Origin of the sequence: Chryseobacterium sp. MP_3.2 (assembly GCF_035984805.1) — a bacterium.
In the GTDB taxonomy this organism is placed as follows: Bacteria; Bacteroidota; Bacteroidia; order Flavobacteriales; family Weeksellaceae; genus Kaistella.
Map to the genome: position 1 here is coordinate 749,731 of NZ_JAXCHW010000001.1, position 57,671 is coordinate 807,401.

Here is a 57,671-nt window from a genome sequence, read left to right on the forward strand (position 1 = left end):
ATAGCCTTGTTTTTCTGACCACATGGTGTACATTCTCATGAGCATTTCTGCCCAATCACAAGATTCTGTTCCACCTGCTCCTGCCGTAATTTGCAAGACAGCAGAAAGCTCATCGCCTTCATTAGAAAGCATATTTTTAAATTCCAGATCTTCGATTTTTTGAATCAAAACGGGAAAGGAGACCTCTAATTCCTGTTCAGAATCTACGTCTTCTTTCGCAAAATCCTGCAAAACTTGAATATCCTCAAAACGCGTAAAAATTTCCTCGTAATCATTCACCCATTTTTTCTTAGACCGTAGTTGCTTCATAAACAATTCTGCCTCTTTTGGTTGGTCCCAGAATTCTGGTGAAAGTGTTTTCTCCTCGTCATTAGAAATCTCAATCTGCTTCTTTTCGATCTGCAAAAACTTGTATAAATCCTGTATTCTGGACTGCGTATTTTTTATTTGGTCGGTGTTAATCATAAGTGGAGCAAAAATACAATTTATGGTAGGAAAAAGCCACGGATGCACAAATTTTTATTTTTCATATCAAGAAAAATTCGTGTATTCGTGGCAAAAGAAATTACTTTTTTAAGATGTCAATTTCATAACTTCGAAACTAGCTCTCCCATTCCAGATAGTTGCACTGCAACAATTTGCCGCGCAGAAAATCTTTTTACGATTGGTGATTTATCGGAACTCATTGCCATAATTCCCGACCATCGATGCGAAATTTTGAAATCCTCTTCCGGCAAAATGACCTTCTTTAAAAAGTTATCCAAGTAATTCTGAATATGTTCTGTGAGATCTAAAGTGCCCGTGTTTTCCGTTTCAAAATCTTGATTTCTGGCTCCACTTAAAAGTATGCGGTCTCCCAAATTCCTAAAATAAATATATCCTTCATCAAAATGGAAAGTGGCTTTCAATTTCAAATTTGGAATCGACTCCGTGACAAAAATCTGTCCACGAACTGGAATTAAATCAAGGGCTGGAATTAATTAAGTGGCTAAAGCATTTGTAGCGATGACGATGTGTTTTGCATTGAGCTGAAAGTTTTCAGACCTTATTTAAACAGCATTTCTTTCTTCCTTTATTTCTAAAATAGGTGTTCCAAAGAGAAATTCTATTCCTAAACTTTGACATTTTTCCACCAATTTCATGACCAATTTTCCAGAATGGAGTGCTCCTTCAACTAGATTTTCCACTAAAAAATCAGTTTCCTGAAATGCGGATTGCGTACTTTTTTCCGGACTAAGAAAGAAAGTTTCATCTAAACCTGTGATCAATTTTAGCTTGAGATTTACCTAAGCCATTTTTTCTAAACACTGTATATCCTTCAAAATTGCAAAACCGCCACAATTTTCAAAATTAATGGCATCTTTTTTAAAGTAATGCTGAATTTTTTCGACACCTTTAAACTGCATTTTAACCAAGTGCAAGGTTTTGGGCCAACCCATTTTTCCTGCATCTGCAATAATTTCCGTCAAACTTCCAAAATATGTAAAACCTGAATTTCTGGTAGATGCACCAAGCGGAACAGCGTCAGGCTGTGAAAAAACTCACATTTCCAATAATTAGTTTATAAATATAATCTTTCACAGCTCAATAAACCTGTTCTAAGACCATCTGCTTTTTATGCTGCAATTGATAATCTATTTTTGAACGAGGTCATAAAATGCTTAAAATAGGTCGTTTTAAAAGTATAACTGACGTTCCCTTTGTAAGGTGACTTCCAGTTTTTCAATTTGGCAATTAACTCCGGAACTCCCAGAATATTCATCGCACGTTTGATATTGTACACCAACATTATCAAGCTATGTTCGCCATTTACTTTCTCCAATCCCGTTAAATTCGTATGATTATAACCCCATTGTCGCTTAATAGTTCCAAAAATATGCTCGTTAATCTCTTGTCGTTTTCGATATAATTGTGCGTTCGCCTGGTAACGTTCATTATTTTCTGCAACAGCATCGGCATATTCACTTCGGTCTATTTCTCTGCCGCCTGTTCTGCTTGTACAAAGTGATTTTACAAGACATTCTTTGCAAGCGGGAGTTCGGTATTTTTTGAACTCATAACTGTCTCTATCGCGCGTTTTCTTGTGCCACCGTCCTGTCGTTTTTAAAACCTGATTTTCTGGACAAATATAGGTGTCATCTTCTTTATTGTAAATGAATTTGGAAACAAAATAATCTGGCTGAGTCCCATTTTCATTGCTTTTACCTTGATTGGGATGCGCAACAATTGTAACGATATTTTCCTCTTTACATTGGGTGAGTTCCCGACCATTGTGATAACCTTTATCGACTAAAGCAGTAAACGTTTCAACTCCCAAATTCTTCTTCGCTTCAATTGCAATAGCACTCAAAGCATTACGGTCATTGCGGTTAATGGTGTGTGTGGCAACAACCAAATTGTGTTTATCATCAACAGCGGCTTGAATATTATAACTCACTTCCACAACTTGCCCCTGAACCAGTAAAGCTCTGGAATCTTCATCGGTAGTACTGATTTGAGGTTCGCCACTCGCTTTTAATTTTTCTTCCAAGACTTCGTAGCGGAGTTTATTCTTCTTTAAACGTTTTATTTTTTCCTGAATATTAGTGATTGTAGTGCTGTTTTCTTTCTCATCATTCTGAGCCAGTTCATCCAGGTATTGTTGAGTTTTCTCCTCAATATAAGCCAGGTGCTTATCAATTTTCTTCTGATTAAAGTTCGCTTTTTTACTGTTGTGGGCTCTACTTTTGGTGCCATCAATGGCGATGGTTTCTCCTGCAACTAGATCGGCATCTTTCAAAAAAGAAACAAAGACTTTGAACAGCTTTTTTAAACCCGCAGAATTGTTTTTTCTAAAATCAGAAATACTGTGGTAATTGGGTACAAGTCCAAATAAAAGCCATTGGAGTTCAATATTTCTAATGCACTCTCTTTCGAGTTTCCGGGAACTTCGAAGACCATTGAGATAACCATACAAATAGATTTTGAGAAATATTTGCGTATTGAAACTCGGTCGCCCTTCTGTTTTTACCGTTTGCAGTTCAAAACCCAATGCTTTTAAATCGATATCCTCCACAAAAGCATCTACAAATCGAACTGAATTATCTTCAGAAATCGAATCTTCTAAACTCGTAAAAACCATTTGATTGCGGGCGATTCCGGTGATGTGTTGCATTATTAAATATACGAATTTACTCCCTTATTATTGAAATAATTTCGCTATTTTTGAAAGTAATAAACGGAGGTTTTTTCACAGACTGCCGTTTCTCTCCACAATCAAAATAGATTTTTGAGGAAATTTTTCTCTTAAAGAAATGGCAGACCACAATCCCGTAAAACCGGCACCAATGATGATAATATATCGGTTGCGGTAAAATGATTCTAATTCCCAAATACCTGGCTTGATGATTCTTTAAAAATTAAAAAATGGACATAAAAAATCCGCTCTGTTATCATCAGAGCGGAAATTTGTTCTTGCTTAATATTATTGATTACAAATAAATTTGCTTGTAATATTCATCTGCCATTCGATCAGAATTAAAAGCAACTTTTACATCATCCATTGCAGTATGTTGTACTTTTCTCCACTCATCTGGACGATCATAATACATTGGTAAAATTTCTTCTTCCAAAACTTTGTATAGATTTTCTAAGTCAAAATTATCCTGCTCATAAACGCTCATATGATCATAATCCGCTTGTGGAGTAACGAAGGAATTAACGCCATTTTTTGCAAATTCTGGAATCCAACCATCATCAGTGGAAAGATTAACAGACGCACACATTGCTGCAGACATTCCAGATGTACCAGAAGCTTCTCTAGGCACACGTGGATTATTTAACCAGAGGTCAGAACCTTGTTTCAATGTTTTACTCAGGGATAATTCATAACCCGTAAGTACTGCCATATTTTTATAATACTTGCTTTCTTCTACCAATGTATTAAAGGTAGAAATTGCAGAATAATCCATTGGATAAGGTTTCCCTGCCCAGATGATTTGTACGGGATATTTCGGATTATTCAATAATCGCTCATACCGTTCCTTATCATGAAGCAATAAATCAGCTCTTTTGTAGCCCGCAAATCTTCTTGCCCAAACGATGGTAAAAATATTAGGATTAAAAAGATTTCCTGTTTGATCTGCTACAATTCTAAAAGCTCTCTTTTTCAAATGTTTCTTGCGGAAATCAAAAAGTACATCATCATTATCATCTTTTGCATCATACAAAGGTTTATCTGCCCAATACTTAAATTCCTGAGCATTAGTGATGGCTTTGATTTCGCAAATATTTGGATATTTACTCCACATTTTATTAGAAACCTCGCCATGAAGTTGAGAAACTCCATTCGCAACTCTTGCCATACGAAGCGCACACAAGGAGTGATTAAATCGGTCATCTTCTACTCCTTCTATGGATTTTACTTCATCTAAAGTTAATCCAGAAAAGTAAGACATATCATAACACATATTAATATTATGCTTTTCATTACCCGCTTCTTCTGGAGTATGGGTAGTGAACACTAACTTTTCTTTCACTTTTTCCAAATCACCACCGTATTTTTTCAACAAGTAGAAAGCAGCTGGTAAACCGTGTGCTTCATTTAAGTGATAAACATCTCTTTCGCAGTTAATAACATCTAATAATTTAGCACCACCTTTTCCTAAAAGAACGTATTGTGCAATCTTTGTAGATTCATTCGCATCATAAAGACGGTGACAAATTGTTTTAGAAATATGATCGTTTTCCGGTACATCAGTAGATAGGAAAAACATGGGCGCTGTGTGAAACGTGTCTGGATTCAGATAGTACACTTTTACCCAAACTGGCGCAGAATGAATTTCAATTTGAAATTTAATTCCAGTATCTTCCAAAAAAGTATACATTTTTTTGGTCCAGGTTGGTTGCAAAGTTTGATCATGATTTCTTGCTTGATCATAGTATCCGAATTTCCAGAGAATTCCGATTCCTACTAAATCTTGCTTCAAATTAAATGCGCTGCGCATGTGTGATCCGGCTAAAAAGCCCAGTCCACCAGAATATATTTTGAGGGCCTGATCAATCGCAAACTCCATTGAGAAATACGCAACTTTTTTGCTGTACTCCGGATTGATGCTGAACGGCATTGAAAAATTTTTAAAATCCATTAGTTTTTCTTAAAATTAAGGTACAAATGTATTAAAATTAAATTTTCACTAAAATTTTTAAACCTATTTAATTCAACACTAATGAAATCTTAATATTACAAAAATTAAAAAACCCAATTCAATTAAGAATTGGGAATAATATTTTTAAAAAAACAGCTGTTTTATCTATTAAAAAAAAATTAAAACATGCAGGTGTCTTTGAAGTAATCCGACAGAAATTTAATCTTTCCATTCTCCGTAAAACTCACCACGGTGCAAATATGATTGCTATACTCGCCTTTGCCTTTCAAATTTCCTAGAGAAACTGTTTCATAAAAAAATCTGTTATTTCCCAGATCGAAAATCTCGGAAGCTTTCCATTCTATATTTTCATATTTTCTAAAAATAGCTCGGAACAATGCCAATATTCGACCTCCACCTTCAATTTCTTTTGCGGGTGGAATCCAAATTCTACTTTCTTCGTTAAACCATTTCTGAAGATTTTCAATTTTCAAAGAATTCAAATCTTGCATAAACGAGGTTACTTTACATTCCATACGCATATATACGACAAATTGATTAACTTTAGTTTTATTTTTAGGAAAAAATGAAAGATTTATTTGTTAAACGCTTCTTACACTACAAGGAATTGGGTGATCAAACTTTCTCTCAGATCAATGATGAACAGATTCTTTTCCAGTTTAATTCTGAGAGTAGCTCCATCTTGACCATAGTTAAACACCTTTCTGGAAATATGATTTCGCGCTGGACAAATTTCTTGACAGAAGATGGCGAAAAAGACGGGAGAAATCGAGATAGAGAATTTGAAAATACCGTCCAAACCAAAGCTGAAATGATTGAAATTTGGGAAAAAGGTTGGTTGGCTTTATTTTCGGCTTTAGACCAAATTACGGAGGAAAATCTTTACAGTACATTACTAATTCGTAGGGAAAAACATTCTCTTTTAAATGCCATTTTACGTCAGTTAGCGCATTATCCATATCACATCGGACAAATTATTTACATTGCAAAAATGCTGAAAAATGAGGACTGGAAAAATCTTTCGATTCCAGAGAATCAATCATCAGAATTCAATGCAGATTTTATAAAGAAGCAGCAAACAAAAGTAATTCAAGAAAGCTCCTCTCCGGTTTGTTTTTTAGAAAGTAATGAGGTTCGAGAAGAATATAAGGGACTTTAAACTGTAAAAAAATTCTTCTTCAATTAAAATTTTTCAAAGTGCTATATTTGCACTCGCAAAAGTTATATTACATTGAATTCAATCTCCAAAAAATCCGCCGCATTTCACACTTTAGGTTGCAAATTAAATTTTGCAGAAACTTCTACTATTGCGCGTCACTTAACAGATGCGGGATATGAAAAAGTGAGTTTTGATGAAGTGGCAAGTGTTTATGTAATTAATACATGTTCAGTAACAGAAAACGCGGACCGAGAATGCAAGCTTCACGTAAAACGGGCGATGAAGGCAAATCCTGAAGGTTTAGTGGTGATTTTAGGATGCTATGCGCAATTAAAACCTGAAGAAATTTCGGCAATTCAGGGTGTGGATTTGGTTTTAGGTGCGAAAGAGAAATTTAATATTTTAAGTTTCTTAGAAGATTTAGAAAAAACACAGGAGAACGGAATTATTCATTCTTGCGAAATTGAAGAAACCAATTTTTTCATCGGCAGTTATTCTATTGGCGATAGAACTCGTGCATTTCTTAAAGTTCAAGATGGATGCGATTACAAATGCACCTACTGCACCATTCCTTTAGCGCGCGGAATATCCCGGTCAGATACTATAGAAAGTGTAGTTCGCAATGCTACAGAAATTGCCGCGAAAAATATTAAAGAAATCGTGTTGACTGGTGTAAACATCGGTGATTATGGCAAGGGTGAATTTGGAAATAAAAAACACGAACATACTTTTTTAGACTTAATTTCTGAATTGGATCAAGTAGAAGGAATTGAAAGAATTAGAATTTCCTCCATTGAACCTAATTTGTTGAAAGATGAAAGCATTGAATTGGTGGCGAAAAGTAAAAGTTTTGTGCCGCATTTCCATATTCCATTGCAAAGCGGAAGTGATGAACTTTTGAAAAAAATGAAGCGCCGCTATCTAACCAACCTTTATTATAACAGAATTCATAAAATTCGGGAAGTCATGCCCGATGCTTGTATCGGTGTAGATGTGATTGTAGGATTTCCTGGGGAAACGGAAGAATTATTTTTAGAAACTTATCAATTTCTTAATGAATTACCCATCAGTTACCTCCATGTTTTCACTTATTCTGAAAGAGAAAATACAGAAGCAGCCGAAATGGAAGGCGTAATACCTATCCCAGAACGTAAACGCAGAAATAAAATGATGCGCATTTTATCTGAAAAGAAAAAGATGGCATTTTATGAGACACAAATGGGAAAAACGCTACCCGTACTTTGGGAGCATGAAAATAAAAATGGGATGATGTTTGGGTTCACCGAAAATTATGTTCGGGTTCAAAAAACATTTGATCCAAATTCTGTGAACCAGATAGAAAGGCTGAAACTGCAAAAAATTGAAGAGGACGGCACTGTTTCCGTGACTTTAAGCTTTGATCAGTTTTTGGAGAAAGTTTAGGTTCAGTTACGTTATTTCCGTAATAAGAATTACAATTTTATTTTACGGGTTGAACATCTCCCACCGTCATACTTTGAAATAAATCTGGGAAGAACATGGTAAGAACCAAATAAAATACGATCAAAAGTGCGATCACTCCTATTCCTACAAGTACAAGTGGCGCTGGTTTATTTTTCTCTGAATTTTGCATGGGTATCGATTTTTGTTAGAATCTTCCGAAATCCATTTTTATGCCATTGCACTAAGATTGCTAATAGTTGACCTCTTTATATTTCACCCCAGCTTTTACTTCAACGGGTAAAAAATTTTCTTGCGGCACTATCGGACAACTATAATCGTAGGCATTATAGGCGCAAAATGGCTGATAAGAAGTATTGAAATCAATAATGAGGGTGCCACCTTTTGGAATTGTTAAATCTATATATTTTCCACCGCCGTACGTTTCTTTTCCATTCGTTTCATCTCTAAACGGCAGAAAAAGATAATTTTCAAAGCCTTTCTTTTCTTTTAGATTAAGGCTCTGGAAAATTTTCAGCGCATACACTTTTTCTTCAATGCTAAATTCTGCAACTCCATATTCCACATAAGGTTGCTCCTCTCCAGAAGAAGTCATCATCATAAAAGGAATTGGGTTTTCTGTAATTTTAAAATCAGCCATTACTCTAAATCTAAGATCAATGGGGAAATACGGATGCGCATTAAATTTGGCAAAATTCTCTCCGCGAAGTGGCGACTCCTCTGTATTTTTATATTCCGCATTTAAGTTTTCTTGAAATTTTTTGATTTCGGAAATCAGCTTTCTATCCGTTTGGGAGAAAGCGATGAAGGGTACAAGTAAAAGCAGTAATGCTATATTTTTCATAAAACGTTTTGAAATCCCTGACGAATTCTTAAGTTATTTTAACGCGATAAATATCAGAAACATTTCTTCGGATATCTTTTACGGAAAAACCTCCACTTTCTGGAATTTCCTCTCTGAGTTCAAAAGTTTTGCAATCTTTCGGTAAGCCAGAAAAAACCAAAGTAAACCAATAATCCTGAAATGGTGGAACCTCTGTCCAATAGGGAAATAGACTAATATTTTCGTGGTGAATCAAGGTGCTTTTATGATTAATACTGTCATCTACCAAAAATGTAGAAGACCAAATCCTAATTAAATTGCCGAAACTCAGGGTCGCAGGAAAGCAGCAATGTACAATGACTTGCTTTTCTTCTTCGATTTTTGTTTGCAATAATTCTAATATTTCCTGAACAATCAGGGGTTTGGTGATGGTCATATTAAAAATTAATAATCCAATTCAAGTTTTTCTTTGGTATAGTTTCTAATTTTTGCGGTGAGTTCTGCATCATCTGCTAATCTCTGGCCGTAGGTTGGAATCATCTCTAACAATTTATCCCGCCATTCGCCCTTCATTTTCTCAGGGAAACATTTTTCTAAAACCTGCGTCATGGCATAAACCGCGGTTGAAGCTCCCGGAGATGCACCTAACAAAGACGCGATAGTCCCATTTTCATTCACCACCACTTCTGTCCCGAATTCTAATTTACCACCTTTCTCCTCATCTTTTTTTATAATTTGAACGCGCTGTCCCGCAACTTTTAATTCCCAATCTTCCGCTTTTGCATCTTTTACAAATTCACGCAAATGTTGCATTCTTTGGGATTTGGTCATCGCAACTTGCCGTACGAGATATTGTGTTAAAGGCAAATTGTGCCACCATGCGCCAAAAAGGGAACGGATATTTTTAAAATTGATACTTTCGGGCAAATCCAAATAACTTCCATTTTTTAAAAACTTAGTCGAGAAACCTGCAAATGGCCCAAATAACAGAGCTTCTTTGCCATCAATTATTCTTAAATCCAAATGCGGAACGCTCATCGGTGGCGCATCTATTGTTGCTTGAGTATAGACTTTCGCCTGATGTTTTGCCACCAATTCCGGATTAAAACTTACAAGCCATTGACCCGAAACTGGAAAACCACCATAACCTTCACTTTCCGGAATATCCGAACTGTCTAAAAGAGGCAGTGCATAACCACCCGCACCAATGAAAACAAAATCTGCAATCACTTCTTGTTTGTGATTATTCATTCGGTCTTTCACATCCATGCGCCAGGTTCCATCTCTCAATAGATCCAAATCTTTCGCTTCATGGTAGAGAAAAACTTCCACCGCTGAATCTTCTGCTAAATACCGCCCCATTTTTCGGGTCAAAGTTCCAAAGTTGACATCTGTTCCGAGGTCCATCTTAGTTGCAGCCAAGACTTCCGATTCTTTTCTTTTCTCCATGATGAGCGGAATCCACTCTTTTAGTTGCTCATGATCTGTAGAATATTCCATGCCTTCAAAAAGCGGAGATTTTACCATCGTCGTTTGCCGATTGTGCAAAAATTGAGCTTCTTTCTCCCCGAAGACCAAACTCATGTGCGGACAAGAATTGATGAATGTTTTGGGTTCGGTTACATAACCTTTGTCTAACAAAAAGGACCAAAACTGTTTTGAAATTTCAAATTGCTCTGCAATGCTTTCCGCTTTCTTAATGTCGATAGTTCCATCATCACTCTCTGGCGTATAATTTAATTCACAGAAGGCAGAATGGCCAGTTCCTGCGTTGTTCCATGCCGCAGAACTTTCCATCGCGAAACGACCAAGGCGCTCGAAGATAGCAATTTTCATGGTTGGTTCAAGCTCATGAAGAAGGGTTGCGAGTGTAGCACTCATGATTCCGCCACCAATTAAGATGGCATCATATTTCGGTTTTGGTGTTGTATCGGTAAGAAACTTCGGCATAAATAAATTGAATTTTGAAATGTCAAAATGTTGTTTAAAATGGAAAGTAAATAAATACTTTCTCTAAATTAAAAAAAACTTTGGAGTTTAGAGGATTAATAAAAATTTCTTTCTTCAAAAGCGATTCCATTATTTCACAATTAAAAACTAATTTATAAAATTTAGCTAAAAAACATCGTCTGGTGACTTTTCGAGCAAGTGCGAAGTGCATTGTTGGCGCTCTTTTTTCGGCAGGCTCTGGCGTTGGCAAAAAAAGCTACTGCACGCAGACCGACCTGCAGAAGGGAGCGGAGCGCAAAATGCGACGAAGAAGTACTTTGCGCGGAGCGACCGACGAAAGGATACGCCCAAATGCTATTAATTCAAAATGGAGGTCAATTCTTGATACAATTTTTCCGCATTCTTTTCTTCATAGAGAATTTTGTAAACCGTGTCTATAATTGGGGTTTTAATATTTTGCTCTTTCGCGGTTTGGTAGACAGAATCCGCGGCGTAATATCCTTCCGCGATCATATTCATGGATTGAATGGCAGATTTCACGGTGTAGCCTTTTCCAATTAAATTACCCAAATTTCTGTTTCTAGAGAATAAGGAATACGCCGTTACGAGTAAATCTCCAAGGTAAGCACTCTCATTCACGTCTCTCGGCGTCTCATGAATGGCCTCCAGAAAAACTTCCATCTCCCGAATGGCATTGGTTACAAAAACGGCCGTGAAGTTATCTCCATACCCCAATCCAGTGGCAATTCCCGCTCCAATGGCATAGATATTTTTAAGAATAGCACTGTATTCATTGCCCAGAATATCGGTACTGGCATTGACTTTTATGAAATGAGAAGAAAATTTATCGATCAGAACTTGCTGATTTTCTGGAACGGTGGCAATGGTTAAATAAGAAAGCCTTTCCATAGCAACTTCTTCTGCGTGACAAGGACCGGCGATTACCGCTTGCTTGCTGAAGCCTATTTTAAATTCATTTCTGAGGTAATGTGCAACTACATCGTTCACTTTTGGTACAATTCCTTTGATGGCAGAAACGAAAATCTTCTCCTTATAATCGCAAGTCATTTTATCTAAACTATCCGACAAATAAATAGAAGGTGTGGCTAAAACAACAATATCACACGCAGAAACCAGTTCATTAATATCTGTGGTAATGGCTAATTTTTTAATATCAAAATTAACCGCAGTTAAATAAGAGGGATTATGATGACGTAGTTCTATGGCGCCTTTCACAAATTCATTCCGCACACACCAGTGAACCGTTTCGCAATTTTCTGCAAGCATTTTCACAATGGCCGTTGCAAAACTTCCGCTTCCTACCACACCTATTGTATTTTTATCACCCATATTACTTTTTACCATGTCTTACCGCTTTAATGACAAAGATATGAAAGTATGCATCTGAAAAAAATGAAAAGAAGGGAAAAAGCATTTTCGCCTTTTTTTATGAATTTTTTAACGTGAAGAGCATAATGATATCAAAATTATTGCGTTAAAGTTTCTATAAAAAAACAGACCATAATTAATTTTTTAGTAATTTCGCACACCAAAATTTTATAACAAGCTGTTTACCAAATTTATAACAATGAAGAATATTTTGAGTAGTAAGAAAAATGTCAATGTGATTCTAGGCGCTTTCGCACTAATCATTTTTGGACAATCCCTATTTATCGGAAAACTTTTCTCGGAGAAAAATGATAAAAATTACGAAGTCAACTTGGTTCAAATCAACACCCAAAAAGACAGCATCGACTATTTGGAGATGCGAAATAATCTAGCATTAATAGATTACACGGTAAGAGAACTTAATTCTTTTTTAGCGGAGAAAAATATTACAGACGGAAAAATTGCAACGCTTGCGCAAGACAGCATTTCTAACGCAGTTTATTTGGCAAAACAAAGCAACCGCTACAGCCAATATTTAGTAGACTTACAAAATAAGTTGCAACAAGTTCCCTTAGGCGTACCAACCGATGGTTACATCTCTTCTAACTTCGGAAAAAGAGTAAATCCAATCCCGACAAGAACGATATTCTTAGCTTCGGCTACACCGGTGAAACCCGAAGTGAAACCCCAATATTTGGAAGAAAAAGACAGTTTAGGGAATGTGGTGAAGAGAACATTAGTCAATCCAGTTGATTTGGCAGCGACAAAATCAGCAGCAGAAAAAAATAGTGCTCCAGAACCGGATCAGATTCAGTTTCATAAAGGTCTAGACATTGCGGTCGCGTATGGCACAGAAGTAAGAGGTGCGGCAAAAGGCACCGTAATTTTCGCAGGCGTGAAAGGTGGTTATGGCAATTGCGTGATCATCTCTCACGGAAATGGATTGGCAACTCTATATGGACATTTGTCGCAGATTTTAGTGAAAACAAATCAGATCATTAACGTCAATCAGGTTATTGCAAAATCAGGAAACTCTGGACGTTCTACCGGGCCGCATTTGCACTACGAAGTTCATAAAAACAACACGCCGGTTAATCCGAAACTCTTTATGAATATTTAAGATAAGATATTTTAAAAATTATAATCGCTTCTGAAACTACAGGAGCGTTTTTTTATGCAGTAAAATTTCCTCAGATTTGCAGCACGTCCAAAAAATGAAGTTGACCTATGATTTTATGTATTGCAGAAAAACCCAGCGTTGCAAGAGATATTGCCAAAGTTTTAGGCGCTAATGTTGCAAAACAAGGCTATCTGGAAGGTAACGGGTATTGTGTGACTTGGACTTTCGGACATTTCTGTACGCTAAAAGAACCCCACGATTACAAACCTTATCTAAAAGCCTGGAATCTTATTTATCTACCCATTATTCCAGAACCTTTCGGAATTAAACTCATCGAAAATCCAGGTGTAGAAAAGCAATTTAAAACTATTGAAAAATTAGTAGCAGATTGCGAATCTGTAATTAATTGTGGAGATGCGGGACAAGAAGGTGAACTCATCCAAAGATGGGTACTGCAAAAAGCAAAATGTAAAAAACCCATCAAAAGACTTTGGATTTCTTCTCTAACGGAGGAAGCCATCAAAGAAGGTTTTGCCAATCTAAAACCGGCGGAAGATTACCAAAATCTCTATTTGGCTGGAAATGCGCGGGCCATTGGCGATTGGCTTTTGGGGATCAACGCAACCCGATTATTCACGAAAAAATTCGGAGCCAATAAAACTGTACTTTCCGTTGGACGCGTGCAAACGCCAACTTTAGCCATGATTGTTCAAAGGCAAAAAGAAATGGACTCTTTTTCTACGGAGGAATATTGGGAACTGAAAACAAAATACCGCGACGTCATTTTCAATGCTTCTATTGATCGTTTGAAATCGAAGGAAAAAGCAGAAAAAGGTTTGGACTATTTGAAAAAACACGATTTTGAAATTATCTCTTTTGAAATTAAAGAAGGAAAAGAAAAAAATCCGCGACTTTTTGATCTAACCGCATTACAAGTAGAAGCCAATAAAAAATTTGGGTATTCTGCAGAAAATACGCTGAAGTATATTCAAAGTTTATACGAGAAAAAACACACCACTTACCCAAGAGTAGACACCACTTACCTTTCTGAAAGTTTACATCCGAAAATTAAAGGAATTCTCGAAAGTATGAAGCATTACCGAGAATTAACGGCTCCACTTTTGTCGCAACCCATTCCAAAATCCAAAATAGTTTTTGATGATGCGAAGGTGACGGACCATCACGCGATTATTCCTACAGAAATTCCTCCCTCTTCGAATTTAAGCAGAGAAGAAAAACTGATTTACGATTTAGTAGCAAAAAGATTTATCGCAGTTTTTTATCCAGAATGTAAAATTTCAAATACTTTAGTAGAAGGGCAAGTTGGCACAATTCCCTTTAAAACCTCTGGACGTCAAATTCTGGAATTAGGATGGCGGGAAGTCTATGTAAAAGATAAAAAAGAAGAGCCGGAGAAAAGAGATAAAGACGAAGAACAGACCATTCCAGAATTTAAACAAGGAGAAAAAGGTGCACATCTTCCCCTTATCCATCAGGGAAAAACCAGTCCACCGAAAGCGTACACAGAAGCGACTTTGCTTCGTGCCATGGAAACTGCGGGAAAGCAAGTTGATGACGAAGAATTGCGGGAACTGATGAAAAATAGTGGCATCGGTCGACCTTCTACGCGCGCAAATATTATTGAAACCCTATTCCGGCGAAAATATATTGAGCGCAAGAAGAAAAATATCATCGCCACTTCTACGGGAGTTCAATTGATTGATACGATTGATGATGAACTTTTAAAAAGCCCCGAATTAACAGGAGAATGGGAATTTAAACTGCGCAAAATCGAACGCGGAGAATATGATGCAGGTACCTTTAAAAATGAGTTAATCGAGATGGTAACGGCTTTGACTAAAAAAGTCATCAATCAAAAATCCATGGTATTTTCTCATGTAGAAGAAATTGTGACAAAAGAAGTGAAAGAAGCAGTTCCAAGAAAATCCACTGCAATCATTTGGGAAAATGAAAATTGTCCAAAATGCAAAGAAAGTGAACTGATTAAAGGAAAAACCGCTATCGGTTGTGGAAATTTTAAAGGATGTGGTTTTAAAATCCCTTTCCAACAATTCGGGAAAAACCTTACCGAAAAGCAGATTCATGATTTAATTATAAAAGGCAAAACTTCTCGATTAAAAGGATTTACAGAACACCCCGAAAATGTAATGGTAGGAATTTTACGTTTGACGAAAGATTTTAATATTGAATTAAAGACTGATTAAAATGTTTCATTTCCTCTCAACAGCGAGTCAAGGAATTTGCTTTAATTCACAATTAATATTTGGGGGAATTTAAAATAAAACATAACAATTACAATTGAATTGAGGGATTAAGAAGATTAAGATTTCCTACGAAAATTAAATAGTTCAGAAACTTATTTGCTCAATGAAATCAATTTATTCCGAAGGATTATTTTTTGACTTTTGTGGTTTACAATTCATTTTATTTGAAATTCTTACCTTTGCACCACCAAAAGAGTAATCCAGCGGTTACCCTTAAATCATTACTTCATTAAGATGAGAATTGAAAAATTCTTCCTAAAATTTATTTTATGAAAATAGACAAAAATCACGTAGTTGCACTACAATACACCCTGAACGCGGTAGAAGAAAACGGCGATCACACCTTTATCGAGAAAACAGAAGCGGATCAACCTTTCACTTTTTTATACGGAGTTGGAATGATGTTGCCGAAGTTTGAAGAACATCTTTTTGGATTGGTTGCAGGCGATAAAAAGTCTTTCACCATCGTTCCAGAGGAAGGATATGGTGATAAAGATGAAAACGCAAAAACAGAATTGCCCTTAGAAATGTTTGCAGAATCTGGGATGCCACCTGTGGGAGCAATGTTGCCACTACAAGATCCAGAAGGAAATCACTTAAACGCCATCGTTTTAGAGGTTACGGAAGAAGCAGTTGTGGTTGATTTAAACCATCCAATGGCGGGAAAAACTTTGCATTTTGATTTGGAAGTAGAATCTACAAGACCTGCAACCGAAGAAGAATTGGATCATGGTCACGCTCATGGCGTAGATGGTCACGATGCGCACTAATACTCAAAAATAAGTCCAATAAAGCTGCGATTTTTGTCGTGGCTTTTTTGTTCCAATTACTTTAAGAAAATCTTAATTCACCCGAATCTCGTATTTTAAAACATGCAAAAATTAATCGCACTCACCTTGGTTTCCTTCCTTATTTTCAGTTGTCAATCCGTTAAATACAAAGACGTGGTGTATAGCCAAACGGTAAATCAAGAAGATTTAAAACTCAATATTTTCGTACCCAAAAAAGCCGAAAACAAAAAACTTCCCGTTCTCCTCTTTGTTCACGGCGGAAACTGGAACAGTGGTAATAAGAATTTTTACAGTTTCTTGGGGCGCAACTTTGCCAAAAAAGATGTGATTACCGTGATGCCAGAATACACGCTGAGTCCGAAAGCGAATGTGGACCAAATGACGCAAGAAATTGCAGCAGCTGTAAAATGGACACAAAAAAATATAGAAAAATACAATGGCAATTCCCAAAATATTTTCGTGACGGGCCATTCCGCGGGAGCACAATTGGTATCCTCTGCTGTTCTTAATCCAAAATTTGGCATCGCCCAAAATTCTGTCGCCGGAATTATTTTAAATGATGGCGCCGGAATCGACATGAAAAACTATCTGGAAAAAAATCCACCTACTTCCGCCGATGATTATTTGGCGACATGGAGCAACAATCCCGACAATTGGTACCAAGCTTCACCTATTAATTTTCTAGATGAAAAATCGCCGCCTTTTCTAATTTACGTGGGCTCCAAAACCTATCAATCGATCACAACCGCTAACAAAAATTTTATCGAAAAACTGAATGAATTTCAACCAGAAGTGAAACCAATTATCGTGAACAAAGGCCACATTCCCATGATTCTGCAATACTTTTTCCCCTGGAGTAATCGCTTTCAAGAAACCAAAAATTTTATAGACGAAAACAAGAAGTAGGAATTTCGCCAAAATAATACATATACTTTGGGCGCCAAATTCCCGCTTTCACTCCTCGCTTCCCGATTTAGGCATCGGGAGAGCTCAAACACGCCGTTCAATCGGGGGCGCAAACCGGAAATTTTTTGACAGATCTGTGTTTAGACGAACGATCAGGCCTTTTCAGTCCATCTATTATGGTTCAAAATCTCTCCAAAAATGATTATTTAAGTGCTGTGTAAACATTGAGAATAAAAGCAATTACGCCCTGTTTCTTTTAAAAAGTCCTTATTTTAGCGCCTATAAAAATGACGCATGACTTCTGTAGACTTTATTACAAAAAATCTTTCCCTTTCTCCTAAAAACATCACTGCCACGCTGAAACTCTTAAGCGAGGATTGCACCATTCCCTTCATTTCCCGCTATCGAAAAGATGCGACGGGAAATTTGGATGAAGTTCAGATCGAAAATATCTTTAAGCTCAATAAACAGTTAGAAGAAATTTTGAAAAGAAAGGAAAGTATATTAAAATCCATCGAAGAACAAAATGCGCTTTCCAAAGATTTAAAGCAAAGAATTGAGCAAAGTTTTGACCTTCAAGATTTGGAAGATTTGTATTTGCCCTACAAGAAAAAACGCAAAACAAAAGCAGACACCGCAAAAGAGAAAGGTTTGGAACCGTTGGCAAAATCCATCATCAATCAAAATTCTAATGACGTACAATTCTTAGCCTCCAAATATCTATCCAATGAAGTTTCTTCGGAAGAAGAAGCATTACAAGGAGCACGTGATATCATGGCAGAATGGATCAGTGAAAACAGAATCGTGCGTCAAAATCTTCGCCGGATCTTTCAACGAAAAGCGCTAATTTCTTGCAAAGTGGTAAAAGCGCAAAAAGAGGAAGAAGCTGCACAAAAATTTTCTCAGTATTTCGAGTGGGAAGAAACCTTAAACCGAATTCCCTCACATCGTTTGTTGGCAATGCTTCGCGCAGAAAAAGAAGGCTTCGTAAAAACGAAGATAGAAATTGAGAAAGAGGAAGTCTTTGAAATGATTGAAAATACGCTCATCAATTCTAATAATGAATGTGCGGATCAAATTGCTTTGGCTATAAAAGACAGTTACAAAAGATTGCTAGAACCCGCAATTTCTAATGAAATTTTACAAGAAGCGAAAACAAAAGCAGATCAAAAAGCCATTGACATTTTTGCGGAAAATCTGCGTCAATTGCTCTTGGCTCCACCACTCGGAGAAAAAAGAATTTTGGCCATCGATCCGGGTTTTAGAAGTGGCTGCAAAATAGTCTGCCTCGATGAAAAAGGTGATTTGCAATATAATGAAACCATTTATCCCCACGCACCACAAAATGAAACCGGCATGGCGATGAAAAAAATCCGCTCCATGGTAAATGCGAATCAAATCGAAGCCATCTCCATTGGAAATGGCACAGCGAGTAGAGAGACAGAATTTTTCATTAAAAAAATTGGATTCGATAAACCACCCCAAGTTTTTGTGGTGTCAGAAGCTGGAGCTTCAGTTTACTCAGCAAGCAAAATTGCAAGAGATGAATTTCCGACGTATGATGTTACGGTTCGTGGTGCCATTTCTATCGGTCGGCGTTTGGCGGATCCTTTGGCAGAACTCGTGAAAATTGAGGCAAAATCTATTGGTGTTGGGCAATATCAACATGATGTGGATCAAACCCTTTTAAAAAATGAACTGGATTCTACGGTGATGAAATGCGTGAATTCTGTGGGCATTAATTTGAATACCGCGAGCAAATCACTTTTGAGTTACGTTTCCGGAATCGGGGAAAAGATGGCGGAAAATATTGTGAACTACCGCACAGAAAATGGCGCATTTACAGACCGCAAACAGTTGAAAAAAGTTCCACGCTTGGGAGAAAAAGCGTATCAACAAGCGGCTGCGTTTGTGAGAATATCGAATGCAAAAAATCCGCTGGACAATTCGGCGGTTCATCCAGAAGCCTACTCCATTGTAGAAAAAATGGCAAAAGATTTAGGCTTAAAAACGGAAAACCTCATCGCAAATAAGGAAAAAATTCAAGCCATTAATCCAGAAAATTATTTTACTGAAACAATTGGGATTTTAGGAATAAAAGATATTTTGAAAGAATTGGAAAAACCAGGTTTAGACCCGAGAAAAGCAGCAAAAGTCTTCGAATTTGATCCCACCGTAAAAGCCATTAAAAATCTAAAACCCGGAATGATTTTGCCCGGAATTGTAAACAACATCACGGCTTTTGGATGTTTTGTAGACGTGGGTATTAAGGAAAGTGGCTTGGTTCATATTTCGCAACTGAAAGCAGGTTTTGTTTCGGATGTGAACGAAGTGGTAAAACTGCATCAACATGTTCAGGTAAAGGTTACAGAAGTTGATGAAGCGCGGAAAAGAATTCAATTGAGTATGATTCTTTAGAAAATGCAGATGACTAAGTGTAGCAATTTACCAATATAACAAATTGCCAATGTAATGATGTAGCAGTTGAGCAATTTCCATAAATGCTGCCAAGATTTGGGTTTGTTAATTTCTGCTGCACCTTTAAAAACAGATAGTCTACCTCAATATTTTTTAATATCTTGATGGATCATTTTATCAAATAATTCTTATTATAGTAAGACCTTAAGTGGTTTTTCACAATTACTAATTCTGGGGACATGCCTGCGTGCCAAAGCATTTCCAGCTAAAGGTAGTGCCGTTATCTGTAGTGGTGTATATTTTTAAACAGTTCACCTCTTCATCATAAACCATCATTCCTTCCACAGGATTCGGTATCGCATTTACATTGGCGGTAGTAGCAATTCTATTGATGACGAACCCTTTGGTTTTCGATTCCAAGGCAGTCCAGGCACCTTTTCTTACCATTGGCCAATTATCAGTATTTTCACTACCTGCTCTTCCCAAAGCGGTAATTCCATGGGTAACGTCTAAAGTAGTTCCTACGCTTGTTGCGGGTTTGTAACAAAATTCTTCCACTTTGATGGATATGGTTGCTTCATTACTGGTCAAATTGGCATCATCTTTTAGTGTATAATTTACAGGAATTGCAGCGCCGCTAAAAGTTCCTACGGGCGTGAAGGTCAAGACACCATCATTATTTACGAACCACTTTCCCTGTCCTTTAATTCTAAAACCTTTCAACAAACCATTTGTTATTACAGTATTTATAGCTTCTGCTGGAGCAATAAGATTAATACTGCTTTCATTAACGTGACCCCCATTTGAATCTACATCGTTTGCCGCAATGTTCGTAGAAATAGGTGTATTAAGATTTGTAGAGATCACATCATTGCTTGCTTTAGGGGGCTGGTTGATCCCGAAGTTCCTTTCGTCTACAGGATTATTTGCGACAGTAATGGGCAAAGAATCACTCGTTGTTCCGTCCGCATTCCCCACTGTCACAAATCCGTTTGGAGTGGTTAACTGAATCGTATAATTTCTGCTCGAAATATTGGAAAACACGTAGCTTCCATTTGCATCGGTCGTGGCTGTAGCAACGGTAGTTCCTGCGCTATTTTTCAGTAAAACTTTCGCACCTGCGTATCCATTGCCATCTGGAACACCTCCATTGTTATCATTATAAACTGTTCCATAGAGGAACATTTTTAAATTAATAGATTGGGTATTATATGCGGTAAAAGCCAAATCACTTTGTCCCGAAAATATTTGCACCAACTTCTTAACCTGACTTTGATTGTCTTTTGTAAGTCCTAACTCTGACCAGTCAAACGCAATAAGCCTCAGCGGTCTGTGAGCCGACGAAGAAGTAGGACCATTATAAGCAGGTGGATTCACGTTGGCATTATAAAATTTCCAATTCGCATTTCCTACGCTGTTTACGGTTCCAAACTTAACCAGATATTTATTTCCAACTATTTCGTTGGCGCTGTTCACAAAATAAAATTGATCCACATTTACATCGTCAATTTGACCGATCTGGGTAATTAAAACATCTGGAACTCCATCTCCGATTGAGGCAGGATCTATGCTGTTAATCTCAAAAAATAATTTTTCATTTGTCGGATAGTTAAAGATACCGGTTCCTAAATCCAGTCCGCTATTCCCATCAGTTAGATAATTCACCAAATTATTCTGTACGGGTACCGGAGAAACGTTGCCTGCGCCCCCATAATTTAATCCTACGCCAATAAAGGTATTATTGGTTACCGTATTGTTATTAAAAGTACTTGAAAATGCCTTAAACAACTGAGGCTGAAAACTGAGAGCGTTTGAAGCCAACTTGGTGTCGTTCACTCCGGTAGAATAGGTAACATTATTCCAGGTGAAACCTAAAAGATTGTGACTGTTATTTGGATAAATAGGATTGGGTGTGGCCATGGTTCCACTTACCCAATAATTATTAAAATCGGTGTAAATCTTGGTGACAGCAGTTTGTGCAAATGCCTGTACAGTAAGTAAAAAAAGGCCTAAAGTAAAAGTTTTTTTCATCGTTTCTAATAAGTTTTCCTGTGCAGGAAATTAAAATTGTGGTATAAAAAAATAGGTTCTTTCAAAAAACACTTCATAAAAAATTATAAATCTATTGTCAGAAAAATTAGAATTGAAATAAAAATTTTTTGAGCTAAAAGTATCGTTAGGAAATAGGTACTGGTTTAACTGATAGCATTCTTGGAATTCTCCTTTATGGTTTCCAGAAAGACCAAACCTTACCATTGAACACGGCTAACTGATAATTATCTGTATCATAAACAATCATGCCGGCAGAAGGGTTGATGATATTAAGATGTGGAGAAGGCACTTTGGGAAGGATCATGGCTTTATCAGTGTCTGTTAGAACGAGAATTCCTGGAGTAGGATCTGCCACTGCATTTTTACCGATCGCCACTCGCGCTGACGTTTGCTCCGGTAACGAATTCTGCAGAGATGTATCGACAACCCCCGTGTTATCAACGCTTAAATCTGACCAGATATTCCCTTTTTTGTATTTAATCTTTTTATCAGCCGTATCATAAATGATCGTTCCGCCAACAGCTCCCGTAACCGCACTTGCTGAATTAACCCAGGGAAGCAAAAGCCCTTTGTTTCCTGGTCCAAATTCCAATGAAACTGAATTATTGGAGACATTATTTTTGCCGATGGATACTTGCGCTTGGATTGCACTTGTACAAAAAATTATTAAAAGAATATAAAAATATTTCTTCTTCATGTGTGTGTGTTTGGAGGTGCAAATGTAGTAAAACTTAAACAAAAATACGAATTTATCATTTTAAGGGGCTTAAATTGATTTTTTTGGCATTATCCAACTATAAATAATATTTGCTACTCCAATACAAATTTTAGATATAATGTAAAAAATAGAATAATTATTTGAGATTTACACTTAAAACAATAATTTTAACCTGTTAAAAATAAATATTTCTCATTTATTTTATTTCAGTACAAAATACTAATATGCTAAGTATATCTTATTATTATCACCTACTTTAATTTTTAACACCGGGAAACATTTCCCAGAGTAAAAAGCCAGGAGCAAAATTTGAACTTTTGAATTTCAAAATCGCTCCGGAAAATCGAAATAACAGCATTCCATAATAAACGCTGGAGATTTTTAGAGTTAAAATCCTGAAAATTTGAACAGAAAAAGAAAAAAAAATAATGGATAGAGATTATTTAGTTTGATACTTTTATGGGAATATTATATCTTTAGGAGTTGTGAAATTTGTTGAATAACCGCCGCTGGATACGCGCCTTGATTAAGGGAATCTGAGGCAATTTTAAAAGCTAAAATTTCTGGGCCAAGTTCTTTTCCTTTTTGGGCAATCATTTTGGTAAGATCCAGTACATCGATTTGATAACCGAATTCCAACAAGGAAATAAGCATTACGCCCGCGATTTCTGTATCGGTTTCTCCAAAAGCTTTTCCAGCGATAACGGGCAGCAAAAATTCTTCGTCCACGAAACTTTCTTCCGCTTCTGGAAAATCTTGCAGGAAATCTTGAAAATCAAATCTCTTCTTGGCACTCGCTAAAATAAAATCCGTCACCTCATCCAATTCTTCCTCAGAAAGATGACTTAAAGCATCATTATCGCTATAATCATCTTCTTCATCATCGTACATTTCATCGTAATCATCGGTGGAAAAATCATCATCGCTCTCCTCCTCTTCCTCTTCCATTTCATCGTCGGTTAGATTATCACTTTCATCCTTACTTTCATTTTCTATAATATGATTTCCCTCCAAATTATTGGTGGAATTAGACTGTTTCTTTTTTATTTCCTGCTGAATTCTTTGGTAGAAATCATCAAAACGAAATTCATATTCCTCATCCAGCTGCAACAATTCTGCTTCCACTTCTTCTAAAAGTTCCGCATCTTCTTCTATAATTTCTTCTTCTGTCGCCACTTCTTGCAACCAGATTTTGTCTCGCTGCAAAATGCAGTAGACTCTAAAAATTACTTCCTCCGCTTTTTCGCGCTCATCTTCAATAAGGATATCAAAAGCAGAAAGGTTTTCGAGGTAGAAGTTTTTATCGATCATATTTGGGGAGATTTATGCAGATTGAAGGGGCAAATTTAAAGAAATTGCTTTAGATACAACTGGAAATAGCTCAGTTCTTTAGAAATTTAATACTTTTTTTATCAGGAATAAAACCTCTTATTTCACTTCTTGAATTTTTCCACATCGCTTAAATATCTAGGAATTACATGAATGTGATAATGCCAAATTGTCTGTCCGGTTTCTGCATTTATATTTATCCCGATATTGAAGCCCGCAGGAACAAATGGCGGAGTGGCTGAACTGCATATTCTTTGAGGTGAGCTTATAAATAATTTTATACACCTCATTATTTTTTTTAGACATTGCATAAAAAAAGCCCTGCCACAAGGCAGAGCTTTATAATATAAAAAATTAAAACTAAGGTTTAGATATCAATTTCCCACTCTGTTTTGCACCATTTTTACCCTTTAATTGATAAAAGTACACTCCAGCTGGAAGTTTCATTGGTATTGCAGTCGTCTTGTTAGACAAGGTTGCTTCTGCTACCTTAGAACCTGCAGCATTAAAAATCATAAGATTTGAACCGCCATTTACGTCATCCATTGCAACATTTAATACAGAGGAGAACGGGTTTGGATAGAACTTCGCTCCTTGTTTTCCAAAATTGACATTATTTGTACTTAATGGATTACAACCCGGAGTCATCACTGCTTTGATACCAAATGTGCTGATTCCACCACTTGTACTCAATACTCGACCTTCGATGTTGACGCCCGTATTTATAATTACTGCGCCATTGTTTCCAATGACCGTTCCTTTGAAGTCAGCATAATCGTTCAAACTAATTGCTCCGTCAACTTTCCAGAAAACGTTTTTAGCTTGCGCTCCGTTCTGCAAAATCACTTTAGCATAAGTAGTGGTTGACAAGGCTCCGTTAATTTTGATCACAAATACCGCATCTGCATTACCTTGCGCATTTAAATAAACCGTTCCATTAAGAACCGTCGCCGCATTCATAAGGTAAGTATGAGGCGTTAATACTAAATCATTACCAAACGCAGCAGGATAAAGCAATTCAATATCCGTCTGAAGGGTGTTTAAATAAGTATATACGTTGTTTAAATCCGCTGCACAAATTGCAGTTGATACATCAGGATTAGTGTGGATTGTTCCTGTAACATTCTCTGCTTGAAATCCAGTTGTAAGACCAACATTGGTTCCGACATCACCGGTAATAAAGGTGATACCAGTATTCGTAACCGCTCCGTTGCCAGAAAATACGGTGTAACAGGCAACTGAATTCAAGACAGGTGCTGCAGGTCCCGTAAGAACTGGTGTACCGCAGCCAAGTGGCTTAGCGATCGTAACACTAGCTACCGAAACTGCTCCGGTGGTAGAAAGTGCACGACCTTCTAAAGAGACTCCTGTATTTAAAATAATAGCGGCGTTATTCGCAACGATTGTTCCCTTCATTGCGGTATTGGTGGCAAGATCTACGAGTCCTTCTATTTTCCAAAAGACATTACAAGCAGTAGCTCCATTGGTAAGTAAAACCTGCGCGTTAGCACCTGAAGAAAAAGCACCTCCGATTTGGAAAATAAAAACGGAATTTGCATTTCCACCTCCGTCGAGAGTTAGCGTGCCATTAAGGGAAGCCGTTTGACCGATTGAATAAGTTCCTGCCGTAAGTGTTTGCCCATTTCCCAAGAGTGCTGCGGGGAAAAAATTAGGTGTTGCTGCATTAAGTTGATTGTATGCAATAGTTAGATCAGCTGCAGCGATTGCTGTGGTGCCATCTGCATCGTGCATTACTCCATTTACGTTTCCGAAATTAGTAGCAGCACCATTGTTGGTACCCACGTCTCCGGTGATGATTGACATTCCTGTATTTGTTACCGCGCCATTGCTTGAAAACAAAGCAAAATTGGCTGCCGTTCCAAGAACTGGTGCTTGACCATGCATCGTGGCGAGACACATTGTGGCTACTGTGGTAGCCAATAATAGAAGTTTTTTCATAGTGGTAAAATTTAAAGCTGAAATGGTATTATGACAGCTATTTCAGTTTAATTCATTATTCGTGCCACTAAATATGTTTTCTCACGATTTTAAATAAAAAAAATACAATATTATTTAATAATTAATAATTATTATATTTATAACCTATTAAATTACACATTTCACACTTTTAACTATGGAGTAGGAGTTTGCCAGATTTGGCGCCGTTTTCTACAAATATTAAAGCTTTGAAAACTCATAAATCTAAAAGTAAAAAAATCAACTTATTTAAAAAACAAAATGAGGCTTGAATAAAGCCTTGGCGCTTCTAGTAAAATCTACTTGTATTTTGTTTGATAATTTTTGCTCTACAAATCTTCAAGATTTATCTTTCTTTTCTGTCCCAGTTCTTTATAATAAGAAGGAGTAAGACCGGTGATTTTTTTGAATTGTGCAGATAAATGTGCTGCACTGCTGTAATTCAGTTTATGGGAAATTTCAGTGAGACTTAACTCGTCATATAGCAAGAGTTCTTTCACTTTTTCTATCTTGTGCAAAATGATAAAATGTTGAATTGTAATTCCTTTTACTTCAGAAAATGTATTAGCGAGATACGTGTAATCATATTCTAATTTCTCACTTAAAAAATCTGAAAAATTTTGAGTCGGTGGTTCATCTGCATAATGAATCATTTCTACAACGGCGGTTTTAATTTTCTCTATTAGGATACTTCTTTTATCATCTAATACAATTAATCCAGATTTTTTTAAAATTTTTGCCAGTTTGATTTGTTGCTCCTCGCTAATGTCCTGGTCCGTCTCTACCAATCCCAATTCGATCGAGAAATATTTTATATTTAAATCGACCAAAGTTTCTCTCACCAGCATTTTGCAACGGAGACTTACCATGTATTTGATGTATATCTTCATTATTTCTAAGGTGATGCTACTTGTAAGGAGGAGTCACTTCAGCGGAATTTCCGATCGCTGATTTAACCTTCTGAGAATCAAGCATTTTATGTTTTAAATGATTTCCCGCAATTTACAAAAATTTGTTATGAACTCATTGCATTTATGTTATTTTGCCTCGTTATTCAAGAGTATCCAAAGTTAGCGTCTTTATTTTCAATCAGGATAAGAAAAAATTGAATTGAATGTTGATCTTGTGACTAGGGTGCATAACCGCAAAAAATTGCAAAAAAAAGATTGCACCTTGAGGGCAATCTTTACTTTTATGAATTTACATTTTAGTCCTTATTTTCCTCCAAACTTTCGAATTTTCTGTAAGAAGCTTTAAGTTCATGAAGCTGATCCTGAACAACTTTGCTGCTTTCCAAGCAGAGATCGCCACTGTCCAGCGCATTTTCGAAAGCCTTGATTGCAGCACCTTCCCCAAAAAGAACGTTCTCCAAAGTAGCTTCACCTTTATCAAAAGAAAGTGAATTTTTCACATCGATCCAGGTTCGGTGCAAACCTCCAGCAACTGTTGCAGTGTCATTTGGATCGCCGCCCTTTTCCTGAATAAGAGAAGAAAGTTCTATTCGCATCCGGTTCGATTGAATGACACCATGATCATACTCATCCCGAAGTTTAGGATAAGAAGAAATCATTTTGGTGTCTACATTCTTAAATCCTTCTAATCTATCATTTGTGATTTGTAGTAAATTGTTCAATGCATCTACAGTTTTGGTATTTTCCATATTAAAATATTTTGGGTTTCTTTTCTTCACGAAGTACAATTTAAAGACCATTGCAAATCTCTCCTCAAGTTGATCATCTTGGAAAGATATTTATTAATAATTAAATAATGGCAAAATTAACCTGTATGGAAATCCATTCTTGAATATACTCTTGAGTTATTTTGAAGGAGTAGTATTTTAAAGAAAACAAACTTTGATAAACTCATCTTGTCATTCTTAAATTCTACCTGAAGAGAGATTTAAATCCATAAAAAAAGCACCTACATCGCTGTAAGTGCTTGATTTCCAATATCGTGGCCCCACCTGGGCTCGAACCAGGGACTTGCTGATTATGAGTCAGCTACTCTAACCAGCTGAGTTATAGGGCCTCACTTTATTTCCGAGGATATATAAGTCTCAATTGGTTTGCAAAATTAGCGTTTTTTTGAAATAATCAAAATTTATTTGGAGATTTTCCTGAGAAAGTTTTCGTGATGAATGTGGGGTGTTGGGTGTTAGATGATCAATGAAGGATGCTTGATGTTGGACGAAGGATCTTACGTGGTGAAATCTACTAAGAAATTTTAATTGATTGACGAGAATTTTTTCTAGCGCGAAGGCCTCGCAGATTTTACCTGACATTTGCACTGCTTTATTTACCTCTTCTTAAGAACACAAAGGCGTTCTACTTAGCAAAGGGTGGAAAAGATTTTGGGTTTTGGGTTTATAATTTTCTATATCGTTTAATCAATTGAAAACCAAATCGAACAATTCACTATTCACCATTGACCGCACCTGGCGCTTTCTACTTTTAACTTGGCTCTTCCTCTTTCTCTTGACACAATTCTACTAAAATTCCATTCGTGGATTTGGGGTGCATAAATACTACGAGTTTATTATCGGCGCCGTCTTTGGGTACTTCGGAGATGAAAATAAATCCGGCTTCTTTTAATCGTGCGATTTCTTTTTGAATATCGTCTACCCCAAAAGCAATGTGATGAATTCCTTCTCCCCGTTTGTCTAAAAATTTGGCGATGGGACTTTCAGGATTTGTGGCTTCTAAAAGTTCTATTTTAGATTCTCCCAATTCGTAAAAAGAGGTTGTAACGCCCTCCCTTTCCACAGCTTCCTGCTTGTAATTTTCTTTGCCTAAAAGTTTGGCGAATAATTCATCTGAAGCGTTTAATGATTTTACGGCGATGCCGAGGTGTTCTATTTTCATTTTGAAAATTGTTTTGTACAATGTATAGAAAATTTCTAAATTTAAATCTATTTCTTACTTTACTTAGTACACTTTACCTGATACAATTTAGAATTTAAATAAGTTCTTATTACTATCTACCCTTCAATTGGAATCCAAATTTGCGTGAGGGCGGAGTGCATTGTTGGAGCTCTTTTTCTGGAGTGGATTTCGCGGTGGTGGAAAAAAGCGACTGCACGGAGACCGACTTTTTTTCGCCTGGGCAATTTTGAGGCTGCAGAAAAAAGGCACGCCCCAATAATTGAAACAAAAATAGTAAATTTGCGCCATGAACGAAAGCAACAGACAGAAAAAGGTCGCACAGATTATACAAGAAGATTTCGCAGAATTATTTCGGAAACAAGCCGCGGAAAGCAAACAGACTTTCTTGGTGTCCGTTTCCGACGTGAAAGTGACGGCCGATCTTTCCATCGCTAAAATTTATCTGAGTATTTTTCCCGCCGAATATCGCAAAACGATTATGAAAGAAATCTTAGTGAACAAAGCGTCTTACAGAAATTATATGGGCCAGAAAATGGGAAAACAAGTGCGGATTATTCCGGAACTTAACTTCTATCTGGATACCACTTTGGATGACGTAGAACAAATTGAACGCGAATTGAAAGGCGAAGGCGACAATCCGATTCTCTAATTTCTGAAATCATTCTTCTTGAAAAACACTGCATTTTACATCGCGACGCGCTATTTATTGGCAAGAAAAGGAAGCACCGCCGTCACTTTTATTACGTGGTTGGCTGCTTTGGCCATGATGGTTGCCGTAACTGCAATGTTTATCATTATCTCCGTCTTCTCTGGATTAGAGGATTTGAACCAAGATTTAATTTCAAACCTTCATTCTGATATTACCCTAAAAAGCAATAAGGGTAAAACTTTGCCAGATATTGACAAAGCCACCAAAATCCTCAGCAGCAATAAGGACATTGCACATTATTCGAAAGTAATTGAGGAAAAAGTCTACATTAAATTTCGGGAGAATGGAGACATCGCGAACTTGCGTGGTGTAGATTCCGCTTACACGATGGTCAATCCCATCGACAAAAATATTTTCTACGGCAATTATCCAAGTTTTAAATACGCGAATGAAGTTTTAATTGAAAATAAACTAGACAACAGACTCGCAATTCCTGTGGGTGAATCTTCTGATTACGCTCAATTATTAATGCCGAGACCGGGAAAAGGTTTGGTTACCAAAGAGGAAGATATTTTCAACACTAGCGATATTTTTGTGTCGGGTGTTTTTCCCGGAAATGATCAGTTGGACAATACCATTATTTCTCCCCTCGAACTAAGTCAGCAATTGCTTAATCTGCCAAAAAATTCAGCCTACGAAATTGTCATTAAACTCCTTAATCCAGAAAATACGGATTTGGTGAAAGCGGATTTAGAGAAGTCTTTGGGCAAGGGTTATATTGTAAAAACGAAATCCGAAGAGAATGCTGCTTTCTGGAAAATGATTAATACGGAAAAACTCTTCATCTATCTTATTTTTGCCTTGGTGATATTCATTACGACCTTCAATTTGGCGGGTGCAATTATTATTCTTCAATTGGATAAAAAAGAACAAGCCAAATCCTTGCTTTCTTTAGGGATGAATATGCGCTCCCTGCGAAACGTCTATTTCTACACCGGCCTTTTAATCATTTTTTTCGGTTTGGTTAGTGGTTTAATTTTAGGCACTGGCTTAAGTTATCTGCAAATGGAAACTGGATTTTTTAAAGCTGGCCAAAATACAGATTTGCCTTTTCCGGTGAGGATTCGATTGATGAACTATTTTATTGTGGGCGGAACTGCCTTGCTCTTCGGGACGCTTGTTTCTTGGATTTTTTCTAAAATCAACAAAGCCAATATTTCTTTAAACTAAACATTTTCAAATTTTTAAGATCGAGTTTCTCTACTCTGTTCTATCCGTTTTACCTAAGATTATTTCGCCCGGAATTTTCAAATTCTGAAATTTGAAATCATTTTTTATGTAACTTCGCCGTCCAATTTTTACTTTAATATGAAAAAATTTACTACTCTTTTATTCGGTTCTTTTTTGTCAATGGCTTTTGCGCAAGCACCCGCAACTTATTATGATGGAACAGCAGGTTTAACAGGCTATGCTCTTAAAACGAAACTGAATCAGATTATTTCTAATGGCGCCTCAGATTTAGGATATAATGCTTTATGGACCACGTACAAAACTTCTGATGTTGACATTTATTATGAAAACAACGGATCTTTATTAGATATGTATTCTGAAAAACCTTCGGGTCCAGACTCTTATGAATTCCGAATTGGCTCCTCTGGATCTGGCGGAAATCAATGCGGTTCTACCAATAATAATTTTGAAGGATTCTGCTATAACAGGGAACATACGCTGCCGCAAAGTTTTTTCGGTGGATCTGGTGCTGCTCCAATGGTAAACGATGGACATTTTGTTGTTCCAACGGATTACTATGTGAATAATCGTCGCTCTAATTACTCTTATGGGGAAGTTGCAAGTCCAACGTTTACTTCTACCAATGGATCAAAACTTGGCACCAACACTTTTCCAGGTTATGGCGGAGTAGTCTTCGAACCGATTGATGAATTTAAAGGCGACTTAGCAAGAATGCAGTTGTTTTTTATTACCCGTTATGAAGATAAACTTTTGGATTTTGTAAGCTATCAAAGTGATCAGAATCCATTAGACGGAACTGTTAATCGTGGATATAAACAATGGTTTATTAATTTGATGCTAAAGTGGGCCGTTCAAGATCCAGTTTCCCTGAAAGAAATGGACCGTAATAATGCAGTTGCAGCCAGACAAGGAAATAGAAATCCTTTTATTGACCATCCAGAATGGGTTTTCCAAATTTGGACTTCAACCCTTTCCACTGGAGAAACAGCAAACTTCAGCAAGAAAATTTCCATTTATCCTAATCCTGTGAGAAATGGGGAACTTAATTTATCTGGTTATGGTTTAGAGGAAGTGAAAAAAGTTCAGATTTACAGCATGGACGGAAAACTGCTTCAAACTTCTCCATTTAATCAGAAAAATACTTCAAAAATTATCTTGAAAAACAGAGATAAAGGAGTTTATATGCTGAAAACTGAAAATCAATCCGCAAAATTTATCGTAGAATAGTCATAAAGCTTTAATAATGAGAAGCTCCAGAACTTAACTTGGAGCTTTTTTTGTGCAAAAACCCCGACCAATATTACGGTTACGGCAAACCTGAGTTTTATTATTCGTAAACTTATGCAAACTCGATTTATTAAGTAACTTTACCATCCAAAATTTATTTGACGACTTATGAAAAAAATTACAATTTTACTCTTTGGATTTATATTTTCCCTTGGATTTGCACAAATGCCTGCGAATTATTACAGTGGAACTGAAGGTCTAACAGGGCCAGCTTTAAAAACAAAATTGAGCCAAATCATTAATGCAGGAGCCATCGATAATGGTTACGCTGGTCTTTATAACGGCTATCCCACCACCGATAAAGATAGTTTTTATGAAGGTGATAATTCTGTTTTAGATATGTATTCTGAAAATCCAAATGGACCAGATCCTTACAATTTTCAGCATGGTGTAAAAACATGTGGAAACTACAGTAATGAAAGTGATTGTTACAATAGAGAACACATTGTACCGCAAAGTTTTTTTAAGGAGGGACTTCCAATGAGAAGTGATATCCATTTCGTGAGACCTACGGATGGAAAGGTAAATGGAATGCGTAGCAATTATCCTTTTGCCATGGTGAGCAATCCTGCTTTTACCTCTAAAAATGGGACTAAAGTTGGTCCAAGCAGTTCTGCAGGTTACACTGGGTCTTCTGCTGAACCCATCGATGAATTTAAAGGTGATGTTGCCAGAATGGTTCTCTATTTTGTGACGCGTTATGAATCAAGATTAAGCAGTTTTTCCACGGGTAACATGTTGGGCGGCTCGCCGTTTCCCGGTTTGCAAGAATGGGAAAAAAATGTAATGATCGCTTGGTCTAACCAAGATCCAGTTTCTCCTACAGAAATCGAGAGAAATAATGCATCTTATGTTTTTCAAAAAAATAGAAATCCTTTTATTGATCATCCAGAATGGGTAGCTGCAATTTGGGGAACTCAGGTTGTGGATACAGAAATCCCTTCTACTCCAACTAACTTGGCTTTAAATTCAATTACCACTGGATCTGCTACTCTATCTTGGACCGCTTCTACAGATAATATTGCAGTTACGTATTACAAAGTTTTTGTCAATGGTATATTCAGTCGAAATTCTTCGACCAATTTAGTTACTGTTTCAGGATTAACGCAGGGAACCAATTATAATTTCTCTGTTGCAGCCGTGGATGGCGCTGGTAATGTTTCTCCGCAAAGTAACATCGTGAACGGAACAACCTTGGTTGATAATGAAGTACCAACAAATCCAACAAATCTAGCAGTAAGTTCGGTAGGATCAAATAATATTGAAGTTCAGTGGAGCGCTTCTACGGATAATGTGGGCGTTGCATCTTATGACATTTACGTAAACGGAGTTTTGGTGGGTTCTACAAGTTCTACCACGTCTAATATTGCTAATTTGGATCCTGCAACTACCTATTCAATTTATGTAATAGCGAAAGATGCCGGCGGAAACGTTTCTGGACCAAGCAACACCGTATTGGCTACTACAAGTAATATTGGAACGAATTGTGGCGATGAAAATTTTGAAACCATTCCAGCACCTGCTTCAATATACTCTACGTATAACTGGACAAGCAATGGAATTTCTTGGACTTCCGAAGATTCCAGAACAGATAGAAGTCTTAATGGTCGTGCCATCATGATTAGAAATGGATTTGTGACTGCGCTTTCTGTACCGAATGGAATTGGTAATTTAACCGTGACTACACAATTACAATTTAGTGGCACCCCTGGAAATTTAAAATTATTTGTGAATGGTGTGGACACCGGAAAAGTAATTCCCTACAGCGCTACTACCGCAACTACGGTAATTACAGGAATTAATATTTCTGGTAATGTTGAAATCAGTTTGGTTAATGATAATACCAATAGAATTGTTATCGATGATATGAAATGGACATGCTACACCTTAGCTGCCGTGAATGAAAATGGAATCAATAAAAATGCTTTGACCATCTATCCTAACCCTGTAAGAAACGGTGAATTGAATGTAAAAGGCAAAGACTTATCCGCCATTCAAACGGTGAATATTTTTGATTTTGCCGGAAAATTGGTTCAAACAATCAATCAACCTTTCAAAAATTCTACTAGAATTGCGTTGAAAAATCTACCGAAAGGCGTTTATCTATTGAAAGCAGACAACAGCACTGCTAAATTTATTGTGAACTAAGCGCAATAGAAATAATTTATTAAAGAAGACCGGTTTATCACTGGTCTTTTTTTATTTTTGAACTATGGAAATGCAAAAGAAATTCGGTTTAATCGGCACCAATATCTCTTACTCGTTTTCGAAGAAATACTTTGAAAATAAATTTCAGCGCATGATGCTTAAAAATCACACCTATGATATTTTTGATTTACAAAACATAACAGAAGTTGAAGAGTTATTTACCAAAGCTGATTTGGTGGGACTCAACGTAACTATTCCTTTCAAAGAAAAAATAATTCCTTTTCTGGATGAATTGAGTGACGAAGCTGAAAAAATTGGTGCAGTTAATTGCATTGTCATTAAAAACAAAGTAAAAAAAGGCTACAACACAGACGTTTTTGGATTTGAGAAAACCTTACTCATCCATCAAAAACCAATGCATCATTCTGCATTAATTTTAGGAAATGGTGGCGCAGCGAAAGCCGTGCAATATGTCTTACAAAAATTAAATATTCCATATCAATTCGTAACCAGAAAGGGAGATTTAAATTTTCAGAATCTCACGCCGGAAATAGTAGCGCAGAACCCTTTGATTATTCAATGTACTCCTGTGGGAACTTTTCCTAATGTTGAGGATTGCCTAGATTTTCCGTTTGAGGGAATTCATGAAAACCATTTGGTTATTGACCTCATTTACAATCCAGATTATACCGCCTTTATTAAAAAAGCTTCGGACAGAGGAGCAAAAACAGTAAATGGTTATTATATGCTTGAACAGCAGGCAGAAAAAAATTGGGAAATTTGGAACTATAAATAAAATAAAGTTAAATTAGTGCTCTGTTTCCTTTAAAAGGTGAAAAACGCGAAATTTTTCACCATTACATCTACTTAAAAAACTTGCTATGATTACAGAAGATTCAATCTCTGACCACCCTGAAAAAAAACTTCCCCTCGAAGAAACATCCACTGAAACTGCTTCTGAAGAATCTTCAGATTTGCCATTGGAGGAAACTCCAGATGAGCCTACGGAAGAGAAAGCTGAGGAAAGTGTAAAAGAAAATCCTTTGCCACCAGAAGAAACTCCAGAACCTAAAGAAGAAAATACGCTTCCACCAGAAGAAACTCCGACTCCGGAGTCCAATCATACAGAAACCATTTCCGAAGAATGGTCTTCGGTCAATGTGGGCGAGCAAATTCCGCCACCCGCAAAGATGCCGGAACCCATTCATGAAATATCTGAGGAGCAAGTTGCAGTAGCAAAAAGCAGTGATGAAAATTCGGATGCAGAAAATCATAAATCAGAGGGTCACGAAGCAAATGAAGAAGAAAATATTGCTAGTTTAGCTTTACCAGAAATTTTAAAGCAGATGGAAACCATCATAAATAAAGATGATGCAGGTTCCCAATATAAAAAATTCAATCACCTAAAAGAAGCCGCCAATCATTTGATTCACGAAGAAAATGCGGATCATAAAAAAGAATACGCCGCAGAAGGTCATTCCGAAGAAGAATATAGCTATCACAATCCTTCTCAAGCGAAACTTTCTAGCTTACTTCATATTTTCCGGGAGATTAATGACCGATATCACAAGGAACAAGATGAAAATCAAGCCAAAAATTTAGCGGAAAGACAAGCGATTATCGATAATTTAAAGCACCTCTATACCAATACGGAACCTGGAACCAATCTTTTCAAGGCAATTCGCCAAATTAAAGAAGACTGGAAAAACTCTGGGCAAGTCGCAAAATCAGAATTCAAACTTCTCAACAATAATTATTTCCACCACCTGAACCAATTCTATCAAATGCTTGATATGAATAAGGAATATATGGAGCAGGAATATGCACATAACTTAGAGAAAAGACAGCACATCATCGAGCGTGCAAAACAATTAGAAGTAGAACCAGCGGTGCAAAAAGCGCTGAATGAATTGCAATATTTGCATAAACTTTGGAAAGAAGAAGCAGAACCTGTTTCTGAAGAATTTCGGGAAAAAACCTGGGATGAGTTCAAAGAGATTTCTAACAGAATTCATGATCGAAAAGGAGAATTGTCTGCTCAAATTGAGGTAGAACAAAATGAAAATCTAGAGAAGAAGAATAAGATTATTGCAGATCTTAGTAAAATGGCAAGTCCAGAAAAAGAACCTAATCACAGTTACTGGCAAACCGCCATTAAAAAAGTTGAGGATTTACGCAGTGAGTTTTTAAAATTAGGAAGTGTACCGAGAAAATCTTCCAATCAAAACTGGAATGATTTTAAAACTAACCTGCGAAATTTCAACAATGCAAAAAATGAATTCTATAAAGGATTAAAGAATTCTCAGCAAACGAATTTGGACCAAAAATTAAAACTCATTCAAACAGCGAAGGACAATATGCTCTCTGAAGATTGGGAAATTTCCGTTCCACTCTACAAAAAACTTCAAGATGATTGGAAAAAAGTAGGTCACGTTCCAAGAAGCATGACCAACAAAGTGTGGGATGATTTCCGCGAAGCTTGTAATGTTTTCTTTAATAATTACAGAGAGAAAAACAATGCGGTTAATGACAACTGGAAAGAAAATTATAAAAATAAGAAGCAGCTTTTAGAGGAGTTGAAAGAGATTACAGATTCAGAAGGAAGCGTAGAAAAAATTGAGCATATTAAAAACACTTGGAATTCCATCGGAAAAGTTCCACGCGAGAAATTGCCCATCAATACAGAATTTAATAAGGTAATGAGGGAAAAACTGAAACTCAACAAAATCAACGAATACGATTTAAAAGAGGAAGGTTTAACGGAAAATCAACTGACGGACAAAGCGCGCAAAATCAAAAATCAGATTGCAGATTTAGAAGCAGAGATCGTGAAAATGGAGAATAACTTAGGTTTCTTCAGCAATTCTACGCGAGAAAATCCTTTGTTGAAAGACACCTTCGAAAAAATTGATGATAAAAAAGCGCAGTTGGAAAGTATGAAAAATACATTGCATCAAATTGTAACTGGAGAAAATTAGAAAACATGATGATTAAAAAAATTCTTTTCCTTGTGATGATTGCTCTCTTTTCTGGCGCAAAAGCGCAAGAAAATGCTACGGATTTACTTTCAATTCCGGGACCTATCGAATATGACGGAATAGAATTTTATTTAACTTGGAGCAAGCAACCCTCTAAAACATTATTTCGTCAGCAATATTTGCCTTCAGATGAAAGAATTGAAGATTTCACGCAACTCTTGGATTTTTCCTATTTTAATAAAGAAATTGAAATGGAATTGGCGGTTCGTCAAAAAGTAGAATCTATCCAAAGTCGAGAGGAAAAAGATAAATTTGCGAAAGTAAACGTTACTGAAAGTCCAGACGGCAAGGAATTTATTGTAGATTATTACATTTCCGAAGCACCGAGTAAAGGCGATTCCTTTGTGGAGTATAACATTTACCGCTTCAAAGAAATGCAGCAAGGAGACCAGAAGAAATTTTTAATTTTAAGCTTCGCAAAGAGAAATTATGGAGATTTAAAAGGTGCGGCCAAAGCATTATCAAAACAGAGAGATCATCTCTTAGCCACGATGATTGAATATAAAATTCCAGAAATTAAAGTTGCGACAAGTTCCGGTAATTAATCATAAAAATAAACAAACACCTGGCTAATCGTTGGGTGTTTTTTTTTCATTTAAAACTTCTGAAGTAAGCAAATTTGCCATTTTAAAATAAAGCAATTCTTGAAACTAATGACCGATCAAATCTACCTAAAGCGCTGTTTAGAATTAGCGAATAAAGCGCTCGGAAAAACCTATCCCAATCCGCTGGTTGGAAGTGTAATTGTGCACGAGGGAAAAATCATTGGCGAAGGTTACCATCAAAAAGCTGGCGAACCGCATGCTGAAGTTAATGCCGTGCGTTCCGTAAAAAACAAAGTATTGCTTAAAGAATCTACAATTTATGTCTCTCTAGAACCATGTTCTCATTTTGGAAAAACGCCACCCTGCGCCAATATGATCGTAGAACAGGGGTTTGAAAAAGTGGTTATCGGTACGGTAGATTTGCATGAAAAAGTAAATGGGAAAGGCATTGAAATTTTAGAAAATGCAGGAATAGAAGTAGCTTCTGGAAAATTAGACCAGGAAAGTCGGGAATTAAATAAGCGGTTTTTTACTTTTCATGAGAAGAAACGTCCTTACATTATCTTAAAATGGGCACAATCTGGCGATGGTTTTTTGGATCAAAATTTTAAACCTACGCAAATTGGTAATCCTTTGACCAAACAATTTGTGCATCAGTTGCGGAGTGAAGAACACGCAATTTTGGTGGGAACCAATACGGCAATAAATGATAATCCAAGTCTAACGGTGCGCAAAGTTGAGGGCAGAAATCCCATCAGAATTTTAATTGATTTTGATTTAAAGGCATCACCAAATTCAAAAATTTATAATGAGGATGCAAGCACTCTTGTTTTTAATGCTGAAAAAAGTAGTGAAGAAAACCACCTGAAATTCATAAAAATTGAAAAGGAAAATTTTCTGGAAAATTTAATGAAAGAACTTTTCGAAGAGAATATCCAATCTGTAGTTGTAGAAGGTGGAAGTTATACGCTTCAGCAATTCATTGACGCTAATCTGTGGGATGAAGCCCTCATTATAAAAAATGATAATCTACTCTTTGAAAAAGGGACGAAAGCGCCACACTTTAATTATGAGGAAGACCGCATAGAAAATTTTGGAGACAACACCATTGCGTTTTACAAAAATCAGGATTCACTTTCCTACTAAACGACGGCCTCAATTTGGAAAATCTCAGTTTTAAAACCCTTAAAAATCCAATCCTGGAAATGCTCTACAAAGAAAAGGGTAGCAAATTTATTGGGTTTGCTTATCCTGTAGATCAAGAAAGTGATTTTAAAAAAGCACTGGAAGAAGTAAAATTGCTTCATCCAAAAGCAACGCATCATTGTTACGCATTCCGCATTGGGATAAAGGGAGAAAATTACCGTGCAAATGATGATGGAGAACCAAGTGGAAGTGCTGGTTTACCGATTTATAATCAACTTTTAGCGCACGAATTGACGAATATATTCGTGGTTGTAGTTAGATATTACGGCGGCACAAAACTCGGAGTTTCTGGCTTGGTGAAGGCTTATAAAGAAACCGCCAAATTGACCTTGGAATCTGCAGAAATCATCACCAAAGAACTTGAAAGTGAAGTTCATATTTCATTTGAATTTTCTCAACAAAATCAAATTTTCACTTTACTCAATAAATTGGATGCGAAAATTATTGACTTCAAAACAGAAGAGCGCTGTACTATTTCTGCAAAGATCAAATTGGCATTAAAAGAAAACATCTCGGAACAATTGTCCGAGATGCAAAATATTGATTTTAATTTTTCTTAAAAATTAGAGGAATAATTTTAATTTTAATCTCTTCTTCCTAGTAACATTGATGCCCAATAAAGTAATTGTGCTAATGACCCTAAAGCTGCAACCAAATACGTTCTTGCTGCCCATTTCAAAGAATCTTCTACTCCCACATATTCTTCAGCGGTTACTGTTCCTGTGGTTTTTAACCATTTCATGGCTCTATTACTTGCATCATATTCTACTGGTAAAGTCACAAACGCAAATAAAGTAGTCATTGCAAATAAGGCAACCCCAATTGCTAAAACGGTAGTGTTTCCGTTTGGATTTTCTATGGAACGCGTTGCGAACATTAATCCAATACCTGCCATCAAAACGAATTGCATTAAATTAGAAGTGATATTCACAATTGGAACTAGTTTAGATCTTAATTGCAACATAGAATATCCTACCGCATGTTGAATCGCATGTCCACACTCATGTGCAGAAACTGCCGCCGCGGCTGCATTTCTTTGCATATAAACTCCTTCTGACAAATTAACTGTTTTGTCTGATGGGTTGTAATGGTCGGTTAATTGTCCCGGCACAGAAATTACTTGAACATCTGTAATTCCATTATCCCTCAACATTTTTTCTGCTACTTCTTTCCCAGATAATCCATTTCGTAGATTTACTTGGGAATAGTAGGCAAACTTAGATTTCAGCTTGTTGGAAACGTACCAACTTAGAAGCATAGAAATCCCAATAATCGCGTAATATCCTATCATTTTTTAACTTTATTTTAGATTTAATTTTCGGCTACTGAGAAGTAAATAACGTGCCAAAGTTTTGATATTTGTTTTAATCAATTATATTTGTTTTTTTAAAACTCAACCATGTCCGAAATATCACTTCTCGAGGTTAAAACAGTACAGGACCTAAATAAGTTTGTCGCCTTTCCGATGGAGCTTTATAAGAACAATAAGAATTACGTTCCTCCTTTAATTAATGACGAAAAAAACATTTGGAATCCAAAGGAAAACCCAGCCTTGGCTTATTGCGAAACTAAGAAAATTTTAGCGTATAAAAACGGAAAAATGGTCGGCAGAATTGCAATTATTTTTAACACTCACGATATGAAAGAATTAGGATCGAATAAAATTCGATTCGGGTGGTTGGATTTTATTGATGATTATGAAGTTTCAAAAACTTTGATCAATTGTGCCATAGACTTTGCCAAACAGCATGAAGTGACCAAAATTGAGGGACCCATGGGTTTCACCAATTTGGATAAAGCAGGAATGCTCACCATGGGTTTTGATAAATTAGCGACCATGATTGGTCTTTATAACTTCCCCTATTATCCTGAGCATTTGGAAAAATTAGGCATGGTAAAAGAAAAAGAGTGGGTAGAATTTGAAATGAATTTTCCTACAATTTTGCCAGAAAAGGTTAAGAAATTCAGTTCCCTAATTGCCGAAAAATATAAACTCAAAGTTTTAGACTTTAAAAGCAAGAAAGAAATTTTGCCACTTGTAGAGCCGATGTTCAAACTATTAGATCAAACATACAATACGCTTTCTACCTATACGCCGATTACAGATGAACAGATAAAAACGTATCGGGAAAAATATTTTCCTTTTATTGACAAGAATTATGTGATTTGCGTGGCAGATGAAAATGATAAACTTGTTGCCTTTGCCGTAACCATGCCTTCCTATTCTAAAGCATTGCAGAAAGCGAAAGGTAAATTGTTTCCCTTTGGTTGGTGGCATTTCTTGCAAGCTGGTAAAAAAAATGACCGCGCCAATTTCTATTTGATAGGTATTCATCCCGAGTATCAGAGGCGTGGCGTTACATCGATTATTTTCAAGGAAATTTTTGTACGGTTTAATAAAATGGGAATTATATTCGCAGAAACCAATCCAGAATTGGAAGAAAACAAAAGTGTACAGGTTTTGTGGCAAGATTACAATCCGACCAATCATAAGCGAAGACGCACTTATTCCTTAGAAATACGCGCTTAAAATGAAATATCAACTGTATATCTATGTGTTGCTGATTCTCGCCTTTGTGGCATACAATCAATTCTATCAAGTAAAAGATGCACGCTTGAATAGTATTATTAATATTCTCTTCGCCAGTTTTTTATTTTTATACATCGGATATATTGCTTGGGCCGTCTTGAAAAAACTACGGAGCACGAAAAAAAAATAGGCTATTTTTACTCATTCTAAATTAAAAAAAAGCAACTACTACTGCACATTTAGAGGCCTTATATTTCGTCTTTACATCTTAATTCATTAAATTTGCCTACTGAGAAATAATGTAGTTCAATGAATTTACCAGAAAATTATATACCGATCATCATCCAAGCTTTGGTTGCGATTGGATTTGTAGCCATTTCCCTTTTGGGTGCTCACTTTTTAGGCCCAAGACAAAGTGATTCTACCGTTACTAAAAATAAAAACTTTGAGTGTGGGATAGAAAGTGAAGGAGATGCGAGAAGTCCCTTTTCCATCCGCTACTTTCTTACCGCTATACTTTTCGTTTTGTTTGATATAGAAATTGTGTTCTTTTATCCTTACGCCGTTAATTTCCGAGAATTTGGGGTTGAAGGTTTTATCGCCGTGCTCACTTTTGTATCCATTTTCTTTTTAGGATTTGTATATGTTTTGAAAAGAGGCGCATTGGACTGGAATAAATAATAATCTGCTTACAACTCCGTATTAACGGAATTTTAGGTTTTTAAAAAGTTTTAGAATGTCAGAAATATCACCAATAATAAATACAAACGCTCCTGCTCCAGAAGGTTTTTCTGGCGAAGGCTTTTTCGCAACACAATTAAGCGATCTAATCGGAATGGCGCGTTCCCTTTCCCTTTGGCCTTTACCTTTCGCAACTTCTTGTTGTGGAATTGAGTTTATGGCGACCATGGGACCAAACTATGATTTAGCACGTTTCGGTGGCGAAAGAATGAGTTTCTCCCCAAGACAAGCTGATGTTTTAATGGTTTGCGGAACAATATCTAAAAAATTAGGACCCATCTTGAAAGAAGTTTATACACAAATGGCAGAACCAAAATGGGTAATTTCCGTAGGTGCTTGCGCATGCAGTGGAGGAATTTTTGATTCTTATTCAGTTTTACAGGGCATAGACCGAATTATTCCTGTGGATGTATATGTTCCAGGTTGTCCGCCAAGACCAGAACAAATTCTTGAAGGCTTTATGCAAGTGCAAGCTTTGGCGACAAGTGAAAGTTTAAGAAGAAGAGACCTTCCTCAGTACAAAGAATTATTGGAATCTTACAACATCAACTAGGTTTATGGAATTCACCAATAATTTTGTCCAAGAAGCAATTACCCGCGAATTTCCCGATTCCGTTCTTAATATTTCCGAATCTTACGGAATGTTAACGCTTGAAATTAAAAAAGAAGATTTAAAGAAAGTAGTGCATCACATGAAGGACTCTTCTCTAAATTTCTTTTTTTTAACTGATGTGTGTGGAATTCACCACCCAGAAATGCCAGAAAAAGAACTTGGAGTAATTTACCATCTGCACAATTTGGTGGAAAACAGACGTGTTCGACTAAAAACTTTTATGCCGCGCGAAAATGCAGAAGTTGATACTTTAACAGACTTATATGCCGGTGCAAACTGGATGGAAAGAGAAACTTTCGATTTTTATGGAATTAAATTTAAAGGACACCCAGATTTACGGGTTATTTTAAATGATCCAGAATTGGGTTACCATCCGATGTTAAAAGAATATCGATTAGAAGATGGAACCAGAATGGATAAAGATGACACCATGTTCGGTAGATAAAATGCTTAGTAGAAAAGCAAAACGCTTAACTCAGTTGTAATTATGAAAGATAACGCCCTCTCTAATATATTAAATCAGTACGATGCTCAAGATCAAATCGACGGGCAATTGTACACCCTAAATTTCGGTCCGACTCACCCTGCCACACACGGAATTTTTCAAAACATCCTGACTATGGATGGCGAAAAAATTCTGCATTCTGAGCAAACCGTTGGATACATTCACCGTGCTTTCGAAAAAATTTCCGAGAGAAGAAATTTCACCCAAATTACGACTCTTACTGACCGTATGAACTATTGCTCCTCACCTATCAATAACTTGGGATGGCATATGACGGTTGAAAAATTACTCGGAGTAACCATGCCGAAAAGGGTAGATTACATGCGGGTAATTATGATGGAACTTGCAAGAATTGCAGACCACTTGGTTTGTAATGCGGTAACCGGAGTTGATACTGGAGCTTTAACTGGATTTACTTATTTGTTCCAAGATCGTGAAAAAATTTACGATATGTATGAGGAAGTTTGCGGAGCCAGATTAACTACAAACATGGGAAGAATTGGAGGTTTCGAAAGAGATCTAACCCCAAAATTCCATGAATTATTAACGGACTTTTTGAAAACATTCCCCGCAAGATTTATGGATTTTTGTAATCTCTTAGAAAGAAACAGAATTTTCATGGACCGCACGATTGGTGCAGGTTCTATAACAGCAGAACGTGCCTTAAACTACGGTTTCACAGGTCCAAATTTACGTGCAGCCGGAGTTGATTATGACGTTCGTGTTTCGGAACCTTATTCTTCTTATCAAGATTTTGATTTTATTATTCCAGTAGGAACTGCAGGTGACACTTACGACCGCTTTATGGTGCGTCAGCAAGAAATTTGGGAGAGTCTGAAAATCATTGAGCAAGCCCATAAAAATCTTCCAGAAGGACCATTCCACGCTGATTTACCAGATTTTTACCTGCCAGAAAAAGCAGATGTTTACAACAATATGGAGGCTTTAATTTACCATTTCAAAATCGTAATGGGCGAAACGGAAGTTCCAAAAGGTGAAGTCTATCATGCGGTAGAAGGCGGAAATGGAGAATTAGGTTTCTATTTGGTGAGTGATGGTGGTAGAACACCTTACAGACTGCATTTTAGAAGACCTTGTTTCATTTATTACCAAGCTTTTCCAGAAATGATTACAGGTTCTGTAATTTCAGATGCAGTAGTTACATTGAGTAGTTTAAATGTCATTGCCGGAGAATTAGACGCATAAAAAATCAAATACGAAACTTAAATTTAAGATTTTAAAATCTAGAATTTAAAATTTAAAATAAAAAAGAAGTGAGCGAAACAATAGCTTTCAGACCTGAGACCATGCAGCAGGTTAATAAAATTATAGCAAGATATCCAGAAGGAAAACAAAAATCCGCCTTGATTCCTCTTTTGCACGTTGCGCAAAAAGAATTTGATGGTTGGTTAGCAGTTCCAGTAATGGATTATGTAGCTGAAATTCTGAATATTCAACCGATTGAAGTGTATGAAGTGGCAACATTCTATACCATGTTCAATATGAAACCCGTGGGAAAATTCGTTTTAGAAGTTTGTCAGACTGGTCCTTGTATGTTAAACGGAAGCGATGCAATTATCAATCATATCCGAGAAACATTGAATATAAAAGTAGGTGAAACTACTGCAGATGGACTTTTCACTTTAAAAACTGTAGAATGTTTAGGCGCTTGCGGTTACGCACCAATGATGCAGTTGGGCGATTTTTATCATGAACATTTAACCAATGAAAAAGTAACTGAGATCATTGCACTTTGCAGAGAAGGTCAGCTTGCTTTGGATTAATTTTTTAATAACTAATGAGTAAAAAACTTTTACTTAAAGACGCACATATAGAAGGAATTCGCTATTTTGAAACCTACCGGAAACAAGGTGGTTATGATGCAGTGGAAAAAGCCTTCAAAATGTCACCAGAAGAAATTACGGAAGAAGTGAAAACTTCAGGACTTCGTGGTCGTGGTGGTGCAGGTTTCCCTACAGGTTTAAAATGGAGCTTTCTGGCAAAACCAGAAGGCGTTCCAAGATATTTAGTAGTAAACGCTGATGAATCTGAACCCGGAACTTTCAAGGATCGCTACTTAATGGAATTTCTTCCGCACCTGTTGTTGGAAGGTATGATTATTTCCTCTTTCGCTTTGGGCGCAAACACAGCCTACATTTACATCCGCGGCGAATATGCTTGGATTGTAAACATCTTAGAAGAAGCCATCGATGAAGCAAAAGCTGCAGGATTTCTTGGTAAAAATATTTTAGGAGCAGGTTACGATTTAGAAATTTACGTTCAGCGTGGCGCCGGAGCTTATATCTGCGGTGAAGAAACAGCCTTGCTAGAATCATTGGAAGGTAAACGCGGAAATCCTCGTTTGAAACCGCCTTTTCCAGCCGTTAAAGGACTTTGGGAATGCCCAACTGTTGTAAATAATGTAGAAACTATTGCTGCAGTAGTTCCAATAATCAATATTACCGGAGCTGAATATGCCAAAATTGGTGTAGGTAGATCTACAGGAACCAAATTAATTTCCGCATGTGGAAATATTAATAAACCGGGTGTTTACGAAATCGACATGACCATTACGGTGGAAGAGTTTATTTACTCTGATGAATACTGTGGTGGAATTCCGAACGGTAAAAAATTAAAAGCCTGTATTCCAGGTGGAAGTTCCGTTCCAATTGTTCCTGCGAATTTATTATTACAAACCATCAACGGCGAGCCGCGATATATGAATTATGAATCCCTTGCAGACGGAGGTTTTGCGACAGGAACCATGATGGGTTCAGGTGGATTTATCGTTTTAGACGAAGATCAAAGTGTGGTTAAACATACCTTGACTCTTGCGCATTTTTACATGCACGAAAGTTGTGGACAATGTACACCATGCCGTGAAGGAACTGGTTGGATGTGGAGAATTTTGAAAAATATCAATGCTGGAGTTGGTAAAATGGAAGACATCGATTTGCTTTGGGATGTTCAGCGCAAGATTGAAGGAAACACGATTTGTCCGCTTGGTGATGCCGCAGCATGGCCAGTTGCCGCTGCAATCCGTCATTTCCGTGATGAATTTGAATGGTATATTGACAATCCAGAAGCTTTAACCAGAAATTATGGATTGGCAAATTATGCAGATCCAATTCCGGTTGCAGCGAAATAGAAGATAATTAAGATCGTCGCGAAGTGGCGCTTTAATAGAGAATAGGAGAAAATCCTATTGAGAGATTTTAATAAATAAATGAAGAAGTTCTTTAAAGTATTTGTATTCCTTTTTATAGGGTTGAATTTTGTTTTTGCACAGGAAAAAGATTCAGTTGATTTAAGTGGCCTAATGTCTGATCACGGTGATGTTTCATTTAAAAATACATTATCAAGAAAAGGACAAATGTTCGTTTTTTGGGGTTGGAATAGAGCGGCGTTTACCAAATCTGATATTAGATTTAAAGGAAGCGCTTATGATTTCACATTAGAAAATGTAGTCGCGCATGATAGACCTTCACCATTAAGTTGGGATTATATTAATCCAGGAGATATTTCAACTCCACAATTTAATTTTCGATTAGGATATTTTATTAAGGATAGTTTAGCTTTGGTTATTGCTCAGGATCACATGAAATATGTGATGGATCAAAATCAGACCGTTGATTTTTCAGGTAATATTAGTGATCCAGTTTACGCGGCAATGGCTGAGAATGGTACAGTAGATCTTCGAGATAAAGAATTTCTGACCTTCGAACATACAGACGGATTGAATTATGTAAACCTCGGTTTAGAAAAATACAATTCCCTATATTCTTCAAAAAATATAGATATCGTTTGGAGTTATGGAGGTGGTACAGGAGTAATGTTTCCGAAAAGTAATATCAAACTTTTTGGAAATGAGAGAAGCGATCGATTTCATGTTGCCGGCTTTGGTTTAGATGCAAGAACGAATATCAATTTTGTTTTTTGGAACCATTGGATGGCAAGAATAGAAGCGAAAGCAGGTTATATCAATATGTTTGATATTAAAACAACCCTTAATAATCAACCTGATAAAGCAATGCAAGATTTTGTTTTTGGTCAGATCAATTTTGGAGTTGGATATACTTTTAAGATTAAAAAATAAATAATTCATTTTTGAATTCATATATAATGAGCGACGAAATTAAAAAATTTAAGGTAACCATAGATGGACAGACAACTGAAGTTTTGCCCGGGACTTCTATTTTAGAAGCAGCCCGCCAAATTGGAGGTAAATCTGTGCCACCTGCAATGTGCTATTACAAACCCTTGGAAACCAGTGGTGGAAGATGCAGAACTTGTTTGGTAGAAGTTTCTAAAGGTTCTGATGCAGATTCCCGACCAATGCCAAAATTAGTGGCAAGTTGCAGAACTGGTGTGATGGACGGTATGGAAGTGAAAAACTTACTTTCAGAAAAAACGCAGGAAGCCAGAAAAGCGGTAACTGAGTTTTTACTGATTAACCACCCATTAGATTGCCCAGTTTGTGATCAGGCCGGAGAATGCCATCTCCAGGATTTAGGTTATGAGCACGGTGTAGAAGCAACCCGAACAGAATTCGAAAGAAGAACCTTTGAACCGGAAGATATTGGTCCCAATATTAAATTGCACATGAATAGATGTATTCTGTGTGCAAGATGTGTATTGGCGGCGAATCAGTTAACAGAAACCCGCGAACATGGAATTCTATTCCGTGGAGAAGTGGCAGAAATTTCTACTTACCTGAACAAGGCTTTAGACAATGACTTTATTGGAAATGTAATTGATGTTTGTCCTGTAGGCGCGTTGACCGATAGAACTTCCCGTTTCGCAACCAGAGTTTGGTTTACAAAACCAATGAACGGAACTTGTGAATGTACGAAGTGTTCCGGAAAAGCAGTATTGTGGATGAAAGGTGAAGAAATAATTCGTGTAACCGCCAGAAAAGATCAATATGATGAAATTATTGATTGGATTTGTAATGAATGCAGATTCGAGAAGAAAGAAACCAGCCTTTGGAATATTGAAGGTCCTAGACATATAGACCGTCACTCTGTGATTTCCTTAAATCATTATGAGAAACCGAAAAATATGGTCAGCTTGCTGAATAACTCAGATGCGAAAGAATTAAGCGCAGAAGATGAAGCAGAATCTCAGGCGAAGTCTGAAAACAATTTTAATTTGATGTAGTTCTTTTTAAAGAACAAAATTTTCTAAAATAATATGGGTTTATTAACTTTTAAAATCATACTCGTTGTTGTACTCTTTGTGCTTGCACTTACGGTAGCGGCCTACTCTACTTGGGCAGAACGTAAAGTTGCAGCGATTATGCAAGACAGAATTGGACCGAACCGTTCTGGACCTTTCGGATTATTACAGCCCCTTGCGGATGGAGGTAAATTTTTCTTCAAAGAAGATTTTACGCCCGCGGGAGCAGAAAAATTCCTCTTTGTAGTAGGGCCGTCTTTGGTGATGTTTATTTCCTTGATTACGGGAGCCATTATTCCATGGGGGAAAACCTTGAATATTGGTGGAAATTCTTATGACCTTCAAGTTGCCAACATTGATGTTGGTGTTTTGTATTTGGTAGCCATGGTTTCCATCGGAGTTTATGGGATTATGATCGGTGGTTGGGCATCCAATAACAAATTCTCTTTAATTGGTGCAATTCGGGCAAGTTCTCAAATGATTTCTTACGAATTATCCTTGGGTCTGGCTTTATTGGCGATTATTATGATGGCGGGTTCATTGGATTTAAAAGTAATTGTAGAGCAACAAACGCACGGAAAAATTTGGGGAATTTTACCCGAAGTTTCTGGAACGAACTGGAATATTTTCTATCAGCCCTTGGCTTTCATAATTTTTTATGTAGCGTCTTTGGCAGAAACAAACAGATCTCCTTTTGATTTACCAGAATGTGAATCTGAATTGGTGAATGGTTATCATACGGAATATTCTTCCATGAAATTAGGATTATATATGTTTGGGGAATATGTAAATATGTTTATTTCCAATGCATTAATCGTAGTCTTATTCTTTGGTGGATACAATTATCCGGGAATTGATTGGGTAACGAATAACTGGGGAGAAAATGCCGCAGGGATTCTTTCCATCTTTTCATTCTTAGGAAAAACAGTAATTGGAATTTTAATCTTTATGTGGATCAGATGGACTTTGCCAAGATTTAGATATGATCAGTTGATGCACTTAGGTTGGAAAAAATTAATTCCTTTCGCTTTGCTGAACTTGATGTTAACAGGCGCGGTGATATTGGCATTTGAGCATTTTATGAGATAACAATCTTCTTTAAGGAGCATTGAAAAAAGCTCGAAAGGAGAAACCCGTTTTAAATATAGCCCCGATTGTAGCGGCATCCTTTTATAAGGACGAAGGACGCCTAAAAGATAGAGCGGAAAGCGGGACAGAACGAGAAAAGGAGCTCAGAAGAAATTGCTCCCGTAAAAAATAAAAATATCTTCAGAAATGAAACTTTTGAAAATTCATCAATCGATAACGATGAGTTTAGAAGTTTTAGAAACCCGAAGAAAAAGATAAAGAAAGCAGATGAAATTAACGAATAGATCAAAAGTGGTCTCCAACAAAAAAATGACTTTCGGTGAAAGCGTTTACCTTCCCGCGATTTTCAAGGGAATGGGAATTACTTTTCGCCATGCCATGAAGTCTGTTTTTGGTGATGGTGTAGCCACCGTGCAATATCCGGAGGAGCAGCGTCCACGCGTAAAAGTTTGGCGCGGGGAGCAAGTTTTAAAACGTGATGAAGAAGGTAGAGAAAGATGTACTGCTTGTGGACTTTGCGCCGTAGCTTGTCCTGCAGAAGCCATTACCATGACGGCGGCTGAACGTACGAAAGAAGAAAAACACCTCTACCGCGAAGAAAAATATGCAGCTGTCTATGAAATTAACATGTTGCGTTGTATTTTCTGTGGAATGTGTGAAGAAGCTTGCCCGAAATCAGCAGTTTATTTAACAGATCGCTTGGTGAATGTGGAAGAAAACCGCGGCAGTTTTATCTATGGAAAAGATAAGTTGGTAGAAAAAATCAACGAAAGAATTGATATTACCGCAAGACAGAGTGAATTGCAAAAAAAATCCGTGAAGTAGATGGAGCAGATTATATTTTTCATCGTGGCATCGATCGCAGTTGCTAGTGCAGTAAGTTTTGTATTCGCAAAAAATCCAATGTACGCGATTCTTTCCCTTATTGTGACCATGTTTTCCATTGCGGCTTTGTACATTATTTTAAATGCGCAGTTCCTTGGAATTGTACAAATCATAGTATACGCTGGAGCCATCATGGTGTTATTCCTTTACATTTTAATGATGCTTAATCTGAGTAAAGAGGACGAAAGCAAGAAACAAAACTTGATGAAGTTCATCGGAGTTTTCTCCGCAGGATTATTGTTGATTGGTATTTTGGGAGCGTATCGCGGATTTACTTTTCAGCCTGTAGCGGTGGATGTACGTGCAGACATCGGACTCACCAAAAATCTTGGTCGCTTATTGTTTAACGAATATGTTTTGCCCTTCGAGTTGGCTTCTATCCTGATTTTAGCAGGGATTGTAAGTGCGGTATTGATTGGTAAAAAAGACTTATAATATTATGGAAGTAAATTCATTTATACAGGCAATTCCCCTGGAGTATTTCATTATGCTCAGTACGGTGATGTTTTGTTTGGGAGTTTTGGGAGTTTTGATTAGAAAAAATGCCATTATTATTTTAGGATGTGTGGAATTGATGCTGAACTCTGTAAACCTTTTGCTGGCAGCTTTTTCCAGTTACAAAGGTGATGGACATGGGCAAATTTTAGTATTTTTTATCATGGTAGTTGCTGCAGCAGAAGTAGCCGTTGGTTTAGCCATTATCGCCATGATGTATAGAAATACAAAATCTGTAGACATCAGTATATTTAATAAATTAAGAGGATAATTATAGATGGAAAATTTAGTTTACGCAATTATACTTTTACCTTTACTCGGATTTTTAATCAATGGGCTTTTCGGTAAAAATTTGCCGAAAATGTTTGTTGGAGCTTTTGCAACTTTAGTTGTTTTTGCTTCTTTCTGTATTGCGGTGAGTATATTTTTAAATTTCGATGCAGCGGCTCCTCCTGTTATTGTGAAGGCCTTTGAATGGTTTAGAATCAGTGGAATTCAAGTTAATTTTGCTTTTCAAATTGATCAACTTTCTCTGATGATGATAATGATCATCACGGGAATTGGCTCTTTAATTCATCTCTACTCTATTGGCTACATGAGTCACGACAAAGGGTTTTATAAATTCTTTACTTATTTAAATCTATTTATTTTCTCCATGTTGCTTCTTGTAATGGGAAGTAATTACCTTATTCTTTTCATCGGTTGGGAAGGTGTAGGATTGTGTTCTTATCTCCTCATCGGATTTTGGTACAGCAATCCACAATATGATGCAGCTGCCAGAAAAGCTTTTATCATGAATAGAATTGGAGATTTAGGAATGATTGTAGGAATCATTATGATTGCTCAACAAACCAACGCTGTAGATTTTCTATCCGTAGCACAGAATTCAGGGCAGTTTGAATTGGATTCTACCATGATAATTTTCATAACAGGAAGTCTATTTATCGGTGCGATGGGTAAATCTGCTCAAATTCCTTTATTCACTTGGCTTCCAGATGCAATGGCAGGACCAACTCCAGTTTCTGCATTAATCCACGCTGCAACCATGGTTACTGCCGGGATTTATTTGGTGGTACGATCTAACTTCTTATTTTCTTTGGCGCCCACCACATTAGAAGCCATCTTATTTATCGGTTTAACCACCGCCTTAGTTGCTGCCTTTATTGGTTTAAGACAAAACGATATTAAAAAAGTTCTCGCCTACTCTACTGTTTCTCAACTAGGATTTATGTTTGTGGCAGTTGGAGTTGGAGCCTATACCACGGCAATGTTTCACCTAATGACGCATGCATTTTTCAAAGCTTTATTATTCCTTGGTTCAGGTTCTGTGATTCATGCCATGAGTGATGAGCAGGATATGAGATTGATGGGTGGTTTAAAGAAAAAAATTCCCATTACGCATATTACCTTTTTAATAGGAACCTTAGCAATTTCAGGATTTCCTTTCCTTTCCGGAATGATTTCTAAAGATGAAATTCTAACCAACGCGTGGGCGAAACATCCCGCAATTTGGGTAGCCTTATTCGCAATTGCAGCCATGACGGCAATTTATATGTTCCGTGCTTATTATCTGACTTTCCATGGAGAGTTTAGAGGAACACCAGAACAAGAAAAGCATCTGCATGAAAGTCCGAAAACAATGACCATTCCTTTGATGATTCTTGCCGGATTATCTATCGTTGGAGGTTTTATTAATCTTCCTCACTTTATTGGACACGGAAATTATTCCAGGTTAGCAGATTGGTTAAAATCGATTTATAAAATTGATATCAGTTTACCTGAAGTGGATTTCGGAACAGAGATGATTTTACTTTCATTAACGATCATCATGTTTTTCACCGTTTGGTTCATCGTGAAGAAAATTTACGTCGATAAGAAAAAAATGGCTTTGCCAGATGAAAAATATACGGGTTGGGAAAGACTTTCTAATAAGAAATTATTTCTTGATGAACTCTACAATGCTACCTTCATCAAGTTTACAGAAGGTTTAGGCGTAGGCGGAAATATGTTTGACAAAGGCGTACTGAACAAATTTGTAGACTACATCGGAATTGGTGCCGAAGATTCTGGACGTGCCGCAAAACGCCTTCAAAACGGAAATGTAGAGAATTATGTTCTCATCATGTCTTTGGCCATAGGAATTATTTTAATTGTTAACTTTATATTACAATAGTAAATGTCATACCTATTATTAACATTACTACTATTACCTCTTGTAGGTTCTGCATTGGTGTTCGCGTGGAAAAATCCCGCAAGTAAATTTTTAGCTTTAGGGATTGCATTTGTACAGATGTTTCTCACCTTTTACATGCTTTCTGATTTTGATTTCAAACCAACTGTAGATTCAGTTCTGCAGCATGAAATTAATTATCCTTGGATGCGCTTCATAGAGACGCAATTGCATTTCGGGGTTGATGGAATGAGTATGTTATTGCTTCTGCTCACCACTATATTAACACCTTTGATCATTCTTTCCGCTTTCAATGAAAAGCCTGGATACAAGAATACGTTTTACGGTTTAATCTTATTGATGCAGTTTGGTCTGATCGGAGTTTTTACTTCTTTAGACGGATTGTTATTCTATATTTTCTGGGAAGTTACCTTAATTCCAATTTGGTTAATCGCTGGAATTTGGGGTCAAGAGAATAAGAAAATTCAGTTTACAACCAGATTTTTTGTCTACACCTTTGTCGGTTCCCTCTTTATGTTGGTTGGATTGATATATGTGTACACCAATTCTGCGTCATTCGCTTTAACAGACCTTTACAACGCTGATTTAACCGTTGCGGAACAAACTGTAGCGTTTTGGTTTATCTTCTTCGCCTTTGCGGTGAAGTTGCCTATCTTTCCTTTCCATTCTTGGCAACCAGATACTTATACCTACTCTCCAACGCAAGGTTCCATGCTACTTTCCGGAATTATGCTGAAGATGGCTATTTATGGACTATTGAGATGGTTATTGCCAATTACTCCAGCGCCAATTTTAGGCATATCTGGACAGATTGTTTTGGTTTTAGCCATTATCGGGATTGTTCATGGAGCGCTCATCGCAATTATTCAAAACGATTCCAAAAGGATTATCGCTTATTCTTCTTTATCTCACGTTGGGTTGATGGTGGCTGGAATTATGGCTTCTGCTATTCTTACCATGAAAGGAACCTTAACGATAACTGGTGGCGAAGGAGCTTTAGTACAAACTTTTGCCCACGGTATTAATGTGGTTGGATTATTTTACTGTGCCGATATTTTATTCAAAAAATTCAAAACCCGCGATATTCGTAAAATGGGTGGTCTGGCGAAAGTAGCCCCAAAATTTGCAATCCTCTTCATGATTATTTTACTAGGATCTATCGCCTTGCCTTTAACCAATGGATTTATTGGGGAATTTATTTTGATCAAAGCCATTTTCGATTATAATATTCTTGCTGCTGTAATTGCAGGAACTACCATGATATTCTCTGCGGTTTATTTGTTCCGTTTCTTCGGAAAATCGATGCTTGGTACAGGAGATGAAGCCGTATTATCATCGACAGGTGATATTTCTGCTGTAGAATTTACGGTTCTCGCAAGTTTGGTAGTTTTTGTTTTGGTGTTGGGGATTTTTCCGCAACCCATTCTTGATATGGTCAATAGTTCGCTGAAGTTCATTTTCTCTTCGATGATGAATTAAGAAAAATAATAATAAAGAAATAAGAGATGAAGACAGTGGATGAAAATCCAAAGTCCCGAATCTATAAATCTCAAATCTATACTAAATGAGCGTTTTAATCATCATATTCCTTACCGCGGTAATTGCATTGTTTGCAGGTGTTTTCGAGCAGGGAAAATATTCCAGATACATTGGTATTTTAGGAATTATCATTGCATTTTATGTGAGCTTTTTACCAGAATTAGAATTTTTCGATCAGTATAAAAGCATGTTCGAATTCGGACCTAATGCAGCTTTGTTTACCAAAATTTCTTTGGTCATCACCTTATTGATATTCTTCTTAGGCGGATTTGCCTTTAGCAATCACCGCAGCCACCAATCAGAATTATACGCCTTAATGCTTTTCTCTCTTGTTGGTGGTATTGTACTTTTTGGATTTCAAAACATAGTCACCTTGTTTTTGGGCGTAGAAATTCTTTCCATTCCTCTTTACGTATTGGCAGGAAGCAATAAGACAGATTTGCGTTCTAACGAAGCTTCCATTAAATATTTCTTAATGGGTGCCTTTGCAACCGGATTTTTATTGTTTGGTATTGCTTTAATTTATGGCAGTTCCAGCAGTTTTGATTTATATACCATTCATGAATACTCCATCAATAATCCAAAAGATGTAATGTTCATCATGGGTGCAGTTTTAATGATGGCAGCTTTGGCTTTTAAAGTATCTTTAGCACCTTTCCACATGTGGAGTCCGGATGTTTATCAAGGTTCTCCCTCATTGATTACCGCGTTTATGATGTCTACTGTGAAAATCAGTGCATTCTACGCTTTCTTTAAAATGATGAGTATTGGATTCTTTGGAATTAATTCAGAGTGGATTAATATCATGGGTGTTCTCATTATCATCACATTATTTTTAGCCAACGTCATGGGACTAGCTCAAAGCAACGCGAAAAGAATGTTGGCGTACTCTTCTGTTTCTCATGTAGGCTATTTGACTTTGATATTTTTCGGCATTAATAATATGTCGGTTTACAATTTAGCTTTCTATTTATTTGCTTATTCTTTGGCTACCATTGGTGTAATGATGTGTTTAATTTATGTAGAAAAGCTAAAAAGAGAAACGTCTTACAATGCTTTCAAAGGTCTTGCACATTCTGAACCTATTTTAGCAGTTACAGCAGCGGTTTCCATGCTATCAATGGCCGGTATTCCCTTAACAGCAGGTTTCATGGGTAAGTTTGCAATTTTCGCGCAGGCAATTCGAGATTCGCCTTTCTTGGTGATTGTTGCAATCTTAGGATCTGCAATATCCATCGCCTACTATTTAAGGTTGATCATGGTCATGTTTTTTCCTAAGGAAAGCAGTTTTAACACTTCAGAAAAAGTATCACTTACTTACAATATTGTAGCAGTATTTGTTGTATTCGCAATTGTGGCACTTGGAGTTTTTCCAGATTTATTTGCGAGACAGTTCGGCTTATAAACAGAAATAAAATTGAATAGAAACGCACTTCAATTAGATTTGCGTTTTTTTATTCAGCTATTTTAATCATTTGATTAATTATTTTGTTTAAATCAAAATATAAATCCTAACTTCGTCCTATAATTAATGATCATGAGCGAAACCGAACTTTCTACAGAAGATAAAATCCTTTTAGCTGCTTCAAAAGTATTCACACAAAAAGGCTATTCTGGCACTCGTACACGTGATATTGCAGAAGAGGCAGGTATTAATTTAGCGCTACTCAATTACTATTTTCGAACAAAGGAAAAACTGTTCGAACAAGTCATGAAAGTAAAAATCGTCTTGCTTTTTGGACAAATCATTCCCATCGTTACCAATGAAAAAACAAGTTTAGAAGAAAAAATTGATTTAGCAAGTGTAAAATACTTCGAAATTCTTTCCAAAAATCCAAATCTTCCTATTTTTATTTTAAGTGAGATCCAGAAAAAAACTTCCGACATCAAATCAATTCTGCCCTTTGAACGAGTTTTGAACAATTCCTTTATCATTCAACAGATCAAAGAGAGAAAACCAGATCTAAACCCTTTTCATATCCTATTGAATTTTTTGAGCATGACCGCATTTCCCTTCGCCATGAAACCAATCTTGACCTCCTTCGATATTATGAATGACGATGAGTTTCAACAATTCGTGGAAGAAAGAAAAACCTTGGTTCCAGCATGGATCAAAATAATATTAAATAACTAATTTTTAGAACATCAATTGTCATGCTGAATGAAACAAAGTGAAATGAAGGATCTCTTCTCCATAAAAAAGATTCTTAAATGCGTTTCACTTCATTCAGAATGACATAAATATAGATAAAATGAAAATTTTAAAATACTTATTCCTACTATTCTTCTTCTCTGTTAATTCCCAAACATTGACTTTAGATGAATGTTATGATTTAGCAAAACAAAATTATCCGCTCATCAAAAGACATGATTTAATTGCGAAAAGCAAAGATTACAATCTACAAAATGCCACAAAAGGTTGGCTTCCACAAATCCAAGTTGTGGGTCAAGCAACGTATCAAAACGATGTGATTCAGTTTCCGATTCAACTGCCAAATATGACCGTCGAACCTGTTAGTAAAGATCAGTACAAAGTTTTTGCAGACGTTCAACAAAATATCTACGACGGCGGAATGATTACCAATCAGAAGAAAATAGCAACTATTAATTCTGAAATTGAACTGCAGAAAACAGAGGTTGAGACCGATCAATTGGAAATGAGAATTAATCAAATTTATTTCGGAATTCTTCAAACGGACGAACAAATTCAACAAACAGAATTGACTAAATCTGATTTATCCAGCGGACTGAAAAAAGCCGAAACACAATTAGAAAACGGCGTCATCTTTAGAAGTAATGTTGATGTTTTAAAAGCACAAATCATTAACATCGACCAGAAACAACTCGAGCTTCAATCCACGAAAAAAAGTTTCCTCCAAATGCTTTCTCTCTTCATTCAAAAAAATTTAGACGAAAACACAATCCTTCAGAAACCGGAAAAAATCCTGATTCAAGATGAAAACAAACGTGCAGAATTGAAACTTTTTGATTTACAAAAAGCGGTTTTAGACCAACAGAAATCCAACATCAACTCCAGAAATCTTCCAAAATTAGGAGTATTTTTTCAAGGTGGTTACGGAAAACCTGGTTTCAATATGCTGAAAAACGAATTCGACTTATTCTATATCGGTGGAGTTCGACTGAATATACCAATCTCTGGATTTTATACGAAAAAAAATGATTTGGCTTTAGTAGGAATTCAACAGGAAGAAATTGACATTCAAAAAGAAAATTTCCTTTTCAATCAACAGTTTCAAACTATTCAAAACAATAATGACCTCGAAAAAATTCAACAACTCATTGAAAAAGACGACGAATTAGTGAATTTGCGAGAAAGTATTAAAAAATCTTCTTTCGCTCAGCTGGAAAACGGTGTCATAACTACAAGTGATTAT

The 57,671-nt window shown here is 36.7% G+C and carries 55 protein-coding genes and 1 tRNA gene (2 of these 56 only partly in view); 34 read left to right on the top strand and 22 right to left on the bottom strand.

Going from position 1 to position 57,671, the window contains the following annotated elements; translation table 11 throughout:
- From prfB to RCH13_RS03700, 7 genes are all read right to left on the bottom strand, one after another.
- Positions 1-465, bottom strand: the beginning of a protein-coding gene (gene prfB, locus RCH13_RS03670; protein WP_326985856.1) for a peptide chain release factor 2. It extends 648 nt beyond the left edge of the window; the window shows 465 of its 1,113 coding nt (coding positions 1-465); it begins with the start codon at positions 463-465; the stop codon falls past the left edge of the window.
- A gap of 122 nt (positions 466-587) precedes the next feature.
- Entirely contained in the window at positions 588-977 is a 390-nt protein-coding gene (locus RCH13_RS03675; protein ID WP_326985969.1) for an FAD-dependent oxidoreductase, read from the bottom strand.
- Positions 978-1,049: 72 nt separating this feature from the next.
- Positions 1,050-1,268: an FAD-dependent oxidoreductase gene (locus tag RCH13_RS03680; RefSeq protein ID WP_326985857.1), complete on the bottom strand. Its 219-nt coding sequence runs from the start codon at positions 1,266-1,268 to the stop codon at positions 1,050-1,052.
- A gap of 18 nt (positions 1,269-1,286) precedes the next feature.
- Positions 1,287-1,469, bottom strand: a complete 183-nt coding sequence (locus RCH13_RS03685; RefSeq protein ID WP_326985858.1) for a hypothetical protein — start codon at positions 1,467-1,469, stop codon at positions 1,287-1,289.
- A gap of 146 nt (positions 1,470-1,615) precedes the next feature.
- Positions 1,616-3,154 carry an IS1182 family transposase gene (locus RCH13_RS03690; RefSeq protein WP_326985859.1) on the bottom strand — a complete coding sequence of 513 codons (1,539 nt, stop codon included), beginning with the start codon at positions 3,152-3,154 and terminating at the stop codon, positions 1,616-1,618.
- Positions 3,155-3,470: 316 nt separating this feature from the next.
- Positions 3,471-5,126 carry an alpha-glucan family phosphorylase gene (gene glgP, locus RCH13_RS03695; protein WP_326985860.1) on the bottom strand — a complete coding sequence of 552 codons (1,656 nt, stop codon included), beginning with the start codon at positions 5,124-5,126 and terminating at the stop codon, positions 3,471-3,473.
- A gap of 179 nt (positions 5,127-5,305) precedes the next feature.
- Entirely contained in the window at positions 5,306-5,638 is a 333-nt protein-coding gene (locus tag RCH13_RS03700) for a nuclear transport factor 2 family protein (protein WP_326985861.1), read from the bottom strand.
- Positions 5,639-5,712: 74 nt separating this feature from the next.
- On the opposite strand from RCH13_RS03700, the gene RCH13_RS03705 reads away from it, so the two are divergent.
- Together RCH13_RS03705 and mtaB are read left to right on the top strand one after the other, a co-directional pair.
- The gene (locus RCH13_RS03705; protein ID WP_326985862.1) at positions 5,713-6,306 is read left to right on the top strand and encodes a DUF1572 family protein; all 594 of its coding nucleotides are present in this window, start codon (positions 5,713-5,715) and stop codon (positions 6,304-6,306) included.
- Between the two features lie 66 nt (positions 6,307-6,372).
- Positions 6,373-7,728, top strand: coding sequence for a tRNA (N(6)-L-threonylcarbamoyladenosine(37)-C(2))-methylthiotransferase MtaB (gene mtaB / locus RCH13_RS03710; RefSeq protein ID WP_326985970.1), 1,356 nt, complete (start codon positions 6,373-6,375; stop codon positions 7,726-7,728).
- Between the two features lie 37 nt (positions 7,729-7,765).
- Here mtaB and RCH13_RS03715 read toward each other — a convergent pair whose 3' ends face one another.
- The 5 genes from RCH13_RS03715 to RCH13_RS03735 form a co-directional block, all read right to left on the bottom strand.
- Positions 7,766-7,918 (bottom strand): hypothetical protein, encoded by a 153-nt coding sequence (locus tag RCH13_RS03715; protein ID WP_326985863.1) that lies wholly within the window; start codon positions 7,916-7,918, stop codon positions 7,766-7,768.
- Positions 7,919-7,978: 60 nt separating this feature from the next.
- Positions 7,979-8,590: a DUF1684 domain-containing protein gene (locus tag RCH13_RS03720; protein WP_326985864.1), complete on the bottom strand. Its 612-nt coding sequence runs from the start codon at positions 8,588-8,590 to the stop codon at positions 7,979-7,981.
- 28 nt (positions 8,591-8,618) lie between these two features.
- Positions 8,619-9,005, bottom strand: a complete 387-nt coding sequence (locus tag RCH13_RS03725; RefSeq protein ID WP_326985865.1) for a hypothetical protein — start codon at positions 9,003-9,005, stop codon at positions 8,619-8,621.
- 8 nt (positions 9,006-9,013) lie between these two features.
- On the bottom strand, positions 9,014-10,519 hold the full coding sequence (gene mqo, locus RCH13_RS03730; protein WP_326985866.1) for a malate dehydrogenase (quinone): 1,506 nt from the start codon (positions 10,517-10,519) through the stop codon (positions 9,014-9,016).
- 357 nt (positions 10,520-10,876) lie between these two features.
- Positions 10,877-11,884 (bottom strand): NAD(P)H-dependent glycerol-3-phosphate dehydrogenase, encoded by a 1,008-nt coding sequence (locus RCH13_RS03735; RefSeq protein ID WP_326985867.1) that lies wholly within the window; start codon positions 11,882-11,884, stop codon positions 10,877-10,879.
- Between the two features lie 223 nt (positions 11,885-12,107).
- Between RCH13_RS03735 and RCH13_RS03740 the strand changes: the two genes are divergently transcribed.
- From RCH13_RS03740 to RCH13_RS03760, 5 genes are all read left to right on the top strand, one after another.
- The gene (locus RCH13_RS03740; RefSeq protein ID WP_326985868.1) at positions 12,108-13,028 is read left to right on the top strand and encodes a M23 family metallopeptidase; all 921 of its coding nucleotides are present in this window, start codon (positions 12,108-12,110) and stop codon (positions 13,026-13,028) included.
- A 107-nt stretch (positions 13,029-13,135) separates the two neighbouring features.
- Entirely contained in the window at positions 13,136-15,253 is a 2,118-nt protein-coding gene (locus RCH13_RS03745; protein WP_326985869.1) for a type IA DNA topoisomerase, read from the top strand.
- 329 nt (positions 15,254-15,582) lie between these two features.
- Positions 15,583-16,083: an FKBP-type peptidyl-prolyl cis-trans isomerase gene (locus tag RCH13_RS03750; protein WP_326985870.1), complete on the top strand. Its 501-nt coding sequence runs from the start codon at positions 15,583-15,585 to the stop codon at positions 16,081-16,083.
- Between the two features lie 102 nt (positions 16,084-16,185).
- Positions 16,186-17,010 (top strand): alpha/beta hydrolase, encoded by an 825-nt coding sequence (locus RCH13_RS03755; RefSeq protein ID WP_326985871.1) that lies wholly within the window; start codon positions 16,186-16,188, stop codon positions 17,008-17,010.
- Between the two features lie 294 nt (positions 17,011-17,304).
- Complete coding sequence (locus RCH13_RS03760; RefSeq protein WP_326985872.1) at positions 17,305-19,428, top strand: Tex family protein; 2,124 nt, start codon at positions 17,305-17,307, stop codon at positions 19,426-19,428.
- A gap of 225 nt (positions 19,429-19,653) precedes the next feature.
- On the opposite strand, the gene RCH13_RS03765 is transcribed toward RCH13_RS03760, so the two are convergent.
- The 9 genes from RCH13_RS03765 to mce form a co-directional block, all read right to left on the bottom strand.
- Positions 19,654-21,459: an SdrD B-like domain-containing protein gene (locus RCH13_RS03765; RefSeq protein ID WP_326985873.1), complete on the bottom strand. Its 1,806-nt coding sequence runs from the start codon at positions 21,457-21,459 to the stop codon at positions 19,654-19,656.
- Positions 21,460-21,652: 193 nt separating this feature from the next.
- A complete protein-coding gene (locus RCH13_RS03770; protein WP_326985874.1) occupies positions 21,653-22,219 on the bottom strand; it encodes a hypothetical protein in 567 nt (188 codons plus the stop codon).
- Positions 22,220-22,666: 447 nt separating this feature from the next.
- The gene (locus tag RCH13_RS03775) at positions 22,667-23,509 is read right to left on the bottom strand and encodes a hypothetical protein (RefSeq protein ID WP_326985875.1); all 843 of its coding nucleotides are present in this window, start codon (positions 23,507-23,509) and stop codon (positions 22,667-22,669) included.
- A 122-nt stretch (positions 23,510-23,631) separates the two neighbouring features.
- Entirely contained in the window at positions 23,632-23,838 is a 207-nt protein-coding gene (locus tag RCH13_RS13920) for an HIT family protein (RefSeq protein WP_442784610.1), read from the bottom strand.
- A 49-nt stretch (positions 23,839-23,887) separates the two neighbouring features.
- Positions 23,888-25,486 (bottom strand): ice-binding family protein, encoded by a 1,599-nt coding sequence (locus RCH13_RS03780; RefSeq protein WP_326985876.1) that lies wholly within the window; start codon positions 25,484-25,486, stop codon positions 23,888-23,890.
- A gap of 347 nt (positions 25,487-25,833) precedes the next feature.
- On the bottom strand, positions 25,834-26,394 hold the full coding sequence (locus tag RCH13_RS03785; RefSeq protein WP_326985877.1) for a helix-turn-helix domain-containing protein: 561 nt from the start codon (positions 26,392-26,394) through the stop codon (positions 25,834-25,836).
- Between the two features lie 317 nt (positions 26,395-26,711).
- Entirely contained in the window at positions 26,712-27,164 is a 453-nt protein-coding gene (locus RCH13_RS03790; RefSeq protein ID WP_326985878.1) for a PA2169 family four-helix-bundle protein, read from the bottom strand.
- A gap of 294 nt (positions 27,165-27,458) precedes the next feature.
- Positions 27,459-27,532, bottom strand: a tRNA-Ile gene (locus tag RCH13_RS03795).
- Between the two features lie 422 nt (positions 27,533-27,954).
- Positions 27,955-28,365, bottom strand: coding sequence for a methylmalonyl-CoA epimerase (gene mce / locus RCH13_RS03800; RefSeq protein ID WP_326985879.1), 411 nt, complete (start codon positions 28,363-28,365; stop codon positions 27,955-27,957).
- A 307-nt stretch (positions 28,366-28,672) separates the two neighbouring features.
- Between mce and RCH13_RS03805 the strand changes: the two genes are divergently transcribed.
- From RCH13_RS03805 to RCH13_RS03845, 9 genes are all read left to right on the top strand, one after another.
- The gene (locus RCH13_RS03805) at positions 28,673-29,035 is read left to right on the top strand and encodes a ribosome-binding factor A (RefSeq protein WP_326985880.1); all 363 of its coding nucleotides are present in this window, start codon (positions 28,673-28,675) and stop codon (positions 29,033-29,035) included.
- A gap of 18 nt (positions 29,036-29,053) precedes the next feature.
- The gene (locus RCH13_RS03810; RefSeq protein ID WP_326985881.1) at positions 29,054-30,265 is read left to right on the top strand and encodes an ABC transporter permease; all 1,212 of its coding nucleotides are present in this window, start codon (positions 29,054-29,056) and stop codon (positions 30,263-30,265) included.
- A gap of 138 nt (positions 30,266-30,403) precedes the next feature.
- Positions 30,404-31,513: an endonuclease gene (locus RCH13_RS03815; RefSeq protein ID WP_326985882.1), complete on the top strand. Its 1,110-nt coding sequence runs from the start codon at positions 30,404-30,406 to the stop codon at positions 31,511-31,513.
- A gap of 168 nt (positions 31,514-31,681) precedes the next feature.
- Positions 31,682-33,721 (top strand): endonuclease, encoded by a 2,040-nt coding sequence (locus RCH13_RS03820; RefSeq protein WP_326985883.1) that lies wholly within the window; start codon positions 31,682-31,684, stop codon positions 33,719-33,721.
- Positions 33,722-33,785: 64 nt separating this feature from the next.
- Positions 33,786-34,517, top strand: a complete 732-nt coding sequence (locus RCH13_RS03825; protein WP_326985884.1) for a shikimate dehydrogenase family protein — start codon at positions 33,786-33,788, stop codon at positions 34,515-34,517.
- A 394-nt stretch (positions 34,518-34,911) separates the two neighbouring features.
- A complete protein-coding gene (locus RCH13_RS03830; protein ID WP_326985971.1) occupies positions 34,912-36,699 on the top strand; it encodes a DUF349 domain-containing protein in 1,788 nt (595 codons plus the stop codon).
- A gap of 5 nt (positions 36,700-36,704) precedes the next feature.
- Positions 36,705-37,304 carry a hypothetical protein gene (locus RCH13_RS03835; RefSeq protein WP_326985885.1) on the top strand — a complete coding sequence of 200 codons (600 nt, stop codon included), beginning with the start codon at positions 36,705-36,707 and terminating at the stop codon, positions 37,302-37,304.
- 108 nt (positions 37,305-37,412) lie between these two features.
- Positions 37,413-38,450, top strand: a complete 1,038-nt coding sequence (gene ribD, locus RCH13_RS03840) for a bifunctional diaminohydroxyphosphoribosylaminopyrimidine deaminase/5-amino-6-(5-phosphoribosylamino)uracil reductase RibD (protein ID WP_326985886.1) — start codon at positions 37,413-37,415, stop codon at positions 38,448-38,450.
- Positions 38,451-38,509: 59 nt separating this feature from the next.
- The gene (locus RCH13_RS03845; RefSeq protein WP_442784615.1) at positions 38,510-39,070 is read left to right on the top strand and encodes an IMPACT family protein; all 561 of its coding nucleotides are present in this window, start codon (positions 38,510-38,512) and stop codon (positions 39,068-39,070) included.
- A gap of 23 nt (positions 39,071-39,093) precedes the next feature.
- On the opposite strand, the gene RCH13_RS03850 is transcribed toward RCH13_RS03845, so the two are convergent.
- Positions 39,094-39,801, bottom strand: a complete 708-nt coding sequence (locus RCH13_RS03850; protein ID WP_326985888.1) for a zinc metallopeptidase — start codon at positions 39,799-39,801, stop codon at positions 39,094-39,096.
- A gap of 108 nt (positions 39,802-39,909) precedes the next feature.
- Between RCH13_RS03850 and RCH13_RS03855 the strand changes: the two genes are divergently transcribed.
- The 18 genes from RCH13_RS03855 to RCH13_RS03940 all read left to right on the top strand — a co-directional run.
- A complete protein-coding gene (locus tag RCH13_RS03855; RefSeq protein WP_326985889.1) occupies positions 39,910-41,040 on the top strand; it encodes a GNAT family N-acetyltransferase in 1,131 nt (376 codons plus the stop codon).
- 309 nt (positions 41,041-41,349) lie between these two features.
- The gene (locus RCH13_RS03860; protein ID WP_326985890.1) at positions 41,350-41,721 is read left to right on the top strand and encodes an NADH-quinone oxidoreductase subunit A; all 372 of its coding nucleotides are present in this window, start codon (positions 41,350-41,352) and stop codon (positions 41,719-41,721) included.
- 55 nt (positions 41,722-41,776) lie between these two features.
- Positions 41,777-42,334: an NADH-quinone oxidoreductase subunit B gene (locus RCH13_RS03865; RefSeq protein ID WP_326985891.1), complete on the top strand. Its 558-nt coding sequence runs from the start codon at positions 41,777-41,779 to the stop codon at positions 42,332-42,334.
- A 4-nt stretch (positions 42,335-42,338) separates the two neighbouring features.
- Positions 42,339-42,839 carry an NADH-quinone oxidoreductase subunit C gene (locus RCH13_RS03870; protein WP_326985892.1) on the top strand — a complete coding sequence of 167 codons (501 nt, stop codon included), beginning with the start codon at positions 42,339-42,341 and terminating at the stop codon, positions 42,837-42,839.
- Positions 42,840-42,881: 42 nt separating this feature from the next.
- On the top strand, positions 42,882-44,105 hold the full coding sequence (locus RCH13_RS03875; RefSeq protein ID WP_326985893.1) for an NADH-quinone oxidoreductase subunit D: 1,224 nt from the start codon (positions 42,882-42,884) through the stop codon (positions 44,103-44,105).
- Between the two features lie 68 nt (positions 44,106-44,173).
- Positions 44,174-44,683, top strand: a complete 510-nt coding sequence (locus tag RCH13_RS03880) for an NADH-quinone oxidoreductase subunit NuoE family protein (protein ID WP_326985894.1) — start codon at positions 44,174-44,176, stop codon at positions 44,681-44,683.
- Between the two features lie 14 nt (positions 44,684-44,697).
- Complete coding sequence (gene nuoF / locus RCH13_RS03885) at positions 44,698-46,047, top strand: NADH-quinone oxidoreductase subunit NuoF (RefSeq protein WP_326985895.1); 1,350 nt, start codon at positions 44,698-44,700, stop codon at positions 46,045-46,047.
- 78 nt (positions 46,048-46,125) lie between these two features.
- Complete coding sequence (locus RCH13_RS03890; RefSeq protein ID WP_326985896.1) at positions 46,126-46,995, top strand: hypothetical protein; 870 nt, start codon at positions 46,126-46,128, stop codon at positions 46,993-46,995.
- A gap of 26 nt (positions 46,996-47,021) precedes the next feature.
- Positions 47,022-48,059: a 2Fe-2S iron-sulfur cluster-binding protein gene (locus RCH13_RS03895; protein WP_326985897.1), complete on the top strand. Its 1,038-nt coding sequence runs from the start codon at positions 47,022-47,024 to the stop codon at positions 48,057-48,059.
- A gap of 33 nt (positions 48,060-48,092) precedes the next feature.
- Positions 48,093-49,166, top strand: a complete 1,074-nt coding sequence (nuoH, locus tag RCH13_RS03900) for an NADH-quinone oxidoreductase subunit NuoH (protein WP_326985898.1) — start codon at positions 48,093-48,095, stop codon at positions 49,164-49,166.
- A gap of 267 nt (positions 49,167-49,433) precedes the next feature.
- Positions 49,434-49,991: a NuoI/complex I 23 kDa subunit family protein gene (locus RCH13_RS03905; protein WP_326985899.1), complete on the top strand. Its 558-nt coding sequence runs from the start codon at positions 49,434-49,436 to the stop codon at positions 49,989-49,991.
- Positions 49,992-50,486 carry an NADH-quinone oxidoreductase subunit J family protein gene (locus tag RCH13_RS03910; protein WP_326985900.1) on the top strand — a complete coding sequence of 165 codons (495 nt, stop codon included), beginning with the start codon at positions 49,992-49,994 and terminating at the stop codon, positions 50,484-50,486.
- A 4-nt stretch (positions 50,487-50,490) separates the two neighbouring features.
- Positions 50,491-50,817, top strand: coding sequence for an NADH-quinone oxidoreductase subunit NuoK (gene nuoK / locus RCH13_RS03915; protein ID WP_326985901.1), 327 nt, complete (start codon positions 50,491-50,493; stop codon positions 50,815-50,817).
- 6 nt (positions 50,818-50,823) lie between these two features.
- Positions 50,824-52,719 carry an NADH-quinone oxidoreductase subunit L gene (gene nuoL, locus RCH13_RS03920; protein WP_326985902.1) on the top strand — a complete coding sequence of 632 codons (1,896 nt, stop codon included), beginning with the start codon at positions 50,824-50,826 and terminating at the stop codon, positions 52,717-52,719.
- Between the two features lie 3 nt (positions 52,720-52,722).
- Complete coding sequence (locus tag RCH13_RS03925; protein WP_326985903.1) at positions 52,723-54,216, top strand: complex I subunit 4 family protein; 1,494 nt, start codon at positions 52,723-52,725, stop codon at positions 54,214-54,216.
- A gap of 85 nt (positions 54,217-54,301) precedes the next feature.
- Complete coding sequence (locus tag RCH13_RS03930; RefSeq protein WP_326985904.1) at positions 54,302-55,681, top strand: NADH-quinone oxidoreductase subunit N; 1,380 nt, start codon at positions 54,302-54,304, stop codon at positions 55,679-55,681.
- 132 nt (positions 55,682-55,813) lie between these two features.
- Complete coding sequence (locus RCH13_RS03935; protein ID WP_326985905.1) at positions 55,814-56,410, top strand: TetR/AcrR family transcriptional regulator; 597 nt, start codon at positions 55,814-55,816, stop codon at positions 56,408-56,410.
- Positions 56,411-56,528: 118 nt separating this feature from the next.
- Positions 56,529-57,671 carry the 5' portion of a TolC family protein gene (locus RCH13_RS03940; RefSeq protein WP_326985906.1) on the top strand. It continues 105 nt past the right edge of the window, so 1,143 of the gene's 1,248 nt are visible here — the first part of the coding sequence; the start codon lies at positions 56,529-56,531; the stop codon falls past the right edge of the window.

Bases quoted from the DNA above. Each gene is read 5' to 3' on its own strand.
- RCH13_RS03820 (WP_326985883.1), top strand. From the start codon at position 31,682: ATGAAAAAAATTACAATTTTACTCTTTGGATTTATATTTTCCCTTGGA.
- RCH13_RS03925 (WP_326985903.1), top strand. From the start codon at position 52,723: ATGTCATACCTATTATTAACATTACTACTATTACCTCTTGTAGGTTCT.
- RCH13_RS03700 (WP_326985861.1), bottom strand. From the start codon at position 5,638: ATGCAAGATTTGAATTCTTTGAAAATTGAAAATCTTCAGAAATGGTTT.
- ribD (WP_326985886.1), top strand. From the start codon at position 37,413: ATGACCGATCAAATCTACCTAAAGCGCTGTTTAGAATTAGCGAATAAA.
- RCH13_RS03775 (WP_326985875.1), bottom strand. From the start codon at position 23,509: ATGATCGATAAAAACTTCTACCTCGAAAACCTTTCTGCTTTTGATATC.
- RCH13_RS03895 (WP_326985897.1), top strand. From the start codon at position 47,022: ATGAGCGACGAAATTAAAAAATTTAAGGTAACCATAGATGGACAGACA.
- RCH13_RS03690 (WP_326985859.1), bottom strand. From the start codon at position 3,154: ATGCAACACATCACCGGAATCGCCCGCAATCAAATGGTTTTTACGAGT.
- RCH13_RS03875 (WP_326985893.1), top strand. From the start codon at position 42,882: ATGAAAGATAACGCCCTCTCTAATATATTAAATCAGTACGATGCTCAA.
- RCH13_RS03935 (WP_326985905.1), top strand. From the start codon at position 55,814: ATGAGCGAAACCGAACTTTCTACAGAAGATAAAATCCTTTTAGCTGCT.
- RCH13_RS03845 (WP_442784615.1), top strand. From the start codon at position 38,510: ATGCTCTACAAAGAAAAGGGTAGCAAATTTATTGGGTTTGCTTATCCT.
- RCH13_RS03705 (WP_326985862.1), top strand. From the start codon at position 5,713: ATGAAAGATTTATTTGTTAAACGCTTCTTACACTACAAGGAATTGGGT.
- RCH13_RS03750 (WP_326985870.1), top strand. From the start codon at position 15,583: ATGAAAATAGACAAAAATCACGTAGTTGCACTACAATACACCCTGAAC.
- RCH13_RS03860 (WP_326985890.1), top strand. From the start codon at position 41,350: ATGAATTTACCAGAAAATTATATACCGATCATCATCCAAGCTTTGGTT.
- nuoH (WP_326985898.1), top strand. From the start codon at position 48,093: ATGGGTTTATTAACTTTTAAAATCATACTCGTTGTTGTACTCTTTGTG.
- RCH13_RS03755 (WP_326985871.1), top strand. From the start codon at position 16,186: ATGCAAAAATTAATCGCACTCACCTTGGTTTCCTTCCTTATTTTCAGT.
- RCH13_RS03740 (WP_326985868.1), top strand. From the start codon at position 12,108: ATGAAGAATATTTTGAGTAGTAAGAAAAATGTCAATGTGATTCTAGGC.
- RCH13_RS03815 (WP_326985882.1), top strand. From the start codon at position 30,404: ATGAAAAAATTTACTACTCTTTTATTCGGTTCTTTTTTGTCAATGGCT.
- nuoF (WP_326985895.1), top strand. From the start codon at position 44,698: ATGAGTAAAAAACTTTTACTTAAAGACGCACATATAGAAGGAATTCGC.
- mce (WP_326985879.1), bottom strand. From the start codon at position 28,365: ATGAAAATAGAACACCTCGGCATCGCCGTAAAATCATTAAACGCTTCA.
- RCH13_RS03870 (WP_326985892.1), top strand. From the start codon at position 42,339: ATGGAATTCACCAATAATTTTGTCCAAGAAGCAATTACCCGCGAATTT.
- RCH13_RS03910 (WP_326985900.1), top strand. From the start codon at position 49,992: ATGGAGCAGATTATATTTTTCATCGTGGCATCGATCGCAGTTGCTAGT.
- RCH13_RS03745 (WP_326985869.1), top strand. From the start codon at position 13,136: ATGATTTTATGTATTGCAGAAAAACCCAGCGTTGCAAGAGATATTGCC.
- RCH13_RS13920 (WP_442784610.1), bottom strand. From the start codon at position 23,838: ATGCAATGTCTAAAAAAAATAATGAGGTGTATAAAATTATTTATAAGC.
- RCH13_RS03785 (WP_326985877.1), bottom strand. From the start codon at position 26,394: ATGAAGATATACATCAAATACATGGTAAGTCTCCGTTGCAAAATGCTG.
- RCH13_RS03780 (WP_326985876.1), bottom strand. From the start codon at position 25,486: ATGAAAAAACTTCTATTATTGGCTACCACAGTAGCCACAATGTGTCTC.
- RCH13_RS03735 (WP_326985867.1), bottom strand. From the start codon at position 11,884: ATGGTAAAAAGTAATATGGGTGATAAAAATACAATAGGTGTGGTAGGA.
- RCH13_RS03850 (WP_326985888.1), bottom strand. From the start codon at position 39,801: ATGATAGGATATTACGCGATTATTGGGATTTCTATGCTTCTAAGTTGG.
- RCH13_RS03805 (WP_326985880.1), top strand. From the start codon at position 28,673: ATGAACGAAAGCAACAGACAGAAAAAGGTCGCACAGATTATACAAGAA.
- mqo (WP_326985866.1), bottom strand. From the start codon at position 10,519: ATGCCGAAGTTTCTTACCGATACAACACCAAAACCGAAATATGATGCC.
- RCH13_RS03825 (WP_326985884.1), top strand. From the start codon at position 33,786: ATGGAAATGCAAAAGAAATTCGGTTTAATCGGCACCAATATCTCTTAC.
- RCH13_RS03830 (WP_326985971.1), top strand. From the start codon at position 34,912: ATGCCGGAACCCATTCATGAAATATCTGAGGAGCAAGTTGCAGTAGCA.
- nuoK (WP_326985901.1), top strand. From the start codon at position 50,491: ATGGAAGTAAATTCATTTATACAGGCAATTCCCCTGGAGTATTTCATT.
- RCH13_RS03765 (WP_326985873.1), bottom strand. From the start codon at position 21,459: ATGAAAAAAACTTTTACTTTAGGCCTTTTTTTACTTACTGTACAGGCA.
- RCH13_RS03760 (WP_326985872.1), top strand. From the start codon at position 17,305: ATGACTTCTGTAGACTTTATTACAAAAAATCTTTCCCTTTCTCCTAAA.
- RCH13_RS03890 (WP_326985896.1), top strand. From the start codon at position 46,126: ATGAAGAAGTTCTTTAAAGTATTTGTATTCCTTTTTATAGGGTTGAAT.
- RCH13_RS03855 (WP_326985889.1), top strand. From the start codon at position 39,910: ATGTCCGAAATATCACTTCTCGAGGTTAAAACAGTACAGGACCTAAAT.
- RCH13_RS03715 (WP_326985863.1), bottom strand. From the start codon at position 7,918: ATGCAAAATTCAGAGAAAAATAAACCAGCGCCACTTGTACTTGTAGGA.
- RCH13_RS03835 (WP_326985885.1), top strand. From the start codon at position 36,705: ATGATGATTAAAAAAATTCTTTTCCTTGTGATGATTGCTCTCTTTTCT.
- glgP (WP_326985860.1), bottom strand. From the start codon at position 5,126: ATGGATTTTAAAAATTTTTCAATGCCGTTCAGCATCAATCCGGAGTAC.
- RCH13_RS03720 (WP_326985864.1), bottom strand. From the start codon at position 8,590: ATGAAAAATATAGCATTACTGCTTTTACTTGTACCCTTCATCGCTTTC.
- RCH13_RS03905 (WP_326985899.1), top strand. From the start codon at position 49,434: ATGAAATTAACGAATAGATCAAAAGTGGTCTCCAACAAAAAAATGACT.
- RCH13_RS03930 (WP_326985904.1), top strand. From the start codon at position 54,302: ATGAGCGTTTTAATCATCATATTCCTTACCGCGGTAATTGCATTGTTT.
- RCH13_RS03865 (WP_326985891.1), top strand. From the start codon at position 41,777: ATGTCAGAAATATCACCAATAATAAATACAAACGCTCCTGCTCCAGAA.
- RCH13_RS03725 (WP_326985865.1), bottom strand. From the start codon at position 9,005: ATGACCATCACCAAACCCCTGATTGTTCAGGAAATATTAGAATTATTG.
- RCH13_RS03790 (WP_326985878.1), bottom strand. From the start codon at position 27,164: ATGGAAAATACCAAAACTGTAGATGCATTGAACAATTTACTACAAATC.
- nuoL (WP_326985902.1), top strand. From the start codon at position 50,824: ATGGAAAATTTAGTTTACGCAATTATACTTTTACCTTTACTCGGATTT.